The 57263-nt window shown below is 72.0% G+C and carries 44 protein-coding genes; 24 read left to right on the forward strand and 20 right to left on the reverse strand.

Features of this window, described 5'->3' with window-relative positions:
- Window positions 1–421 precede the first annotated feature (421 nt).
- Window positions 422–871, forward strand: coding sequence for a PTS glucose transporter subunit IIA (locus ACFUPX_RS32415; protein WP_383330798.1), 450 nt, complete (start codon window positions 422–424; stop codon window positions 869–871).
- A gap of 77 nt (window positions 872–948) precedes the next feature.
- The gene (ptsP, locus tag ACFUPX_RS32420) at window positions 949–2619 is read left to right on the forward strand and encodes a phosphoenolpyruvate--protein phosphotransferase (protein ID WP_383330801.1); all 1671 of its coding nucleotides are present in this window, start codon (window positions 949–951) and stop codon (window positions 2617–2619) included.
- A gap of 58 nt (window positions 2620–2677) precedes the next feature.
- On the opposite strand, the gene ACFUPX_RS32425 is transcribed toward ptsP, so the two are convergent.
- Entirely contained in the window at window positions 2678–3571 is an 894-nt protein-coding gene (locus tag ACFUPX_RS32425) for a hypothetical protein (protein WP_383330804.1), read from the reverse strand.
- 75 nt (window positions 3572–3646) lie between these two features.
- Window positions 3647–5629, reverse strand: coding sequence for an acetoacetate--CoA ligase (locus ACFUPX_RS32430; RefSeq protein WP_383330807.1), 1983 nt, complete (start codon window positions 5627–5629; stop codon window positions 3647–3649).
- A 215-nt stretch (window positions 5630–5844) separates the two neighbouring features.
- Here ACFUPX_RS32430 and ACFUPX_RS32435 point away from each other — a divergent pair, with 215 nt between their 5' ends.
- Window positions 5845–8250 carry a glycoside hydrolase family 31 protein gene (locus tag ACFUPX_RS32435; protein WP_383330810.1) on the forward strand — a complete coding sequence of 802 codons (2406 nt, stop codon included), beginning with the start codon at window positions 5845–5847 and terminating at the stop codon, window positions 8248–8250.
- Here ACFUPX_RS32435 and ACFUPX_RS32440 read toward each other — a convergent pair.
- On the reverse strand, window positions 8241–8774 hold the full coding sequence (locus tag ACFUPX_RS32440) for an NUDIX domain-containing protein (protein ID WP_383330813.1): 534 nt from the start codon (window positions 8772–8774) through the stop codon (window positions 8241–8243). The two genes, ACFUPX_RS32435 and ACFUPX_RS32440, sit on opposite strands and share 10 nt — an antisense overlap.
- 73 nt (window positions 8775–8847) lie before the next feature.
- Here ACFUPX_RS32440 and ACFUPX_RS32445 point away from each other — a divergent pair, with 73 nt between their 5' ends.
- The 5 genes from ACFUPX_RS32445 to glpK all read left to right on the forward strand — a co-directional run bounded on the left by ACFUPX_RS32445 (window position 8848) and on the right by glpK (window position 14068).
- Entirely contained in the window at window positions 8848–9654 is an 807-nt protein-coding gene (locus ACFUPX_RS32445; RefSeq protein WP_383330816.1) for a M15 family metallopeptidase, read from the forward strand.
- Window positions 9655–9756: 102 nt separating this feature from the next.
- Entirely contained in the window at window positions 9757–10200 is a 444-nt protein-coding gene (locus ACFUPX_RS32450) for a Zn-ribbon domain-containing OB-fold protein (protein ID WP_383330911.1), read from the forward strand.
- Window positions 10197–11387 (forward strand): lipid-transfer protein, encoded by a 1191-nt coding sequence (locus tag ACFUPX_RS32455; RefSeq protein ID WP_383330819.1) that lies wholly within the window; start codon window positions 10197–10199, stop codon window positions 11385–11387. The genes ACFUPX_RS32450 and ACFUPX_RS32455 overlap by 4 nt, the downstream gene beginning before the upstream one ends.
- A 390-nt stretch (window positions 11388–11777) precedes the next feature.
- Window positions 11778–12533 (forward strand): MIP/aquaporin family protein, encoded by a 756-nt coding sequence (locus tag ACFUPX_RS32460; protein WP_383330822.1) that lies wholly within the window; start codon window positions 11778–11780, stop codon window positions 12531–12533.
- Between the two features lie 14 nt (window positions 12534–12547).
- Window positions 12548–14068 carry a glycerol kinase GlpK gene (gene glpK / locus ACFUPX_RS32465; protein ID WP_383330825.1) on the forward strand — a complete coding sequence of 507 codons (1521 nt, stop codon included), beginning with the start codon at window positions 12548–12550 and terminating at the stop codon, window positions 14066–14068.
- 83 nt (window positions 14069–14151) lie between these two features.
- On the opposite strand, the gene ACFUPX_RS32470 is transcribed toward glpK, so the two are convergent.
- The 5 genes from ACFUPX_RS32470 to ACFUPX_RS32490 are packed head-to-tail and all read right to left on the reverse strand — an operon-like array spanning window position 14152 to window position 22298.
- Window positions 14152–14757 carry an ATP/GTP-binding protein gene (locus tag ACFUPX_RS32470; protein ID WP_383330828.1) on the reverse strand — a complete coding sequence of 202 codons (606 nt, stop codon included), beginning with the start codon at window positions 14755–14757 and terminating at the stop codon, window positions 14152–14154.
- Window positions 14738–18457, reverse strand: coding sequence for a hydantoinase B/oxoprolinase family protein (locus tag ACFUPX_RS32475; protein ID WP_383330831.1), 3720 nt, complete (start codon window positions 18455–18457; stop codon window positions 14738–14740). The genes ACFUPX_RS32470 and ACFUPX_RS32475 overlap by 20 nt, the downstream gene beginning before the upstream one ends.
- 23 nt (window positions 18458–18480) lie before the next feature.
- Complete coding sequence (locus tag ACFUPX_RS32480) at window positions 18481–18885, reverse strand: DUF742 domain-containing protein (RefSeq protein WP_361192081.1); 405 nt, start codon at window positions 18883–18885, stop codon at window positions 18481–18483.
- Between the two features lie 9 nt (window positions 18886–18894).
- Complete coding sequence (locus tag ACFUPX_RS32485; RefSeq protein ID WP_383330835.1) at window positions 18895–19335, reverse strand: roadblock/LC7 domain-containing protein; 441 nt, start codon at window positions 19333–19335, stop codon at window positions 18895–18897.
- A complete protein-coding gene (locus ACFUPX_RS32490) occupies window positions 19332–22298 on the reverse strand; it encodes a nitrate- and nitrite sensing domain-containing protein (RefSeq protein WP_383330838.1) in 2967 nt (988 codons plus the stop codon). The genes ACFUPX_RS32485 and ACFUPX_RS32490 overlap by 4 nt, the downstream gene beginning before the upstream one ends.
- A gap of 440 nt (window positions 22299–22738) precedes the next feature.
- Between ACFUPX_RS32490 and ACFUPX_RS32495 the strand changes: the two genes are divergently transcribed.
- The gene (locus ACFUPX_RS32495) at window positions 22739–23200 is read left to right on the forward strand and encodes a hypothetical protein (protein WP_383330841.1); all 462 of its coding nucleotides are present in this window, start codon (window positions 22739–22741) and stop codon (window positions 23198–23200) included.
- Between the two features lie 92 nt (window positions 23201–23292).
- Here ACFUPX_RS32495 and ACFUPX_RS32500 read toward each other — a convergent pair whose 3' ends face one another.
- Both ACFUPX_RS32500 and ACFUPX_RS32505 read right to left on the reverse strand, forming a co-directional pair.
- On the reverse strand, window positions 23293–24453 hold the full coding sequence (locus ACFUPX_RS32500; RefSeq protein WP_383330844.1) for an NAD(P)/FAD-dependent oxidoreductase: 1161 nt from the start codon (window positions 24451–24453) through the stop codon (window positions 23293–23295).
- A complete protein-coding gene (locus ACFUPX_RS32505) occupies window positions 24450–24770 on the reverse strand; it encodes a bifunctional 3-phenylpropionate/cinnamic acid dioxygenase ferredoxin subunit (protein ID WP_383330847.1) in 321 nt (106 codons plus the stop codon). Before ACFUPX_RS32505 ends, ACFUPX_RS32500 begins: the two co-directional genes overlap by 4 nt.
- Before the next feature lie 190 nt (window positions 24771–24960).
- On the opposite strand from ACFUPX_RS32505, the gene ACFUPX_RS32510 reads away from it, so the two are divergent.
- The 5 genes from ACFUPX_RS32510 to ACFUPX_RS32530 all read left to right on the forward strand — a co-directional run bounded on the left by ACFUPX_RS32510 (window position 24961) and on the right by ACFUPX_RS32530 (window position 31967).
- Window positions 24961–25812, forward strand: a complete 852-nt coding sequence (locus tag ACFUPX_RS32510; protein ID WP_383330850.1) for an IclR family transcriptional regulator — start codon at window positions 24961–24963, stop codon at window positions 25810–25812.
- Window positions 25813–26016: 204 nt separating this feature from the next.
- Window positions 26017–27102, forward strand: coding sequence for an S-(hydroxymethyl)mycothiol dehydrogenase (locus tag ACFUPX_RS32515; RefSeq protein ID WP_383330853.1), 1086 nt, complete (start codon window positions 26017–26019; stop codon window positions 27100–27102).
- Window positions 27103–27173: 71 nt separating this feature from the next.
- Window positions 27174–29582 carry an FAD-dependent oxidoreductase gene (locus ACFUPX_RS32520; RefSeq protein ID WP_383330913.1) on the forward strand — a complete coding sequence of 803 codons (2409 nt, stop codon included), beginning with the start codon at window positions 27174–27176 and terminating at the stop codon, window positions 29580–29582.
- A gap of 58 nt (window positions 29583–29640) precedes the next feature.
- The gene (solA, locus tag ACFUPX_RS32525; protein ID WP_383330856.1) at window positions 29641–30795 is read left to right on the forward strand and encodes an N-methyl-L-tryptophan oxidase; all 1155 of its coding nucleotides are present in this window, start codon (window positions 29641–29643) and stop codon (window positions 30793–30795) included.
- A 44-nt stretch (window positions 30796–30839) separates the two neighbouring features.
- Complete coding sequence (locus tag ACFUPX_RS32530; RefSeq protein ID WP_383330859.1) at window positions 30840–31967, forward strand: aromatic ring-hydroxylating dioxygenase subunit alpha; 1128 nt, start codon at window positions 30840–30842, stop codon at window positions 31965–31967.
- Window positions 31968–31983: 16 nt separating this feature from the next.
- Here the strand turns inward: ACFUPX_RS32530 and ACFUPX_RS32535 are convergent, their stop codons facing one another.
- The 4 genes from ACFUPX_RS32535 to ACFUPX_RS32550 form a co-directional block, all read right to left on the reverse strand.
- Window positions 31984–36732, reverse strand: coding sequence for a hypothetical protein (locus ACFUPX_RS32535; RefSeq protein WP_383330862.1), 4749 nt, complete (start codon window positions 36730–36732; stop codon window positions 31984–31986).
- A 93-nt stretch (window positions 36733–36825) separates the two neighbouring features.
- Complete coding sequence (locus tag ACFUPX_RS32540) at window positions 36826–37719, reverse strand: hypothetical protein (protein ID WP_383330865.1); 894 nt, start codon at window positions 37717–37719, stop codon at window positions 36826–36828.
- Between the two features lie 76 nt (window positions 37720–37795).
- On the reverse strand, window positions 37796–39322 hold the full coding sequence (locus ACFUPX_RS32545; protein ID WP_383330867.1) for a hypothetical protein: 1527 nt from the start codon (window positions 39320–39322) through the stop codon (window positions 37796–37798).
- A gap of 80 nt (window positions 39323–39402) precedes the next feature.
- Entirely contained in the window at window positions 39403–40107 is a 705-nt protein-coding gene (locus ACFUPX_RS32550; RefSeq protein ID WP_383330916.1) for a GntR family transcriptional regulator, read from the reverse strand.
- Window positions 40108–40290: 183 nt separating this feature from the next.
- Between ACFUPX_RS32550 and ACFUPX_RS32555 the strand changes: the two genes are divergently transcribed.
- The 5 genes from ACFUPX_RS32555 to ACFUPX_RS32575 are packed head-to-tail and all read left to right on the forward strand — an operon-like array spanning window position 40291 to window position 44712.
- A complete protein-coding gene (locus ACFUPX_RS32555) occupies window positions 40291–41592 on the forward strand; it encodes an MFS transporter (RefSeq protein WP_383330870.1) in 1302 nt (433 codons plus the stop codon).
- Window positions 41589–42380 (forward strand): putative hydro-lyase, encoded by a 792-nt coding sequence (locus ACFUPX_RS32560; protein ID WP_383330873.1) that lies wholly within the window; start codon window positions 41589–41591, stop codon window positions 42378–42380. Before ACFUPX_RS32555 ends, ACFUPX_RS32560 begins: the two co-directional genes overlap by 4 nt.
- A gap of 39 nt (window positions 42381–42419) precedes the next feature.
- Window positions 42420–43220, forward strand: a complete 801-nt coding sequence (locus ACFUPX_RS32565) for a LamB/YcsF family protein (RefSeq protein WP_383330875.1) — start codon at window positions 42420–42422, stop codon at window positions 43218–43220.
- Window positions 43217–43837, forward strand: coding sequence for an allophanate hydrolase subunit 1 (locus ACFUPX_RS32570; protein WP_383330878.1), 621 nt, complete (start codon window positions 43217–43219; stop codon window positions 43835–43837). The genes ACFUPX_RS32565 and ACFUPX_RS32570 overlap by 4 nt, the downstream gene beginning before the upstream one ends.
- The gene (locus ACFUPX_RS32575) at window positions 43834–44712 is read left to right on the forward strand and encodes a biotin-dependent carboxyltransferase family protein (protein ID WP_383330881.1); all 879 of its coding nucleotides are present in this window, start codon (window positions 43834–43836) and stop codon (window positions 44710–44712) included. The genes ACFUPX_RS32570 and ACFUPX_RS32575 overlap by 4 nt, the downstream gene beginning before the upstream one ends.
- A gap of 67 nt (window positions 44713–44779) precedes the next feature.
- On the opposite strand, the gene ACFUPX_RS32580 is transcribed toward ACFUPX_RS32575, so the two are convergent.
- From ACFUPX_RS32580 to ACFUPX_RS32600, 5 genes are all read right to left on the reverse strand, one after another.
- Window positions 44780–45622, reverse strand: coding sequence for an SGNH/GDSL hydrolase family protein (locus ACFUPX_RS32580; RefSeq protein ID WP_383330884.1), 843 nt, complete (start codon window positions 45620–45622; stop codon window positions 44780–44782).
- Entirely contained in the window at window positions 45619–46929 is a 1311-nt protein-coding gene (locus ACFUPX_RS32585) for a glycosyltransferase (RefSeq protein WP_383330887.1), read from the reverse strand. The genes ACFUPX_RS32580 and ACFUPX_RS32585 overlap by 4 nt, the downstream gene beginning before the upstream one ends.
- Entirely contained in the window at window positions 46926–48056 is a 1131-nt protein-coding gene (locus ACFUPX_RS32590) for a glycosyltransferase family 4 protein (RefSeq protein WP_383330890.1), read from the reverse strand. Before ACFUPX_RS32590 ends, ACFUPX_RS32585 begins: the two co-directional genes overlap by 4 nt.
- Before the next feature lie 142 nt (window positions 48057–48198).
- A complete protein-coding gene (locus ACFUPX_RS32595) occupies window positions 48199–49617 on the reverse strand; it encodes a HEAT repeat domain-containing protein (RefSeq protein WP_383330893.1) in 1419 nt (472 codons plus the stop codon).
- Between the two features lie 302 nt (window positions 49618–49919).
- Window positions 49920–50312 (reverse strand): ankyrin repeat domain-containing protein, encoded by a 393-nt coding sequence (locus ACFUPX_RS32600; RefSeq protein WP_383330896.1) that lies wholly within the window; start codon window positions 50310–50312, stop codon window positions 49920–49922.
- Between the two features lie 298 nt (window positions 50313–50610).
- Between ACFUPX_RS32600 and ACFUPX_RS32605 the strand changes: the two genes are divergently transcribed.
- Window positions 50611–50805 (forward strand): hypothetical protein, encoded by a 195-nt coding sequence (locus ACFUPX_RS32605; protein WP_249591193.1) that lies wholly within the window; start codon window positions 50611–50613, stop codon window positions 50803–50805.
- A 56-nt stretch (window positions 50806–50861) separates the two neighbouring features.
- Window positions 50862–52523 carry an ATP-binding protein gene (locus ACFUPX_RS32610; protein WP_383330899.1) on the forward strand — a complete coding sequence of 554 codons (1662 nt, stop codon included), beginning with the start codon at window positions 50862–50864 and terminating at the stop codon, window positions 52521–52523.
- 63 nt (window positions 52524–52586) lie between these two features.
- Here ACFUPX_RS32610 and ACFUPX_RS32615 read toward each other — a convergent pair whose 3' ends face one another.
- Complete coding sequence (locus ACFUPX_RS32615) at window positions 52587–54086, reverse strand: PLP-dependent aminotransferase family protein (protein WP_383330902.1); 1500 nt, start codon at window positions 54084–54086, stop codon at window positions 52587–52589.
- Between the two features lie 137 nt (window positions 54087–54223).
- Between ACFUPX_RS32615 and ACFUPX_RS32620 the strand changes: the two genes are divergently transcribed.
- From ACFUPX_RS32620 to ACFUPX_RS32630, 3 genes are read left to right on the forward strand one after another with little or no spacing between them, the layout of a single operon-like run.
- The gene (locus ACFUPX_RS32620; RefSeq protein WP_383330919.1) at window positions 54224–54895 is read left to right on the forward strand and encodes a YitT family protein; all 672 of its coding nucleotides are present in this window, start codon (window positions 54224–54226) and stop codon (window positions 54893–54895) included.
- Complete coding sequence (locus ACFUPX_RS32625; protein ID WP_383330905.1) at window positions 54892–55659, forward strand: glycerophosphodiester phosphodiesterase; 768 nt, start codon at window positions 54892–54894, stop codon at window positions 55657–55659. Before ACFUPX_RS32620 ends, ACFUPX_RS32625 begins: the two co-directional genes overlap by 4 nt.
- A gap of 48 nt (window positions 55660–55707) precedes the next feature.
- On the forward strand, window positions 55708–57060 hold the full coding sequence (locus ACFUPX_RS32630; RefSeq protein WP_383330908.1) for an MFS transporter: 1353 nt from the start codon (window positions 55708–55710) through the stop codon (window positions 57058–57060).
- Window positions 57061–57263: the final 203 nt, after the last annotated feature.

Here is a 57263-nt window from a genome sequence, read left to right on the forward strand (position 1 = left end):
CATATCTGGCGTTGACTTTTGGCACGCTGTTGAGTTCTCAAGGAACGGACGCTTCCTTTGTACTCACCCTCTCGGGCTTTCCTCCGGGCGCTTCCTTCGTTGTGTTCCAAACTCTATCAGGTCTTTTTCGACTCCCTGACCACTCATCTGCGAGCACGCAGAAGCTGACCCAGGGATTAGGATCTGACTTGATAGATGCCGCCGAGTCCGGACGCTTGACCGCGTCGCTTGCCTCAGGCAGGAGACCGACTGTACATGGGGCGTTGGGCGGGCGCAAATCGTTTGTGCAGTGCCCCTACTCAGTCATCCGGGACCTCTCGCGCGGAACCGGGACTTTTTATGACTTACCCTTCTGAACAGTGCGTCGTCCAGGACAGGTAGTGACGACGGCTACGAATCTCCACCCCCTGGGAGGCTTGCCATGACCAGCGTGACGTCCCCGCTTGCCGGACGCGCCATTGGGCTCTCTGCAGTACCGGATCCCGTCTTCTCCGGCGCGATGGTCGGACCTGGCACCGCCATCGACCCCGTACGCGAGCCCTCCGAGGCTATCGCCCCCGTCGACGGCATCGTCGTCTCGCTCCACCCCCATGCCTTCGTCGTCGTGGACGACGAAGGACACGGTGTACTGACGCACTTGGGCATCGACACCGTCCAGCTCAACGGCGAGGGCTTCGAGCTGCTCGTCAACAAGGGGGACACCGTGCAGCGCGGCCAGTCCATCGTGCGCTGGGACCCGGCGGCCGTCGAGGCGGCCGGCAAGTCTCCGGTCTGCCCGATCGTGGCACTCGAGGCCACTGCCGAGTCCCTCTCCGGCCTCGTGGAGGATGGCGACGTAAAGGCTGGCGACGCTCTCTTCAGCTGGAAGTGACGTCATCGCCGTCCCTGACGGCAGCTAGGACATCCACCGCGGCGGCTGGGCCCGTCGCTCAATCGGAGACGGGTGAAATGGAGACAACGCTGCGAGGCGTCGGCGTGAGCCACGGGGTGGCGATCGGCGAAGTTCGGCACATGGGGACGGCGGTGCTCGAGCCGCCGGCCAAGCAGATTCCCGCGGAGGAAGCAGAGCGCGAACAGGGGCGCGCTCGCCAAGCGGTCGAAGCTGTGGCTGCCGATCTCAATGCGCGCGGCAATCTGGCGGGTGGCGAGGCACAGCACGTGCTCGAGGCGCAGGCCATGATCGCCCAGGACCCCGAGCTCATGGCCGACGTCGATCGACGCGTCACCGTCGGCAGTTCGGCGGAGCGCGCGATCTACGACGCGTTCTCCCACTACCGCGAGCTGCTCGCGGGCGCCGGCAAGTACATGGCCGGTCGCGTCGCCGACCTCGATGACGTGCGGAATCGTATCGTCGCCCGGCTTCTCGGCGTTCCGATGCCCGGTGTCCCGGACAGCGACGAGCCCTACGTCCTGATCGCGCGCGACCTCGCGCCGGCGGACACCGCTCTGCTCGACCCCGCGCTGGTGCTCGGTTTCGTCACCGAGGAGGGTGGGCCGACCAGTCACAGCGCGATCCTCGCGCGGGCGCTGGGTGTGCCCGCCATCGTCGCCCTGCCGGGTGCGGGTGAGCTGGCCGAGGGCACGGTTGTCGCCGTGGACGGCAGCACCGGTGAGATCTTCGTCGAGCCGAGTGCGGAGAAGCGTGCGCAGCTCGAGGCCTCGGCTGCCGCGCGCAAGGCGGCGCTCGCCGCTTCGACCGGTCCCGGTGCCACCTCGGACGGGCACAAGGTTCCGCTGCTCGCCAACGTCGGCGGTCCGGCGGACGTGCCGGCCGCGTTGGAGGCCGGGGCCGAGGGTGTCGGTCTCTTCCGCACCGAGTTCCTCTTCCTTGACGACAGCACCAAGGCGCCGTCGGAGGAGAAGCAGGTCGAGGCGTACCGCAAGGTGCTCGAGGCCTTCCCCGAGGGTCGCGTCGTCGTGCGGGTGCTGGACGCCGGTGCCGACAAGCCGCTCGACTTCCTGACGCCCGCCGACGAGCCGAACCCGGCGCTCGGCGTGCGCGGTCTTCGGTCGCTGCTGGAGCACCCCGATGTGCTGCGTACGCAGCTGACGGCGCTGGCCAAGGCCGTCGAAGGGCTGCCGGTCTACCTCGAGGTCATGGCGCCGATGGTCGCCGACCGCATCGACGCCAAGGCGTTCGCCGACGCGTGCCGCGAGGCGGGGCTGCAGGCCAAGTTCGGTGCCATGGTGGAGATTCCGTCGGCAGCGCTGCGGGCGCGCTCGATCCTCCAGGAGGTCGAGTTCCTCTCGCTGGGCACCAACGACCTCGCGCAGTACGCCTTTGCGGCCGACCGTCAGGTGGGCGCGGTGTCCCGGCTCCAGGACCCGTGGCAGCCCGCGCTGCTCGACCTGGTCGCGCTGTCCGCCGACGCGGCCAGGGCCGAGGGCAAGAGCTGTGGTGTGTGTGGCGAGGCGGCGTCCGACCCGCTGCTCGCGTGTGTGCTGACCGGTCTCGGCGTCACCTCCTTGTCGATGGGTGCGGCGTCCATTCCCTATGTGCGGGCGACGCTGGGCAAGTACACGCTGGCCCAGTGCGAGCGTGCGGCGGCTGCGGCGCGTGCCGCGGACAGCGCCGAGGAAGCCCGGAAGGCCGTGCAGGCGGTTCTGTCCGGCGAGTAGCCGGAACCAGGTGTGTGAGGGGCGCTCCATCCGTAACGGGTGGGGCGCCCCTCGGCGTTCAGTGCCGGTGTCCTCCTGCGGGCCCGTCGTCGCCGATGGCTGGTGCGGCGCAGTAGTCGACGCCGGATTCGGGTGCGACCAGGTCTCCTGACACCGCGTCGGTGCAGTAGGCGTCGAAGACTTCGGCCGCGGTGAGGGGTAGCAGTCGCTCGCCGTGCAGTCGCCAGCCCTGGACGCGGTCGGGCCTGCTGTCCTCGGTGGTGCGCATGACCAGGCCCGCGGCGCTGTGGGTGGCGATCCCGACCGCGAGGACCGTGGTGAACTCCAGGGCTTCGGTCTCGTCGAGTTCCGCGTGGCCTTCGTTGTCCTGTGCAGCGTGCAGTGCCGCGAGGAGTGTCTCGGGGGCGGCGGGCACGCTGCAGACGAGGTGGCGGGTGCCGGGGCCGGAGGTGTCGAGGAGCTGGACGACCAGGTCGGCGGCCCGGCTGAAGGCGGCGCGGCCGATGTCCTCGCCGCAGACCGCGCAGGCGCCGAGGCGGGCCAGGAGCATCGTCGCGTACTCCCAGGTGGCGCGGCGGACCGCTTCGTCGACCAGGTCGGGGAGCAGATCGGAGAGGGGCTGGCCGTCGTACGGCACGGTGGGTCCGGTGGCGGCCAGTTCCGCGGTGAAGCGGGTGCGGCTGGCCGGGGCGTCGGGGTCCAGGCCGGCCTCGGCGCAGTACTCCTCGTACTCCTCGGGGTCGAAGAGCGCGATGGTGGTGTGCCCGCCGTCGGACGCGAGGGACCTGAGGAGGCCTTCGGCCTGGCGGAGGTAGGTCTTGTGGTCGTCGAAGGTGAAGGTGCGGTAGCGGCGCATCGCCGCGAAGTCGTCCTCGTCGGCCAACAGGCCGATGGTTCCGGCGACTTCGCGGCGTAGTGCGCGTCGCATGGTGGTGTGCTGAGTGCGAGCCATGATTCCCCCTGCGGTCCGTCGATCAATGCTCACTCAGAGTAACTGGGGGCACTGACAACGGCGGCCGGGCGGGGATCAGGAGCGCTGGCGGGCCAGGTCCTCGTAGAAGCGGAGCAGGTCGAGGTTGTCCACCGATCCAGGGTTGACCGCCTTGTCCAGCGCGGTGCCTTGGAGCAGTCGCTTGACCGGGACCTCGATGCGCTTGCCGGTGAGGGTGTGCGGGATGGCGGGGACTTCGATGACCTCGTCGGGGACGTGGCGCGGGGACAGCTGGGCCCGGATCGTCTGCTTGATGCGGTCGCGCAGGCCGTCGTCGAGGGTGGCGCCGGGGGCGAGGTGGATGAAGAGGGGCATCCAGTAGCCGCCGTCGGGCTGTTCGACCCCGATGACGAGGGATTCGCGGATCTCGGGGAGCCGTTCGACGGCTTCGTAGATGTCGGCGGAGCCCATGCGTACGCCCTGGCGGTTGAGCGTGGAGTCGGAGCGGCCGTGGATGACGACCGAGCCGTGCGAGGTCACGGTGATCCAGTCGCCGTGGCGCCAGACGCCGGGGTAGGTGTCGAAGTAGCTGTCGTGGTAGCGGCTGCCGTCCGGGTCGTTCCAGAAGTGGATGGGCATGGACGGCATGGGGTTGGTGACCACGAGCTCGCCGACCTCGCCGATGAGGGGCTTGCCCTGGGGGTCCCAGGCTTGCAGGTCCGTGCCCAGTCCGGGGGCCTGGAGCTCGCCGATGTGGACGGGCAGGGTGGGCACGGCTCCGGCGAAGCAGGAGCAGACGTCCGTGCCGCCGCTGACGGAGGCCATCCACAGGCCGCCGGGGGTGTCCTCGAACTCGTCGTGCAGCCAGCGGAATCCGTCGGGCGGCAGCGGTGAGCCGGTGGTGGCGACGCACTTGACGGCCGAGAGGTCGAAGTCGCGGGCCGGGTGCACGTCCGCCTTGCGGCAGGCCATGACGTACGCCGCCGATGTGCCGAAGAGGGTGGCCTTCGTGCGTTCGGCGATGCGCCACTGGGCGCCGGTGTCGGGATAGCCGGGGCTGCCGTCGTAGAGGACGATCGTGGTGCCGGTGAGGAGACCGGAGACGAGGAAGTTCCACATCATCCAGCCGGTGGACGTGTACCAGAAGAAGCGGTCCTCGGGGCCCAGGTCGCAGTGCAGTCCGAGCTGCTTGAGGTGTTCGACCAGGATGCCGCCCTGCGACTGGACGATGGCCTTGGGCAGGCCGGTCGTGCCGGAGGAGTAGAGCACCCACAGGGGGTGGTCGAAGGGGACCGGTTCGAAGACGGGGGCCGTGTCCGCTGCGGTGAGGGCGTCCCATTCCAGGGCGCCCTCGGGGGCTTCGGTGCCGAGGAGCGGGATGTGGACGACGGCGCGCAGGGTGGGCAGTTCGCGGCGCAGTTCGGCGACGGCGTCGCGGCGGTCGTGTTCCTTGCCGCCGTAGCGGTAGCCGTCGACGGTGAAGAGGACGACCGGTTCGACCTGCTGGAAGCGGTCGAGGACGCTGCGGGCGCCGAAGTCGGGGGCGCAGGAGGTCCAGACGGCGCCGACGGCCGCAGTGGCCAGGAGGGCGACTACGGCCTGCGGGATGTTCGGGACGTAGCCGCTGACGCGGTCGCCGGGGCGCACGCCGAGTGTGCGCAGCTCCGCGGCAAGCGAGCCCACTTGGCGGCGCAGTTCGCCCCAGGTCACGGTGGTCGGCTCGTGGGTCTCGTCAACATGGAGGAGTGCCGGGTCGCCCGCGCGCGCGGGGTCCTCCGCGGCGCGCAGTGCGTGCTCGGCGTAGTTGAGCGTAGCTCCGGGGAACCATTCGGCGCCCGGCATCGAGCGGTCGCCCAGTACGCGCGCGTAGGGCGTCGAGAACCGCACGTCGAACCAGTCGGTGACCGATTTCCAGAACGTGTCCAGCTCGTCCACGGACCAGCGGTGCAGTGCCGCGTAGCCGCCGTCGGCGGGTGCTCCGTGGTGCTCTGCGGCCCACGCCTGGAACCGCGTGATCTGCGCGGCGGCGATCCGTTCCTGGTCGGGCTGCCAGAGCGGTGAGGGGTTCGCTGAGGACATGGGGCGGCTCCCGGGCTGTACGCGTCGTATGCGTGTGTGGTGCGCGCGTGCTGGTTTGTGCGCGCGACACGGCTGACAGGGACGATGCCACGTGATCGATTGCGGCACCAGGGTGTGCCTCACACAGTCGGCGTGGCGACTATGTGCCGTCACCCCAGGTGAACGGCAGTTGAACGATCCACACAGGCGGCTTCTTCGGTGGCAGGGTGAGCAGCATGAACGGTCGTGACCTGGTGCGTTCGATGAAGGCGGTCAGCTTGGTCGGTACGGCGCAGGGGTTGCGTGCGGTGCGGTCCTCTTGGCGTAGGCAGCGGGTGGACGCGGTCGGGCTCGCTCCCCGGGGCGTCGAGCGCGCGCGGGTGCCAGGGCCGGTGACGGGGGTGGAGCCGGGGCCGGGGGGCGGGGTGGTGCGGTTCGCCCGTTCCGAGCTGCGGGTGCGGGTCACGACGGGCGGGGCGATCTTCTGGGGCTGGGACGGTGCGGAGCCCGATCCTTCGTACGCGCTCGTCAGCGGGAGCCCCGAGGCGGATCCGCGGGCCGTCCTGGAACCGGACAAGGAGGGCGGCTGGCGTGTGGTGTCGGAGCGGGCGACGGTGGTCGTCTCGCGGCACGGCGCCGTGGAGCTGCGGACGCCCGGCGGTCTGATGCTCCGCCGAGATCTGCCGCCGCGCTGGTGGGAGCCGGTCGGCGGGGGCGCGGGGCACTGGCTGCAGCGCGCGCAAGTGGCGGCGGACGCGCGGTTCTTCGGGCTCGGGGGGCGCGCACGGGGGCCCCGGCTGCGGAACGGGACCTACCGCCTGTGGAACACGGATCCGGGGCGTTCGTTCGGGCCCAATGACGGCCCTTTGTACATCACCATGCCGGTGCAGCTGGTGGTGGCCGATGTCGGCTGTCATCTGGTGTTCCACGACAACACGTGGGACGGCAGCGTGGTGGTGCGCGAGGGCGAGGAGGGTGCGGGGTCCGGGCACGACAGGGCGGGTGCGTGCGAGGTGCGCATGGACGGTGGGCCGCTGCGGTGCTGGGTCATCGTGGGCACCCCCGCGCGCGTGCTGCACACCTGGGCCACGCTCACCGGGCCGCCCGCGCTGCCTCCTTCCTGGGCGCTGGGGCATCATCACGCGCGGTGGGGCTTCGGCGGTGAGCAAGAGGTGCGGCGGATCGTCGCGGGCTACCGGGAGCGGGGGCTGCCGCTGGACGCCGTCCATCTGGACATCGATCACTACGAAGCGCACCAGGTGTTCACCGTCGACAAGGAGACCTATCCTCACTTGCCCCAGCTGGCCGACGAGTTGCTCGGCGACGGCGTGCGGCTGGTGTCGATCGTGGATCCCGCGGTGAAGGCCGAGCCGGGCAACGAGGTCTACGACAGCGGCCGGGCGACGGACGCCTTCGTGCGGGATGCGGCGGGGCGGACGGTGCACGGGGTCGTCTGGCCGGGCGAGGCGGTGTACCCGGATTTCACGGACGCACGGGTGCGGGCGTGGTGGGGCGGCCTCTACAAGGAGCGGCTCGCCCAGGGGTTCGCGGGTTTCTGGCACGACATGAACGAGCCGGTGTCCTTCGCCGCCTTCGGGGAGCCGACGCTGCCCCGTTCCGCCCGGCACGCCCTGGAGGGGCGCGGCGGCGATCACCGTGAGGCGCACAACGTGTACGGCCTCGCCATGGCCCGCGCCGGGTACGAGGGGCTGAGCGAGCTGCATCCCCAGGAGCGGCCGTTCCTCTTCTCGCGCTCCGGGTGGGCGGGAATGCAGCGCTACGGAGGGACGTGGTCCGGGGATGTGGCCACGGGGTGGCCGGGCTTGCGGGCGTCCCTGTCGCTGGTCCTCGGCCTGGGGTTGTGCGGTGTGCCGTACTCGGGTCCTGATGTGGGCGGCTTCGACGGCAGCCCCTCGCCGGAGCTGTATCTGCGGTGGTTCCAGCTCGGGTCGTATCTGCCGCTGTTCCGTACGCACGCGGCGCTGCGGGCCGGGCGCAGGGAGCCCTGGGAGTTCGGTCCCGATGTGCTGGAGCACGCGCGCGTGGCGCTCGTCGAACGCCGGCGGCTGCTGCCGTACTTCGTGACGCTCGCGCATCTGGCGCGGCGTACGGGTACGCCGTATGTGCGGCCCTTGTGGTGGGGCAATCCGGAGGACCGTGCGCTGCGTGACTGCGAGGACGCGTTCCTGCTCGGGGACTGTCTGCTCGTGGCGCCCGTCTTCGAGCCGGGAGCCGTTCGCCGTACGGTGCAGCTGCCGCCGGGCCGTTGGTACGACACGGCGACCGGCAAGGCGTACGAGGGGCCAGCCCGTGTGCTCATCGAGGCGCCGCTGTCCCGGATCCCGGTGCTGGCGCGGGCCGGCGCGGTGTTACCGGTGCGGGGCGCCGACGGCGGGCTCGAGCTGGAGGTGTGGGCGCCTTCTCCGGGGCGCACGGGAGGCGGCCTGGTGGTCAGGGACGCGGGTGACGGGTGGGAGCAGCCGGAGATCGAGCGGTTCACCGCGCGCTGGGCCGGGGGGCGTGTGGTGGTCGAGCGGGACGGCCGGGACACCGAGGACGCCGGGCAGGCCGCGGGTGAGGCCGGGCTGCGGGTGACGGTGCGGGGGCTCGCCCGGCCTCAGATGGAGCGCCCTCAGATGTAGCGCCCTTCGAAGAAGCCGTGCACCGCCAGCGTGTGCAGGGGGAAGGCCAGTTCGGCCGGGCGGTACAGCAGGTGCCAGCCCTCGGTCTCGTCCGTGGCGGCGGGGTCCGGCAGCTCGGCCGCCGGACGGTCGGGGAGCAGACCGAAGAGCAGCAGGTATCCGTCGGGCGCGCTGAGCGCCTCCGCGAGGCGGACGTCGCGGGCGGCCGCGCTGATGCCGGTCTCTTCCTTGAGCTCGCGTACGACGGCGTCCCGCCAGTCCTCCCGGTCGTCGATGAACCCTCCGGGCAGGGCCACTCCCCCGCGCGCGGGGGCGATGGTCCGGGTCACGACGACCAGGGCGGTGCCCTTGGCGTCGTACACGGGCTGCACGGCGACCGCCACGGGCAGCGGATTGCGGTAGGCCACCGTGCCGCAGGCGGCGCAGGTGCGGGGCCAGGCGGAAAGGTGCTCCCCGTAGGGTGCTCCACAGCTCGAACAGTGGGAGCCGGGGGCGGGGTTGGCGTGGTGCTGGGATGCGGACACGCCGCGGACTGTATCCGATCACTCCGGTGACGGTCTTTCCCTCCGGGACCGGATCCTGATAGATGCAGGGGTCATGACAGGACTTGCCCCCGCTCTGCGGAATCTCGCCGTCGCCGCCACCGCTCTCGTGGCCGTGGCCGCCGCACCCGCGCCCGCCCATGCCGAGCCCGAGCCCAAGGCCCCCGAGGAGTTCGTCGCGTTGCGCGACGTCGACCCGACGATCATCCAGGAGATGCGCTACTTCACGCCGCACAACTTCGTGGGTGAGCCCGTCGACGGGTACAAGAAGCCGATGTGCATCCTCACGGAGCCCGCGGCGAAGGCGCTGCACAAGGCCCAGCGCGCCTTGTTGCGCAAGGGCTACTCCCTGAAGGTGTACGACTGTTACCGGCCGCAGCGTGCGGTCGACCAGTTCGTGCGCTGGGCCGAGGATCTCGGCGACGTACGCATGAAGCCGGAGTTCTATCCCCATGTCGACAAGTCGCGGTTGTTCGAGGACGGTTACATCGCGGCGAAGTCCGGGCACAGCCGCGGTTCGACGCTCGATCTGACGGTCGTGAAGCTGCCCGCGCTGCCGACGCGTCCGTACGTCCCCGGCGAGAAGCTCAAGCCCTGCTTCGGGCCCAAGGCCGAGCGGTTCCCGGACAACTCCGTGGACATGGGGACGGGATTCGACTGCTTCGACACCCTCTCCCACACGGACGATCCCCGGATCACCGGGAAGCAGCGCGCCAACCGCGATCTGCTGCGGGGCGCGCTGACCAAGGCCGGTTTCGTCAACCTTCCCGAGGAGTGGTGGCACTTCACGTACAAGCCCGAGCTCTTCCCCGACACCTTCTTCGACTTCCCCGTGTCGCGCCGATCGCTGGGCGGGAAGTAGCCGGTGCCGCGCTACTGACGCGATCCGGTTGCCCGTGGCACACTTCTGACGTTCCGTCAGATCCAGTGTCGTGGAGGAGCCTTGTCGCGTACGCGTACTCCCGTGGTGGCCGGATGGTTCGCCGGGGAGGGAGACAACTTCCGCCTTCTGGGCACGCGCTGCTCTGCCTGCGCCAGTGTCTTCTTCCCCCGCGAGGACGGCTTCTGCCGCAATCCCGGATGCTCGGGCGGTGACCTCGACGAGGTGCCGCTCTCCCCGCGCGGCCGTATCTGGTCGTACACGGACAGCCGCTACCGACCACCCGCGCCCTACGTGTCCGATCCGGAACTTCCCTGGCAGCCCTACGCGTTGATCGCAGTGGAGCTGGAAGCGGAGCGCATGGTGGTGCTCGGCCAGTCGGTTCCGGGGGTCACCACCGCCGACCTGGAGGTCGGCATGGAGGTGGAGGTCGTCCCGGGCGTGCTGGACGAGACCGACGGGAGCGACGGGGATCCGGCGACGACGTGGACGACGTGGCACTGGCGGCCTGTGGGGGTGGGCGCATGAGCAGCGAGGTGGCGGTGCTCGGTGCGGGCATGCACCCGTGGGGCAAGTGGGGCCGGAGCTTCATCGAGTACGGGACAGCGGCGGCCCGCGCGGCGCTCGCCGACGCCGGGGTGGACTGGCGCGACGTGGGCTCGATCGTCGGCGCGGACACGGTGCGCGGCGGGTATCCCGGGTACGTGGCCGGGGCGACCTTCGCCAAGGCGCTTGGCTGGCAGGGCGCGCGGGTCGCGAGCGTGTACGCGGCGTGCGCCTCCGGAGCACAGGCGATCAACACCGCACGTACGCAGATCCTCGCGGGCCTCGCCGACGTCGTCCTGGTGGTCGGGGCAGACGCCGCGCCCAAGGGGTTCTTCCGGCCCGCGGGAGGCGACCGGCACGACGACCCGGACTGGCTGCGCTTCCGCGTCCTGGGCGCCACCAACCCCACGTACTTCGGTCTGTACGCCCGCCGCAGGATGGCCGTGCACGGCGACACCCTGGAGGACTTCGCGCAGGTCAAGGTGAAGAACGCGGCATCGGGAGCGCTCAATCCGAACGCACGCTACCGAAAGCCCGTCACCGCCGACGAAGTGGCCGCGTCGGCCGTCGTCGCCGACCCCTTGCGGCTGCTCGACATCTGCGCGACCTCCGACGGCGCAGCCGCGCTCGTGCTCTGCAGCATGGAGTTCGCGCGGCGCCACGGCGCGACGGAGCCGGTGCGCATCCGCGCCGTGTCCACGGTGACGCCGACGTATCCGACCACCGCCCTCGACCTGCCCGACATCGCGACGGACTCCGCCGCGGCCGTGGCGCCGGCCGACGGGACGTTCCGCGCCTCCATCGCGCGTGCCGCGTACGAAGAGGCAGGCATCGGACCCGAAGAGCTCTCCTTCGCGGAGGTCTACGACCTCTCCACCGCGCTCGAGCTCCAGTGGTACGAGGACCTGGGACTCTGCGGCGAGGGAGAGGGGGCCAAACTGCTGCGGGAGGGGGCGACCTCCCCGGGCGGGCGCATACCGGTCAACCCCAGCGGCGGGCTCGCTTCCTTCGGGGAGGCCGTTCCGGCGCAGGCCATTGCCCAAGTGTGCGAGCTCACCTGGCAGTTGAGGGGTACGGCCGGGGCGCGTCAGGTGGCGGGGGCGCGCGCGGGGATCACCGCGAACCAAGGCCTCTTCGGGCACGGGTCGTCGGTCGTCGCCGTGCGCTGAGCGCCGGCACCAGGCCTCGGAGGCCGGCACGGGTGGCGACCGGGGGTGCGCCGCGGAGGAAGCGCTCACGCCGGTTAACCGTTGCCGTCCGCGACCTTGACGCTCCATCACCACCGGTGAACACTTCCGGTGTCAGTCGGCATCGCCGCACTTCGGCTCCGCGCCATTCAGGGCCCCTGTACGCGCGAAGGGTCTGCACGAAGGGCCTGTTCAGCGGGTCATCCCCCTCTGGGCGATTCGACTGCGACGGCACGCTCGCCATGGAAGCCGGGCGGGGCGCGGGACACCCCTGCCTTCGGCTGAAGTCGGGCGCAGCCAGGCAGTAGTCGTGGAACGCACCCAGCACGGAGTACCGGGGCCACCGCCCCGGGCGAGGCCCTAGGAGCCGCCATGTACTCGAATGGGGACATCTTCGTCGGTGAGATCATCGGCACCGCGATCCTGATTCTCTTCGGCGCCGGCGTATGCGCCGCCGTCACCTTGAACCATTCGAAGGCGAAAGCCTCCGGGTGGGTCGTCATCGCCTTCGGATGGGGCTTCGGTGTGCTCGCGGGCGCGTACACCGCGGGCCCCCTCTCCGGTGGTCACCTCAACCCGGCCGTCACGCTCGGCATCGCGATCGACACCGGCGAGTGGGGCAAGGTCTGGATCTACCTGCTCGGGCAGATGGTCGGCGCGATGCTCGGCGCCGTCCTCGCGTACCTCGTGTACTACGCGCAGTTCAACGCCAACGTCTCCGGGAGCGCCAAGGACAAGCTGACCAGCGCGCACGAGCCGACGCCGACGCTGGGCATCTTCTCGACCATCCCGGAGATCCGTAACCCGGTCGCCAACATCGTTACGGAGGTCATCGCGACCATCGCTCTGGTGCTGCCCATCCTGTCGTTCGGGCTCACCGAGGGACTCGGCGAGTCCGGTACGCAGACACTGATCGTGGCGTTCCTGGTCGTCGGCATCGGCCTCTCGCTCGGCGGGCCCACCGGCTATGCCATCAACCCGGCCCGTGACCTGGGCCCGCGCATCGTGCATACGTTCCTGCCGATCCCGAACAAGGGCACGTCCGACTGGAGTTACGCCTGGATCCCCGTGGCCGGGCCCCTGATCGGCGGAGCGCTCGCAGGCCTCATCTACAACGTAGCCTTCTGACTCAAGGGGTAGCCATGCCGGACAACTCCGAGAAGTTCGTAGCCGCCATAGATCAGGGCACCACCTCAAGCCGCTGCATCATCTTCAACCACGCGGGCGAGATCGTCGCCGTCGACCAGCGCGAGCACCGCCAGATCTTCCCGAAGCCGGGCTGGGTGGAGCACGACGCCACCGAGATCTGGTCCAAGGTGCAGGCCGTCGTCGCGGGAGCCCTCGCCAAGGCCGGTCTGCGTGCCGACCAGCTCAGCGCGCTCGGCATCACCAACCAGCGCGAGACGACGGTCCTGTGGGACCGCGCCACGGGCAAGCCCGTGCACAACGCGATCGTCTGGCAGGACACCCGGACGTCGGCGCTCTGCAACGAACTGGGCGGCGCGGACGGCCAGGACAGGTTCCGGGAGCAGACCGGGCTGCCCCTCGCGAGCTACTTCTCCGGGCCCAAGGCGGCCTGGCTGCTCGACAACGTGCCCGGCCTGCGGGCCCGCGCCGAGCGCGGCGAGATAGCCTTCGGCACGATCGACTCCTGGCTGATCTGGAACCTCACCGGCGGCACGGACGGCGGCGTACACGTCACGGACGTCACCAACGCCGGGCGCACCATGCTGATGAACCTCGCCACCCTCCAATGGGACCGGTCGATCCTGTCCGCGATGAACGTCCCCGAGGCGATCCTGCCGGAGATCAGGTCATCGGCGGAGTGCTACGGAACGGCGGTCGGACAGCTCTCCGGTGTGCCGGTCGCCTCCGCCCTGGGCGACCAGCAGGCGGCCATCTTCGGGCAGGCCTGCTACGAAACGGGGACGGCCAAGAACACGTACGGAACCGGCAGCTTCTTGTTGCTCAACACCGGTAACCGGCCCGTCCCCTCGAAGCACGGGCTGCTCACCACGATGGGCTACAAGATCGGCTCCGATGCGCCGGTCTACTGCCTCGAAGGTGCGATCGCGATCACCGGCGCGCTGGTGCAGTGGTTCCGCGACCAGCTCGGCATCATCCGCAGCGCCGACGAGATCGAGCCCCTGGCCGCGAGCGTGGAGGACAACGGCGGCGCGTACATCGTGCCCGCGTTCTCCGGTCTCTTCGCGCCCTACTGGCGCTCGGACGCGCGCGGCGTCGTCACCGGACTCACCCGGTACGTGACCAAGGCGCACCTGGCACGTGCCGTCCTGGAGGCGACGAGCTGGCAGACCCGCGAGGTCGTCGACGCCATGTACCAGGACTCGGGGGTGCAGCTGCGGACCCTGAAGGTGGACGGCGGCATGACCAAGAACAATCTGCTGATGCAGCATCAGGCGGATGTCCTGGGGGTGCCGGTGATCCGGCCGAAGGTCTCCGAGACGACGTGTCTGGGCGCCGCGTACGCGGCCGGTCTCGCGACCGGCGTGTGGAACGACCTCGACGAGCTGAAGGCGCACTGGCAGCAGGACGTCGAGTGGTCGCCTGCGATGGACGCGGAGGCCCGCGAACGGGAGTACAACAACTGGCACAAGGCGGTGGAGCGGAGCTTCGGCTGGCAGGAGGACGGCGCGGGCTGAGCCGGGTTCCGAGCCGAGGGTGACCGCGGCCCGTACCCCGGTCGGTGGGGGTACGGGCCGCGGCTCTGTCTGTCCTCACCCGCTCACGTGGTGGCGGGCTCCCTGGCCGCGGCGGCGGTCGCCATCGCGTGCTGGACCACTCCGATGAGCACTTCCTTGACGGACTGGCGCTCGCGCGCGTCGCACATCACCACGGGGACGACGGGATCGAGGTCGAGCGCCTGGCGCACGGCGTCGGCGGGGTAACGGGAGGCGCCCTCGAAGCAGTTGACGCCGACGACGAAGGGTATGGAGCGGCGCTCGAAGTAGTCGACGGCCGCGAAGCAGTCCTCCAGGCGGCGGGTGTCGGCGAGGACCACGGCGCCGAGCGCTCCGGTGGCCAGCTCGTCCCAGAGGAACCAGAAGCGGTCCTGGCCCGGGGTGCCGAAGACGTAGAGGACCAGGTCCTCGCGGAGCGTGATACGCCCGAAGTCCATGGCGACGGTGGTGGTGTGCTTGCCCGAGACGCCGCTGGTGTCGTCGACGGGGCGGCCCGCCTCGCTGAGCAGTTCCTCGGTGCGCAGCGGTTTGATCTCGCTGACGGCGCCGACGAGGGTCGTCTTGCCCACGCCGAAGCCGCCCGCCACCAGGATCTTCAGCGTCACCGGCTCCACGGGGGCCTTGCCGCGCTCAGAACGCTTGAAGATCATCGCTCGCTTCTCCTGGATCAGTGGTTTCGCTAGGGCCAGTGGTGTCGCTGGGGCCAGTGGTGTCGTTCGGGGCCGGACCGTATCCGCCGCCGCCCGGGGTTTCGATCACGAGTACGTCGCCGGGGCCCGCGTCCGCGAAGTCGCTGCCGTCCAGCTCCTGGACGCTGCCGTCCGCACGCTCCACGCGGCCTGTGCCGAGCGCTCCGGGGCTGCCGCCCGCCATGCCGTACGGCGCCACTCCGCGGTGCTGCGAGAGCGTGGAGAGCGTCATCGGCTCCCGGAAGCGGATGCGGCGCACGGCCCCGTCACCGCCGCGCCACGTGCCCGCGCCGCCGCTGCCCGCGCGCACCGCGAACTCCTCCAGAAGCACGGGCAGGCGCCACTCGAGGACTTCGGGGTCGGTGAGCCGGGAGTTGGTCATGTGGGTCTGGACCACGGACGCCCCGTCGAAGCCGTCGCCCGCCCCGGATCCCGAGGCCACCGTCTCGTAGTACTGGTGGCGGTCGTTCCCGAAGGTGACGTTGTTCATCGTCCCGGAGCCCTCGGCCTGGACGCCCAGGGCTCCGTAGAGGGCGCCGGTGATCGCCTGTGAGGTCTCGACGTTCCCGGCGACGACGGCCGCCGGTGGCTCGGGTGCGAGCAGGGAGCCCGGCGGCACGATGATGCGCAACGGTCGCAGGCAGCCGTCGTTGAGCGGGATGTCCTCGGCCACCAGGGTGCGGAAGACGTACAGGACCGCTGCGTTGACCACCGCGAAGGGCGCGTTGAAGTTCGTGCCGAGCTGGGGCGACGTACCGGTGAAGTCGATGGTCGCCGAACGGGCTTCGCGGTCCACCGAGACGCGGACCCTGATGACGGCCCCCGAGTCGGTCGGGTAGGCGAACTCGCCCTCTTCGAGGACGTCGATGACACGGCGTACCGCTTCTTCGGCGTTGTCCTGCACGTGCCTCATGTAGGCCTGGACGACGTCGAGCCCGAAGTTCTCGATCATGCGCGCGACTTCGTCGACGCCCTTCTGGTTGGCGGCGATCTGGGCGCGCAGGTCGGCGAGGTTGGTGGCCGGGTTGCGGGAGGGGTACGGGGCGTCGGTGAGCAGGCCCAGGGTCTCGGCCTCGCGGAAGCGGCCGCCCTCCACGAGGAGCCAGTTGTCGAAGAGGATGCCTTCCTCCTCGATGGTGCGGCTGTTCGCCGGCATGGAGCCGGGGGCGATGCCGCCGATCTCGGCGTGGTGCCCGCGCGAGGCCACGTAGAAGAGGATCCGCTCCCCCGGGGTCCTGTGCTCCCCCTCGGTGTCGAACACCGGCGTGATGACGGTGACGTCCGGGAGGTGGGTCCCGCCGTGGTAGGGGTCGTTGACCGCGTAGGTGTCCCCGGGGCGCATGTCGCTGCCGCGACGCTGGATCACCTCTTTCACGCTGGTGCCCATCGAGCCCAGGTGCACGGGGATGTGCGGGGCGTTGGCGACGAGGTGGCCGTCCGGGTCGAAGAGGGCGCAGGAGAAGTCGAGCCGCTCCTTGATGTTGACCGACTGGGCCGTGGACTCCAGGCGGGCGCCCATCTGTTCGGCGATCGACATGAAGAGGTTGTTGAAGACTTCCAGGAGGACGGGGTCGGCCGCGGTGCTCGCGGCGGAACCCTCGGGCACCGCCACACGTTCCATGACCAGGTGTCCCTCGCGTGTCATGGCCGCCTGCCAGCCGTCGTCCACGACCGTCGTGGCGCCGGCCTCGGTGATGATCGCGGGCCCGTCGACGCGCTCGCCGGGCGGCAGTGCCTCGCGGCGGTGCAGCGGCACGTCGCGCCAGGCGCCGCCCGTGTGCAGGCTGACGGTCCGCGGCGCGCCTCGGCGTGCGTCATCGGCGGGCCCGCGGAGGTCGGAGAGGTCGGGCTGCTCGGTCAGGCCGGTGGCCTCCACGGAGAGGGCTTCGACGACGACAGGGCGGTCCAGGGTGAAGGAGTAGGTGGTGCGGTGGCGGTCCTCGAAGACGCGGATCATGCCGTCCGGCTCCGTGAGCTCGACGGTGAGCGTGGTGTCGGTGCCGTCGTAGCGAAGCTGGGCGCGGCGGGTGACGCGGATGCGGTCCTCGGGCACGTCCTCGGCGAGGAGTTCGGCGCGGGCCGCTTCCTCCAGGTCGTCGGCGGTCTTCAGGACGCGGGGCATCGCGGACGGTTCGAGGCGGACCTCCACGGACTGCTCGCGCATCGCGGTGGTGTCGGCGAGGCCGATGCCGAGCGCGGAGAGCACTCCGGCCATGGGCGGTACGAGGACGGTGCGGATGCCCAGCGAGTCGGCGACCATGCAGGCGTGCTGGCCGCCCGCGCCGCCGAACGTCGTGAGCGCGTAGCGGGTGACGTCGTGGCCCTTCTGGACCGAGATGCGCTTGACGGCGGCCGCGATGTTGGCGACGGCGATCCGCAGATAGCCCTCGGCGACCTGTTCCGGAGTGCGGTCGTCGCCGGTCTGCTCCGTGATGTCGCGGGCGAGGTCGGCGAAGCGGTCGCGTACGAGTGTCCCGTCGAGGGGCTGGTCGCCTCCAGGGCCGAACACCCGCGGAAAGTGGGCGGGCTGGATGCGTCCGAGGGCGACGTTGGCGTCGGTGACCGTCAGCGGGCCGCCGCCCCTGTAGCTCGCCGGGCCCGGAGCGGCGCCCGCCGAGTCGGGGCCCACGCGGTAGCGGCTGCCGTCGAAGTGCAGCACGGAGCCGCCGCCCGCCGCGACGGTGTGGATGTCCAGCATCGGCGCGCGCAGCCGTACGCCCGCGAGCTGCGTGGTGAACACCCGCTCGTACTCGCCCGCGTAGTGCGACACGTCCGTGGAGGTGCCGCCCATGTCGAAGCCGATGACACGGTCGAAGCCCGCGCGGTGCGACATCCGGGCCATGCCGACGATGCCGCCCGCGGGCCCGGACAGGATCGCGTCCTTGCCGCGGAACTGGCCCGCTTCGGTGAGACCGCCGTTCGACTGCATGAACATCAGCCGCACGCCGCGGAGCTCCTCGGCGATGTGCTGGACATAGCGGTGCAGGACGGGCGACAGGTAGGCGTCGACCACGGCCGTGTCGCCGCGCGGGACCAGCTTCATCAGCGGGCTGACCTCACTGGAGAGTGAGACCTGCGGGAAGCCGGTGCGAAGGGCCAGTTCGGCGATCGCCCGCTCATGGGCGGGGTACAGATGGCTGTGCATACAGACCACCGCGACGGCCCGGATGCCGTCTTCGTAGGCCTGGCGCAGCGGGCCCGCGAGCTGCTCCAGGTCGGGTGCCCGTAAGACCTCGCCCTCGGCGGTGACCCGCTCGTCCGCCTCGATGACCCGGTCGTACAGGAGCTCCGGCAGGACGATCTCGCGGGCGAAGATGTGCGGGCGGTTCTGGTAGGCGATGCGCAGGGCGTCGCCGAAGCCGCGGGTGATCACCAGGGCGGTGGGCTCGCCCTTGCGCTCCAGGAGGGCGTTGGTGGCGACGGTGGTGCCCATGCGGACGGCGTCGATGGGAGCGTCCGCACCGTCACTGTCCTCGGGGACGCCGGAGCCGCCTGGTGCGGCGGCGCCCAGGAGTTCGCGGATGCCCGCGACGGCCGCGTCGGCGTACCGGGACGGGTTGTCCGACAGGAGCTTGTGCGTGAGCAGGCGCCCGTCGGGACGCCGCGCGACGATGTCCGTGAAGGTGCCGCCCCTGTCGACCCAGAACTGCCAGCCAGTCACGTCTCTCCCCGCTTCCGCGCTGTTCAGAGCGCCCGGAGGCCGTTGATCACGTCGCGCAGAATACTCTCGTCCGGCAGTTCCGCGGGGGGTACGGGACGTGTCACGTGCACCAGTTCGTCGTCGACGAGATCGCCGATGAGTACGCGGATCACGCCGATGGGGAGGTCCAGTTCGGCCGCCAGTTCGGCGACCGACTGGGGGCTGTCACGGCAGAGCCCGACGATGTCCACGTGCTCCGGGGACAGCGTCCGGTCCGCCTCGGGGTCGCCGGCGCGGGCCTCCGCGATGACGACCGCGATCAGATCGAGGCGGTGCTGGGCCGGACTGGTGGTCCGGCCGCGCGTCATGGCGTACGGCCGCACCACGGGCCCGGCGTCGTCGTCGAACCAGCGAGGCGTCCCCTGTGTCCCTTGACCGTCTTCGCTCATACCCTCCCGCTACCCTCCCGTGGGCAGGTCGGTGCGCGGCGCCGTACCCAGATGCACACCCACCCTCTTGACCAGCAGCGTCATTTCGTAGGCGACCAGACCTACGTCGGAGTCCGCGTCCGAGAGGACGGCGAGACAGCTGCCGTCGCCCGCGGCCGTGACGAACAGGAAGGCGTCGTCGAGTTCGACCACGGTCTGACGGACCCTGCCCGCCTCGAAGTGGCGTCCCACGCCCTTGGCGAGGCTGTGGAAGCCCGAGGCGACAGCCGCGAGGTGCTCGCTGTCCTCCCTGGTCAGATCCTGCGATACGCCGGTGGGCAGGCCGTCGCCGGAGAGCACGAGCGCCTTGCGGATGCTGGCGACCCGCTGCACCAGGTCGTCCAGGAGCCAGTTCAGCTCTCCCGTTGACCCGGATGCGGCGGTACGTGCGTCGGCCTTCGGTGCGGTCATCGACCGTCCCCCTCAGATGTCGTTCCTGGTGCTGTGCCGTCCAAGGCGTCTTCGCCCGCGGCGTTCTCTTCACGGCCGCGCCGCCAGCCACGCTGGAGCGAAGCCATCCGGCTGCGTACCTCGTCGGCGTCGCGCTCTTCCGGCCTGGTCGTGGCCGGTGTCGAGTCGCGCTCCGTGCGCTGGTCCGGTCCGTCCTTCAACTGTGGGGCGAGATTGGCCTGGCGGACACGCCGGGGCAGTCCGCCGGGGGCGGTGGTGGGCGCCGGCGCCTGGCCGACGCGGGGCTCGGTCTCCGTACGAGGAGCCTCTGCACGCGGGGACTCCGTACGCCGGCTGCGCCGTGGGAGGTCCGGCGGGGTGTCGGCCGCGGTCACGTCGCGGTGCGGCGGCGAGAGGTCGGGCCAGGCGGACTGGGCCTCGGGGCGGCGCGGCAGGTCGATGGGCTCGGCCGCGGGACGGCTGTTGCCGCGGTCCCGGTCCACGGCGCCGCCCTGGGGGCGGCCCACCGGGGCCTGGGAGCGCTCGGGGCGCTGCGGAGCCGCTTCGTCGTCCTCCGCCGCGCCTCGCGGCCTGTTGTGCGTCACGGGGCGGCCGTGCGAGGAGACCAGCTTCGGGGTGCGGCGGCGGGGCAGGTCCACGGGGTCTCCGGGTGCCGCTTCGCCGGCTGAACCGTCGAAGATCCGTCCGTTGCCACCGCCGTTGCCGCTGGCGCGGGAGGGCAGGTCGCCGGTGCGGGTGGGCTCGCGTTCGCCCGTCTCCCGCTCGTCGCGGGCCTGCTGGTGCTGTTCGTCCCCCTGGAGCCCGGCCGTGCGGCGGCGCGGGCGGAAGAGACCGCCGCGCTCGCTGTCGTCGTCGCCGAGGTCGCCGAGCCCGCCCGGGAAGGGGTCGAGGCCCGCCATGCCGACCGGTGCCTCCAGCTCGACGGGACCGTCGAGGAGGGACGCGGGAAGACCCGGGAGCTGCACCGGCACCTGGCCGAGCGCCGCCTGCTTGTCGCCCGCGGCGTCGCGGCCCAGGGCTTCCTTGGGCTGCGGCCGGTCCAGACGGAACCCGATGCCGTTCGTGTCCGGGACGTCGTCCGTGAGCAGCGTCTCGGGGATGAACACGACGGCGGTGGTCCCGCCGTACGGAGAGGGCTGCAAGGAGACGCGTACGCGCTGGCGCTGGGCGAGACGGCTCACTACGAAGAGGCCCAGGCGGTCGGTGTCGGAGAGTTCGAACTCCGGTGTCTCGGCGAGACGGAGGTTGGCGTCCAGGAGCGCGTCGGCCGCCATGCCTAGGCCCCGGTCGTGGATCTCCAGGGTGAAGCCGTTGGCGACGTGCTCCCCGAGGACCTGCACCGCGGTGTGCGGGGGCGAGAACACCGTGGCGTTCTCCAGGAGTTCGGCCATCAGGTGGGTGAGGTCGGCGACCGCGGGCCCGGTGACGGCGATGCGCGGCAGGCGGCGCACCTCGATGCGTTCGTAGTCCTCGACCTCGGCGACGGCCGCGCGGACGACGTCCATGAGCTGGACGGGCTTGCGCCACTGGCGGGAGGGGGCGGCGCCGGAGAGGATGACGAGACCCTCGGCGTGCCGCCGCATACGGGTGGTGAGGTGGTCCAGGCGGAAGAGGTCGGCGAGTTCGTCGGTGTCCTCGGTCCTGCGCTCCATCGTGTCGAGCAGGGTGAGCTGCTTGTGCAGGAGCACCTGGCTGCGGCGGGCGAGGTTGACGAACACCTCGGAGACGCCGCGGCGCAGGTCGGCCTGTTTGACGGTGGCCTCGACCGCGGCGCGCTGGAGGGTGTTGAGGGCCTGGCCGACCTGCCCGACCTCGTCCTTCTCGTACGTCAGGCGCGGCGCCTCGGTCTCCACGTCGACCTGTTCGCCCGCCGCCAGGCGGCGCAGCACGCCGGGCAGCCGGACACCGGAGGCCTCATGGGCCTCCAGGCGCAGTCGGCGCAGGTCACGGATGAGGCTGCTGCCGATGCGTACGGACATGAAGACCGAGAACAGCAGCGCGAGCAGACCGAACACGCCCGCGACGACGACCCGCACGATCACGCCGACCGCCACCGGCTCGACGCGGTCCTGGTAGCGGTCTCCCGCCGCCTTGTCGCGCTCGGCGAGATCCTTGAGCGCCTTGCCCGAAGCGGCGTCCCAGCGCGCCGACGTGACGGCGCGCGGCGTGCCGGACGAGGATTCGACGACGGCCTTCTCGGCGGCCCTCAGCTCTGTCGTCTCGGCGCCGTTCCAGTACCGCTCGTATCCGGCGCGCTCGTCCTCCGGCAGCTGCGCGAGGTTGACCTCGTACAACAGCGTGCGCTGGGCCCGGAGATCGGAGATCTGCCGGATCTCGGCCTTGGTGACGCGGCGCGCGACCAGTGCGGACCCGAGCAGCGCGTCCTCTCGGGAGAGGAGTTCACGTGCACGACTCACGCCGACGAGTGCCCGGCCCTGCTGGTCCATCGTCACGTCGTCGAGACCGTGGAGGGTCATCAGGAAGCCGTAGCAGGGGTCGATCAGCTTCGTGTACATCTCCAGCGCGCCCGAGCGGCTGATCGTGCCTTCTTCGACCGTGCGGCGCAGCGACTCAAGGCCCTCGAAGGAGTCGAGGAGGGAGGCGAGCCGGTCCGCCGACTGTCCGGTGACCTCGTCCCGCACGTCCGGGTGCGCCGCGTTGTCCACGACCTTGGCGACCATGTCGTCGGTGGCCGTGCGGCTGCGGCGCAGGGCCGCGAGCGCGTCGGAGGCGCGGGGGTCGGCGAGATAGACGAGGGTCTGGCGGCGTTCCTGCTGGACGACTCGGGCGGTGTCCTCGATCGGGTAGCCGATCTTGTCGACGACATTGGAGACGTCGATGAGGTCCTTGGCCGACTGACCGGTGAGATACGTGGCAAAACCCCACATCGCGGTCAGGGAAATGAGCGGCACCAGCAGCAATGCCACGATCTTCCGGCGGATGGACTTCCCGCGAAAGCGCATGGCCTCCCCCAGATCGACCCCCTGCGGCCGCGCTATGGCCAGGGGCACACATGTACGTCAACAAACGGCGTGAGCCTACTACTGACCCAGGAGCAACTCGAAGGCACGTCCGGATGGATTTCAGCCGTGACCGGAAAGGGGCGTCCCCAGTTGTCCCTCCAATTCGGGAGATTGCATCCCGCGTGTGGCACATGCCACTCGGCACAGTCCCCCTTGCACATCCATCCAGTTGGCCGGATCTCTTCGCTTCTTGGAACCTCGCGGGAATCTTCCGGACCTCTCATTCGTCTTTCAGTACGGGAGTTGGGGACAGCGGGCACCAGAGGCCCGCATGCCGCCACCAGGTGGCGTAAAGCTGCGTATTCCGGGCAGCCAGTGGAGAGTCGGGTCCGCCGACGTCTCAGCGAACGGCCCGAGGGCACCGGGGGAGTGACGAGTTGATGGGCACGGCAGAGCGCCGGAGGACGACCGGGGATGAGCACGAGGCATCCGGGCGTCGGTCCGGTGAGGAGCGCAGGGAGTTGTGGATCGAGGAGCCGGCGCGCAGACGCCGCCTGCCCGATCCGGTGCGTACGGCCGCGGTGCGAGCCGTGATCATCGTGGCGCTGACGCTGATACAGGCGATGACGGCGTTCCTGTGCGCCCTGGCCGGATCCTGGCTGTCCTTCCCGATGGTGCTCAGCAGCGTGGCCAGCACCGTGGTCGCCACGTGGGGGGTCCTGGACGTATGGGTGACGCGCCAGGTGTGGAATCAGCGGCACGGCGTGGTGTCGGTGCCGAGCAGCACGGCACGGCAGTTGCGGCGCGAGCGGCGCCGGGCCCGTCGGCAGGCACGCACGGAGGCGCGGAGCGAGGAACGCATACGGCGACGTGGCGGTGCGGGTCAGTTGTCGCACCCCTAGGAGCACTCACGCGAGCACGGCCAGGAACAGCACTGCCAGGAGCAGCGCCGCCAGGAGTAGCGCCGCCACGGGTGGGGTGCACTGCCGGGGAGTCAGGCCGCGACGGGCGCCTCCGCCGCCAGCAGACCGCGTCGCAGCCGCGTGAACGGGCGTGGCCGGTCCATCGCGAGGACCGCCGTGGTGTGCCCCTCCCGTTCGTAGGCGGCGAGGAAACTGCCTTCCTCCGGTGAGCCTTCGAGCAGGCGCACGGTGTCGTCGGGGCGCCGTCGCCCGGCGAACTGGATGCGGGAGCCGTACTGGTCGGACCAGAAGTACGGCAGCGGGCGCACGCTCTCCACGGTGTGGCCGGCCAGCAAGTTGCGTACGGCGACGCGGGGTTGCTCCGTGGCGCTCGTCCAGTGCTCGGCCCGCGTAGCGCCCACGCGGGCGACATCGCCCACGGCGACCACGTGCGCGAGGCCGGTGACGCAGCCGTCGTCGCAGAGCACTCCGTCGTCCAGGGCGAGGGTGGAGCCCGCGAGCCAGGCAGTGTTGGGGGTGGCGCCGATCCCGACGACGACCACATCGGCGGGGAGCATGCGGCCGTCGGCCAGCTCCACCGCGCGCACGGCCGTGTCGCCGTGCAGCGCGGCGACACCGGTGCCCGTCACGAGCTCCGCTCCCCCGCGCGCGTGCAGCCCCGCGCACACCGCCGCCATGTCCGCGCCCAGTTGCGGGAGCAGCGGCAGCGCGGCGGCCTCGACGACCGTCACGTCGTGCCCGAGGGCCACGCACGAGGACGCGGTCTCGGCGCCGATGAAGCCGCCGCCGATCACGACGACCTGCTGCGGCCAGGCGGTCAGTTCCGCGCGCAGGGCGCGAGCGTCGTCCAGGGTGCGCAGGCTGTGCACCCCGGCGAGGGACGGCCCCGGCAGGCGCCTGGCGGACGCGCCGGTCGCGATGACGACGCCGTCGCTCGCGACCGTCCTGCCGTCGTCGAGGAGCACGGTGCGGCCCCGCGGGTCCAGGGCGCGGGCGCGCACCCCGAGCAGCCATTCGGCGTCGAGCTCGTCGCTCTCCTCGTCGTCGGACAGGGCGAGTTGGTCCTCGTCGGCCTTTCCGGTGAGGAAGTCCTTGGACAGCGGCGGCCTGTCGTACGGTGAGTGCGGCTCGTCGCCGATGATCACGAGCCGCCCGTCGTATCCCTGGGCGCGCAGCTCGCGCGCCGCGTAGAGCCCGGCGAGCGAGGCGCCCACCACGGTGATGGTCCTCATGCGGCGGAACCCTCCTCGGCCACGAGGTGGACGTGGATCGTGCCGTCGTCGACGCTCACCCGGTGGGTGCGCACGGCGCGGCGGGCGGGCAGACAGGTCGGCCGGCCGGTGCGGAGATCGAATGAGGCGGCGTGCAAAGGGCATTCGACCAGGCAGCCCTCCAGCCACCCCTCGGAGAGAGAGGCGTCCTGGTGACTGCAGGTGTCGTCGATGGCGTAGAGCTCGCCGTCGGCGTTGAACACCGCGATCGGAGGTGTGGTGTCGACACGGACGGATTCGCCCGTGGGGAGGTCTTCAAGGCGGCAGACGGGAATCATGGGCCCCCCTCTTGATGTCTCTCGGCCCGGTCCTGACACCTTCTCGGCCCAGGACCCTTCGGTAACATGATGTTTCGCATGGCGCACGAGGGAGCGCTATGCGCAACAGAATCCGGTCGGGAAGCCCGCCGCGTCAAGGGCTTCCCGAAGATGCGGCTTCAACAGGCCGCGAGGTGGTGAGAGTTGAGATATGACCGGCACGCGGAAACAGCCTGATCAGAACGAGGATCCTCGCGAGAACCGGCCCGAGGACCAGCCCGAGCCGCGCGAGAAGCAGCCGAAAGCGGCCCCGGGATCTGTCCAGTCCGTGGACCGCGCGGTCAGCGTCCTGGAGATACTCGCCCGGCTCGGCGAGGCCGGGGTCACCGAGATCGCCGACGAGTTGGGGGTGCACAAGTCGACGGCCTTCCGGCTGCTCGGCGTCCTGGAGAACCGGGGCCTGGTGGGCCAGGCCAAGGACCGCGGGAAGTACTTCCTGGGGGCCGGCGTACTGCGCCTCGCGGGGGCGGCGGCCGTGCGTCTGGACATCTCCCAGGAGGGCGGCCCCGTCTGCCGCGACCTCGCCGACGAGCTGGGCGAGACGGTCAACATCGCGATCCTGGACGACGACGCCGCGGTCAACATCATGCAGGCCCGCGGCCCCGCGTCCGTGACCGCGCAGAACTGGCTGGGCAGGCGCACCCCGCTGCACGCCACCTCCAGCGGCAAGATCCTCCTCGCCCATCTGCCGACGACGCTGCGCGAGGGCCTGGTCGCGCGGACGCTGCCGCGCCTGACCGAGCACACGGTGACGGGGACGGTGGCGCTGCGCGGCGAGCTGGAGGCCGTCGTCGAGCAGGGGTACGCCATCGCCGTGGAGGAGCTCGAGGTGGGCCTGGCCGCCGTCGCCGCACCGGTGCGCGCGCACGACGGCAAGGTGATCGGGGCGCTCAGCGCTTCGGGGCCCGTGTACCGCCTGACCGAGGACCGCCTCACCGAGCTCGCCAAGCGGACGGTCGTCGCCGCCGTCGAGCTGTCGCGGCGGATGGGTTACGGCTTCTGACGGGCCGCCGCAGGACGTCGGACACGAGGGCGGAGCCAGGGATTCCTGGCTCCGCCCTCGCCGTGTGTGCCGACCCGAATCGCTGTGCGCTGCTGATTCGCCAAGGGTTAACTCCCACCCCTTGACGGCCTCTTGATGTCGTTCCCACTATGTCTCTCATAGCGCAACCCGTCGTGCAGTGCGCAACAGCAGAGGAGTCTGGCCGTGCCACACGAGGTCCGTGCCGTCGTCGCCGTGAAAAAGGGCGCACCCGTCGAGGTGCAGACGATCGTCGTGCCAGATCCCGGACCGGGAGAGGTACTTGTCTCCGTGCAGGCCTGCGGGGTCTGCCACACGGATCTGCACTACCGGGAAGGCGCGATCAACGACGACTTCCCGTTCCTGCTCGGACACGAGGCCGCCGGCACCATCGAGGCGGTGGGCGCCGACGTCGCCGATCTCGCCCCCGGCGACTACGTGGTGCTGGCCTGGCGCGCCCCCTGCGGAGCCTGCCGCTCCTGCCTGCGTGGCCGCCCCTGGTACTGCTTCGACTCGCGCAACGCCGCCCAGCCGATGACCCTCCTGGACGGCACCCCGCTGAGCCCCGCCCTCGGCATCGGCGCCTTCGCCGAGAAGACCCTGGTCGCCGCCGGTCAGGCGGTGAAGGTCGACCCGGCGGCCCGGCCCGAGGCCGCCGGGCTCATCGGCTGCGGGGTGATGGCCGGTTACGGGGCCGCCGTGAACACCGGCCAGGTGGGCCGCGGCGACACCGTGGCCGTCATCGGCTGCGGCGGCGTCGGCAACGCCGCGATCGCCGGGGCCTCGCTCGCGGGCGCGCGCCGCGTCATCGCCGTCGACCTCGACGAGGCCAAGCTCGACGGGGCGACCCGGTTCGGCGCCACGCACACCGTCAACTCCCGGCGCACGGACCCGGTCGAGGCGGTCCGCGAGCTCACCGGCGGGTTCGGGGTGGACGTCGCGATCGACGCGGTCGGCACCCCGTCGACGTACAAACAGGCCTTCTACATGCGCGATCACGCGGGTGTGCTCGTCCAGGTCGGTGTGCCCGACCCGGAGATGAGGATCGACCTGCCCCTGATCGATCTGTTCTCGCGCGGCGGCGCCCTCAAGTCCTCCTGGTACGGCGACTGCCTGCCGACCAGGGACTTCCCGATCCTCGTCGACCAGTACCTCACCCGCAGGCTCGACCTCGGCGGATTCGTCTCCGAGACCATCGGGCTCGACCAGGTCGAGGAAGCGTTCGCCAGGATGCACCGCGGTGAGGTCCTGCGATCGGTGGTGGTCCTGTGAGCGACCGTGCCGCGGCCCCCGAGGCAGACCCTCCGCCGCCCCGCCCCGGCTCTCCCGCACCGCGCGTCGTCGTGATCGGCGCGGGGATCGTCGGCTGCTCCCTCGCCGACGAGCTGACCGCCCGCGGCTGGACCGACGTCACCGTCCTCGAACAGGGGCCGCTCCCCGCCCCCGGCGGCTCCACGTCGCACGCCCCCGGCCTGGTCTTCCAGACCGGCCCGTCCAAGGCCTTGACCGCCTTCGCGACGTACACGGTCGAGAAGTTCGGGGCCCTGGAAGTGGACGGCCTGTCCTGCTTCAACCCGGTCGGCGGCCTCGAACTCGCCACCACGCCCGAGCGCTGGGCCGACCTGCACCGCAAGGCCGGATACGCCGCCTCCTGGGGCGTCCGCGCGGAGCTGGTCGGCCCCGCCCGGTGCAAGGAGATGTGGCCGCTCATCGACGAGAGCAAGGTCATCGGCGGCCTGCACACCCCCGACGACGGTCTCGCCCGCGCCGTGCTCGCCTGCCGCGCGCAGATCGAGCGGGCACGCGCGCGTGGCGCACGATTCCTCGACCGGCACACCGTGACCGGCGTGGAGCAGGAGGACGGCCGCGTCACCGCCGTCGTCACCGACCGGGGCACGTTCCCCGCCGACCACATCGTGTCGGCGGCGGGCTTCTGGGGTCCGGTGATCGGGCGCATGGCCGGTGTCGACATACCCCTGCTGCCGCTCGCCCATCAGTACGCGAAGACCGGGCCGCTCCCCGAGCTCGCGGGCGTCAACGACCCGCGTACGGAGGCCTCGAAGCCGATCCTCCGCTTCCAGGACCGTGATCTGTACTTCCGTGAGCACACCGACCGCATCGGCATCGGTTCGTACGCCCATCGTCCGCTGCCCGTGGACGCGTTCACGGTGCCCGCGTACGACGACGCGACGGAGATGCCGTCCTCGTACCCCTTCACCGAGGAGGATTTCGCGCCGAGTTGGGAGGACTGCGGCTGGCTGCTGCCCTCGCTGCGGGGCACCGAGGTCGCGGAGGGCTTCAACGGTGTCTTCTCCTTCACCCCGGACGGGATGCCGGTCCTCGGCGAATCCCGTGCGCTGCGCGGCTTCTGGCTGGCCGAGGCGGTGTGGGTGACGCACTCCGCGGGTGTGGCCAAGGCGGTCGCCGAGTGGATGGTCGACGGCCGGCCCTCCGTCGACGTGCACGACTGCGACCTCACCCGCTTCGAGGACGCCCAGCGCTCCCCCGCCTACGTCGCCGAGCGGGGCGCCCAGCAGTTCGTGGAGGTCTACGACGTCCTGCATCCGCTCCAGCCCATGGAGCAGCCTCGCCCGCTGCGGGTCAGCCCTTTCTACGCCCGGCAGCAGGAGTTGGGCGCGGTCTTCCTTGAGGGCGGCGGCTGGGAGCGTCCGCACTGGTACGAGGCGAACGCCCCGCTCCTCGCGGACATCGAGGTCCCCGAACGCGACGCCTGGTCGGCCCGCCACTGGTCGCCGATCGCGGCGGCGGAGGCTCGGGGCACCCGCGAGAAGGTCGCCCTCTACGACATGACTCCCCTGCGCCGCCTGGAGGTGTCGGGGCCCGGGTCGCTCGCCTTCCTCCAGCGCATGACCTCCAACAACCTGGCCAAGAAGCCCGGCGCGGTGACGTACACCCTCCTCCTGGACGAGGCGGGCGGCATCCGCTCCGACCTCACGGTGGCCCGGCTCGCCCCGGACCGCTTCCAGGTCGGCGCCAACAGCCCGGCCGACCTGGACTGGCTCCTTCGCCACGCCCCCGACGGCGTGCACCTGCGGGACATCACCTCGGGGACCTGCTGCATCGGCGTCTGGGGCCCGCTCGCCCGCGCGCTCGTGCAGCCGCTCACCAGCGACGACTTCTCACACGAGGCGTTCGGCTTCTTCAGGGCCAAGGAGACCTACATCGGCCAGGTCCCCGTGACGGCGATGCGCCTGTCGTACGTCGGTGAGCTCGGCTGGGAGCTCTACACGAGCGCCGACACCGGTCTGCGGCTCTGGGACACGCTCTGGGAGGCGGGGCAGCGGCACGGCGTGATCGCGGCCGGGCGTTCGGCGTTCAACAGCCTGCGTCTGGAGAAGGGTTATCGCGCCTGGGGCCACGACATGACCGCCGAGCACGATCCCTACGAGGCGGGTGTCGGCTTCGCGGTCCGCATGGACCGGGGCGACTTCGTGGGACGTGCCGCGCTCGAACGGCTCGGCTCCCCCGCACGCAGGCTCACCGCGCTGCTGCTCGACGACCCGGCCGCCGTGGTCCTCGGCAAGGAGCCCGTCCATGTCGACGGCGTCCCCGCCGGGTACGTCACCAGCGCCTCGTACGGCTACACGCTGGGCCGTTGCGTCGCCTACGCGTGGCTGCCGCCCCTGGAGACGGGGGCGGGTGTGCACATCGAGTACTTCGGCGAGAAGGTGCCCGCGACGGTCGCCGAAGAGCCGCTGTTCGACCCGAAGATGACCCGCATCCGCCGCTAGCGGCCCGTCGGCAGCAGCTAGGCCAGAGCCCATCGGCAGCAGTTAGGGAGGAAGCTCCGTGTCCCCCACCTATGACGTGATCGTGATCGGCCTCGGCGGCATGGGAAGCGCCGCCGCCCACCACCTGTCCGCGCGCGGCGCCCGCGTCCTTGGCCTGGAGAAGTTCGGGCCCGTCCACAACCGCGGCTCGAGCCATGGCGGTTCGCGCATCACCCGGCAGTCCTACTTCGAGGACCCGGCGTACGTCCCGCTCCTCCTGCGCTCGTACGAGCTGTACGCACGCCTGGAGCGCGACACCGGCCGCGAGATCGCCACTCTGTGCGGGGGCGTCATGGTCGGCCGCCCCGACAGCCGCACCGTCTCCGGTTCGCTGCTCTCCGCACAGCAGTGGGACCTGCCCCACGAGATGCTCGACGCCCCCGAGATACGCCGCCGCTTCCCGACGCTCAGCCCACGTGACGACGAGGTCGCGCTGTACGAGGCGCGGGCCGGGCTCGTCCGTCCCGAGAACACCGTCGCCGCGCATCTCCAGCTCGCCACCCGGCAGGGCGCCGACCTGCACTTCGAGGAACCGATGACGCGCTGGGAGCCGTATCGGGACGGCGTGCGCGTCCACACCCCCGAAGACACCTACACCGCCGGGCAGTTGGTGATCTGCCCGGGGGCCTGGGCGCCGCAGCTGCTCACCGACATCGGGGTGCCGTTCACCATCGAGCGGCAGGTCATGTACTGGTTCCAGCCGACCGGCGGCGTGCGGCCCTTCCTGCCGCAGCACCACCCGATCTACATCTGGGAGGACGCGGACGACGTGCAGGTCTACGGCTTCCCGGCCATCGACGGCCCCGAACTCGGCGCGAAGGTCGCCTTCTTCCGCAAGGGCACGCCCTGCACGCCCGAGAACATCGAGCGCACGGTCCACGCGGACGAGGTCGCGGCGATGGCGGAGCACATGGCGCGCCATGTGCCCTCCCTGCCGGGGACGTTCGTCAAGGCCGCGACCTGCATGTACTCCAACACGCCCGACGAGCACTTTGTCATCACCCGTCACCCGGCCCACCCCGAGTCGGTCACCGTCGCGGCCGGTTTCTCCGGGCACGGCTTCAAGTTCGTGCCGGTCGTCGGCGAGATCGTCGCCGATCTGGCGCTGCGGGGCGCCACCGAGCACCCCATCGAGCTCTTCGACCCCAGCCGCCTTGCCGCCGCGCCCGCTTGAGGAGCACGCGCGCCCGCTTGAGGAGTACGGAGGAGTACGCCACCGTGACGACGACCCCCGAGGCCCCGTCCACCGCCAGCCTGAAGACCACGCTGCCGGGCCACTTCTACACCGACCCGGAGATCTTCCGGCAGGAACAGGAGCGCGTCTTCGAATCGCTCTGGTTCTGCGCGGTGCGCGCCGCCGACCTCGACAAACCCGGCGCCTTCCGCACCGTCCAGGTCGGCCGCGAGAGCGTACTGGTCACCCGCTCGCGCTCCGGGCAGCTGCGCGCGTTCCTCAACATCTGCCGGCACCGCGGCGCGCGGCTGTGCACCCAGGAGTCGGGCGAGGTGCGCCGCGCACTCCAATGCCCGTACCACGCATGGACGTACGACCTGGACGGCAAACTGATCGCCGCGCCGAACCTGGTGAAGATGCCCGACGTCGACCGCACCGCGTACGGCCTGGTCGGCGTCGCGCTGCGGGAGTGGCTCGGCTACGCCTGGGTGTGCCTGGCCGACGAACCGCCCTCCTTCGAGGAGAGCGTCATCGGCGCGGCCGTGGAGCGCCTGGGCGACTCGGCGTCCATCGAGCGCTACGGAACCGAAGGGCTCGCGCTCGGCAAGCGCGTCACCTACGACGTGCGCGCCAACTGGAAGCTGATCGTCGAGAACTTCATGGAGTGCTACCACTGCGCGACCATCCACCCCGAACTGACCGATGTGCTGCCGGAGTTCGCCGACGGGTTCGCCGCCCAGTACTACGTGGGGCACGGCGCCTCGTTCGGTGAGGAGGTCAGCGGCTTCACCGTCGACGGCAGCGCGGGCTTCGAGCGCCTGCCCTCGGTCGCCGACGACCAGGACCGCCGCTACTACGCGATCACGATCAAGCCGACCGTCTTCATCAACCTCGTCCCCGACCACGTGATCCTGCACCGGATGTTCCCGCTCGCCGAGGACCGCACGGTCGTCGAGTGCGACTGGCTGTACGCACCCGAGGTCGTCGCGTCCGGCGTCGACCTCGCCAAGTCGGTGGAGCTCTTCCACCGGGTCAACGAGCAGGACTTCGAGGCCTGCGAGCGCACCCAGCCCGCGATGGCGTCACGCGCCTACCGCGCGGGCGGGGTGCTGGTGCCGACCGAGCACCACATCGGGCTGTTCCACGAGTGGCTGACCGGCCGGTTGGGCTAGGGCCTGCGGCCGGGGCCTAGGAGGTGGACGCGGCGGGGCGCTTGTACATGCGCGTCGCGGTGATCTCCCCGTGCACCGTCTCCTCGGCCGGGTCCTGGTGCGGCAGGCCCGGCCGCAGGTGCTCCTCGACGCTGATGTACTTCAGCCCCGCACGCAGGTCCGCGTCATTGCGCAGGCGGATGACCAGCGGGAACTCCGCGAGCGCGGTCGTGTCGAACAGGCCGGTGGTGTAGAGCAGCTGCACGCCGAGGGCGTCCGAAACGGCGCGCTGGAGCTCCAGGAGATACGTGGCGTTGGCGCGGCCGATGGGGTTGTCCAGGAAGAGCGTGCCGGCGTGCCGGTGCTTGTCGCGGCCCCGGTCGTTGCTGCGAAGGGCGGCCATCGTGCAGTAGAGGGCGATGGCCGCGGTGAGCAGCTGGCCTCCGGAGAAGACGTCTCCCATCTGGCCGACCGGCACCCGCTCGGCGCGCAGCACGGCGTCCGGCTTGAGGATCTCGACGGCGATGCCGCGCGGCTCCAGGGCGGCCTGGACTCCGCGCAGCAGCAGGGTCATTCCGTCCCGCCGCATGTCGGAGTTCTTCTTGACGGCGGCCCGCGTGGCCTCGTCGATGACCTCGCCGAGGCGCTCGGTGAGCGTCGCCTGGTCCGGCTCGTCGAAGCGGACGCGCAGGAACTCCTGGCCCGACCACTCCCCCAGCCCCTCGGGCAGCTGCGACAGGCGCTGGGCCGACCGGAGCGTGGCGAGCGAGGACTCCACGAGCCCGCGCAGGCGGTCCACGATGCTGTCGCGGTTGCGCTCCAGCTGCTCCAGCTCGTCGGTGAGCACGCGCAGGCGGGGCGCGAAGGCGTCGGCCCACTTCTTGGCGTGCTCCGGAAGGGCGGACGCGGGCAGTTCGCGGATCTGCTGGCGGGCGGGGGTGCGTACCTGCTCGTAGCGGGTGGAGTTCGCGTGGCGTACGAGGATGTCGCTGGCCTCGCGGACGGCGGCCTCGGCGGCGGAGAGGTCGGCGGCGCAGCCGCGCAGGGAGCGCCGGGCCTCGGATGCCGACTGGCGGGCCTCTTCGAGGGTGCCGGGGTAGGGCTCGGGCTCTTCGGTGCCTTCCTCCTCGTGGTGCTGCTCACGCAGGAGGTCCCGCAGGAGGGCCGCCGTCTCGTCGAAGCCGCCCGTGGCGTCCTCGGCGGCGCGGTGGGCGTGCAGGAGGGTGGCGTGCGCGTCCTTGGCCTGGCTCAAGGCGTCCGTGTGGGTGGCCAGTTCGGTGGTCGCGGTGCGCAGCAGGGTCTGTGCCTGCTCGGCGTCGGCGGGGACGAGGTCTTCGGGGAGCTCGGTGTGCGCGTCGCCGTCCTGCGGGGCGAGCCGCTCGGCCTCGCCCCGGAGCCGACCCAGCTGCTCGCTGGCAGTGGAGGCGCGGGTCTCGATGAGCTGGACCTGGGCCTCCGCGCGGGCGGACGCGGCCTGGCGGGAGGGGCCGTCGGAGCCGTCCGTGCCCTCCAGGAGCAGCGCGGCGCGGGTGCGGACCTTGTTGCTGAGCCGGTCGAGATCGGCGAGGGCGGCGCTCTCGTCGCTCTCGGCGCGGGCCTGTTCGGCGCGCAGGTCGGCGCCGACGCCGACCTTCTCGTAGAGCTGGGACGCGGCGCGGTAGGCCTCGCGGAGGGCGGGCAGCGAGGTCTTGGGGGCGCCGGCCTCTTCGGGCAGGTCCTCGGGGGCTCCGGCGATCTCGGCGCGCTCGGCGCGCAGGGCGCGGGCGGTGCGGCGGGCGTCGTCGGCGGCCCGCTGGGCGGCGCGGCGGTCCTCGTCGGCGGCGCGGGCGCGGTCCAGGCAGGTCTGGGCGCGGGCTTCGGACTCGACGGCGTCGTCGGCGAGTTCGCGCAGCTTGGTCTGCCAGCCCGCGCGCTCGCGCAGGCGGAAGGCGAGTCCCGCGAGGGCGTCGGCGACGCGCCGCGCGCGCTGGGCGGCTTCCTGCCGCTCGTCACGCGCGCGTGCCGTTTCGGCCGCGGCCTCGTCGGCCTCGGCACGGACGGTGCGGGCCTCGGCGAGCTCGGCCTCGGCTTCTTCGGCGAAGGCGCGCGCGGTGCGTGCGGCGACGGCGAGCTCGTCGATGCGCCCGGCCGGGCAGCCGCCGCGCCAGGAGGCGAGCCGCGCGGCGAGTTCGCGGTCCTTGGTGAGGCGGACGGCGAGCGCCCGGATCTCCTCGTCACGGCCCGCCGCCCGCGCGCGCAGCGCCGTGCGCTCCTCGTCGGCTGCGTGCTCGTCGTGCATGGCGGGGTTCGGCGGTACGAGGAAGACGTCCTCGCCTTGTGCCTCTTCGGCGGGGGTCGGCGCGAGGAGGGCGGCCGCGGTGCCGACGGCGACCGCCGAGCGGGGCAGCAGGGCGGCGCCTGCGAGCGCTTCGCGGGCCCGTGCGTGGGTGGCGGGGTCGGTGATGACGACGCCGTCGACCAGCTCGGGCCGGGCGGCGAGCACGCGCGCGTGGTCGGTGGGGTCGACGGCCTGTGCGAGGTAGCGCCAGCCGGGCAGGGCGGGGATGCCGTGCTCGCCGAGGAACTCGACGGTGGCCAGGACGTCGGGTCCCGGCGGGAGAAGCCCGCCGTCGCCCAGGGCGCCCAGGATCCGGGAGTCGTCGGCGGCGGCGGTGCGCAGTTCGAAGAGTTGCCGCTCTGCGGAGGCGACCCCGTCTTCGAGGAGCGTGCGGAGGTCGTCGGCGCTGCGGTCCAACTCCGTGAGGGAGAGGGGGCCTTCGGTCAGGGAGCGGGGGGCGGTGGATGCTGCTGTGGATGTTGCTGTGGCTGTTGCCGTGGCCGTGGTGACACGGGCGAGGGCGGTCGTGGCGGTGCCGTCGGTGGCGGCCGCGTCCTCCCGGTCGCCGCTCTCGCCCGTCCCCGTCACCCCCTGGCGGGGCTGCGGCACGCCCAGGGAGCTCGCCCCCGGGAGGCCGAGCAGCTCGGCGAGGCGCTCGTCTCCGGCGATCGACTCCGCGGCACGGCGCTCCGCGTCGTACGCGTGCTCGGCGGCTTCCGCCGCGTCCGACGCGCGGGCCGCGGTGAGTTCGGCGCGGGCCTCGGAGGCGGCCGCCTCCTTGGCGTGCTCGGCGGCGCGCAGGGAGGTCTCACGGGCGGTGTCCCAGGCGGTCACCGTGCTCTTCTCGGCATCGCTCGCGGCCAGCGCCGCGCGCGCGGGGTCGGCGTCCGGCGCCGTGTCGTCCAGCCAGCCCGCACGGACCGCCTCCGCGGTCTCCTGCTCGACCTCGGCGAGGCGCTGGCGCAGGTGCCCGGCCTCGCTGCGGGCGCGCTGCGCCTCGGTCGCCGCGACGGTCGCGTCGCGGTGGGCGGCCTCGCCGGTCTCCTGGAGCGCGGCCGAGCGCTCCTCCTCCTCGTTCGCGAGCGACTCCGCGCCTTCGGCCGCCGTGTGCAGGACGCGGACGAGATCGCCCGCCGCCTTGGAGCGTGCGGCGAGCGCGGGCGCCGCGTCCCGCTCGGCCTCCAGGATCGCGGAGGCCACCCGCGCGGAGCGGTCGGCGGCGGCGCGATGGCGCAGGACGGCTTCGGCCGCCTGCCAGGACGAGTGCAGCTGGCGTGCGTCGGCGAGCTCGCGGCGCTGCGCGGCGGCGGCCTTCTCGGCGACGGTGAGCGCCAGGGAGGCGTGCCGGAAGGCGAGTTCCGCGGAGATCAACGCGGACCTGCCGCGTGCCTCCTCCGCCGTGGTGACGGTGTGCGCGGCGGCGGTGACACGCTCGGCGAGCTCGCCCGCGCGGCCCCGCTCGGTGACGCCCCGGGCGGAGAGACGGCGGGCCAGCGTCCGGGTGCGCCGCTCGGCGCCCGCGTGCACGTCACGCGCGCGTGAACGGGTGCCGGCGGCGTCCACGATGCGGCCGAGCAGGTCGACGGAGCCCGCGGTGAACTCCCGCTCGGCGATGAGCTCGGAGCGGCGGCCGAGCTTGTTGCCGAAGCCGTGCACGAGGTCGGCGAGGCCGTCCGTGTCCCGCGTGTCCGTGACGGCGCGCAGCAGCAGATCGGTGAAGTCGGAGTCCTTCTTGACCGCGAAGAGGCCCGCGGCCTCGCCCTCGTCGGCGTTCATCTCCCGCTGGTAGCGGAAGAGCTCCGGGTCGAGGCCGAGGTCGCCGAGGTGCTCGATCCAGCGGTCGTGGATCTCCTCCCAGTGCACTTCGAGGTGGGGGTACGCCTTGCCCGCCTCGGTCAGCGCGTCCCGGAACCCCTTCATGGTGCGCCGACGTCCCTGCGCGCCCGACACGCCCTCGACGGACGGCCGTACGGCGGTGGACTCGGCCACCGGCAGCGAGTCCAGGCTCATCCCCGGTCCCGGCCGGAAGGAGTACCAGGCCTCGGCGAACTTCCGCGGGTCGTTGGAGACCTGCCGCCCGCGCCATTCGCTGACCTTGCCGACGACGACGCACTCGCCGGTCAGGGTGTGCTGCCACTCCAGGGCGACGTGCCCGCAGTCGTCGGCGAGCAGGAACTTGCGCAGGACTCCGGAGCTCGCGCCGCCCAGCGTGTTCCGGTGGCCCGGCAGCATCACCGAGAAGATCAGCTTGAGCAGGACGGACTTGCCGCCGCCGTTCTCCAGGAAGAGCACGCCGGCGGGCGCCGGGCGGCGCGGCGGCCCTGACGGCTCCTCCGCGAAGAACTCCGCCTGGGCGGGCGCGGGGTCGGGCACCTCCGCGCCGACGCCACGCAGGTCAAGCACGGTGTCGGCGTAGCGCGCACCGGCAGGGCCGATGGAGTAGAGGCGGACCCGGGACAGCTCGTACATGGCGGCGGACTCTCGTCGTAAGTCGTGCGGAACAGCAGGATTTTTGGGACTGCGGGGTGGGGCGAGACGTGAACGCGGGGTGGGCGGGTGCCCTCAGGAGTGGAAAGGCAGGCCCGCGTCGGCTGCCAGCTCCAGATCGTCGGTCTCGTCGGGGGGCAACAGGGTCGCGGACCCGTCCGTGACGGGCACGATGCCGAGCTCGATGAGCTCGGCCATGGCGGCGCCGCCCGCCATGTCGCGTACTTGCAGTTGGTAGCGGGCCGTGGTGCGGTACGTGCCCCCGGAGTCGTCGCCCGTGCGCTGCAGGAACCCGGAGTCGGTGAGGAACGCGACGGCCTTGCCGATGATCCCGGTGGTCGACCCGGCGAGGCGGCGGGCGTCCTTGGTGGCGCCCGTCGAGCTGCGCCGTGCCCAGATCCGCCAGGCGGCCTCGAGGCCGGGGGTGTCGGTCTGCGGGTCGGTGTTCTCGCCCTGCTCCTCGGCGCGCTCCTCCAGGCGGTGGCAGGCCTGGCGCACGAACGCGTCCACTCCGTTGACCGTGACCCGTCCGATGTATCCGTCGTCGGCGAGGTCCTCGGGGCGCGGGAACGCCAGGGCGGCGACGGCGAGATGGGCGAGGCCGTGCAGGAAGCGGTCGGTGGAGTCGGCTGCGGTCCTGCGCGCGTAGTCGCCCATGCGGACGGCGAACACCGAGTCCTCGGCGGCCGTCACGGCCATCCCCGCGCGGGGGGACACCTCCAGGACGACGAGCCCGAGTCCGGCGGCGACGGCGTCGGCGAGCCGCGCGAACGGCGGGTCCTCGCGGTACCGGCGCAGCAGCTCCGCGTACTCCTGGTCGCGGGCGGGCTGGAGCTTGGGCTGGAGCCCGAAGGCGACCAGGCGCGCGGCGTCGGCGGCGTCGGCCGGGGTGATGGCGGCGGTCGCGGCGGGCGCCGCCGGTGTCTCCGGCTCGCCCCACGCGGTGTGCTCTGCGGGGTGCTCGGTCACGGCTTGTGCTCCTTGCGGCGGTCGTGCTGAAGAGTCCTGGGACGGTCCGGGGTGCTCACGAGCGTGTCAGGAGTGCTCACGCGGCCTCCGTCCGGCCGGCCGCCATGCCCGCGGCGTCGAGCAGCGCCGTGCCCACGATGAGGTCGGCGCCGCCGAACTCCGGGTCGTCGAGTTCGGTTCCGTCGTCCACGGCGAACAGGAGCTTCTCCTCGCCCTGGCGGTAGGCGGTGCCGACCGGCGGGCTCGCCGCGTGGACGGCGAGCAGGGCGACCAGATACGGCAGTTCGGTGTCGCGGGCGCGGGCGTCGGCGAGCAGCCCGGAGAGGCGCCGGGGCGCGTCGTGCGGCAGGTCGAGCAGCTCCATGGCGCCGGCGAGCTGCGCCTCGCTGAAGCGGCTGTCGTCGGGCGTGGCGATGAGGTCGGGCTCGGGCATCTCCACGCCGAGGTGCTCCCGCTCCTGGGGCGGCGTGAGCAGTATGTCGACGAGGTCACCGACGCGCACGGAGACGGGTGTGCGCAGTCCCGTGCCGCGTGCGAAGAACGCGTTCGTCACGCGGCTCGCCTGCTCGACCGGGAGCGGCAGGAGCGGCGCGACGAGCTGGCCGTACAGATCGAGCCCGGTCTGTGAGGTGGGCGCGGCGAAGGCCTGGCGGTCCTGCTCGGCGCGGAACAGCGGCCCCGCGTCGAGCAGCCGGGACTGGAGCTGGGTGTGGCGGCGGATGCAGTCCTTGACGATGTCGACGAGCTCGGCGGCGCGGCGCTTCTGCTCGGGGTCCTCGGATTCGTCGCGTGCCTTGCGGATGTTCGTCAGGATCGCGTTCTCGTGGCGGTAGCGGTCGGCCACGTGGTCGAGGGCCTCCGCGATCATGTCGGGGACGGCCTGGAGCCAGTCCACCGCGCGTACGTTGCGCCGGGTGGCGTCCAGGGCTCTGCGGAGTGTTTCGGAGTACTGCACCGTCCGATACCGCGCCTGCTCGGCGGCGAGCTGGGCGTCGGCGAGACGGCCGCGGCTGATGAGCACCTCCAGCTTGACCTCGGCGGCGATCTGGGCGCTGGTGACGTCGGTGTCGAGGGCGCCCACGAGGACGTTGACCGCCTCGTCCGTCGTACGGAGATAGACGCTCCCGCCGTACCCGGGGACCTCTTCGATCAGCTTGAAGTCGTAGTCCCTGCGCACATAGGTGCCGTCGGGCGCGAAGGTGCCGTACACGGCGCGGAAACCGCGGTCGACGCTGCCGACGTTGATCAGGTTCTCCAGGACCCAGCGGGCGACGCGTTCGTGCTCGGCCACGGGGCGCCTGGGCGCCTGGGCTCCGACGCGCGGGAGCAGCCTGGCCACTATCTGCTCATGGTCCGCGCCGGTGTCGAAGTCCATGTTCAGGGTGACGAGGTCGATAGCGGAGAGGGCCACTTCCGCCATCGCGTACACCGAGTACTCGCCCGCGAGGTTGGCCTTGCGCACGTCCAGGTCGTGCAGCGGCGCCGTGCAGGCGAGCGCGCGGAGCCGCCGCGCCAGGCCCTCGTCGGCGGCCGGGCCCAGAGCGGGCCTCGGCCCCGCGCTGAGCTGGGGCGGAGCGGTGTCCGAAACGGCAGGCGAAGTCACGGTGCACAGACTAGATCCTCGGTCTGACAACGGTCGAAACGGCGCAGATCTGACAGCGCCGGCCGAGGCCCGTCCGGGGCTCAGGAGCCCGCCCGCTCGCCCTCCGCCACGCGCTGGCCGTAGGCCTCGACGAGGCCGCGCCGCGAGTCGTCCAGGTAGACCGCGAGCAGCTGTTCGGCTTCCGCGGCGTCACCCTCCTGGAGGGTCTGCAGGATCTGCCGGTTGCGTACGAGGTACGGCTCGTGCAGCCGGCGCGGGTCGTCCACCACGTGGAAGGCCAGGCGCAGTTCGGCGAAGACGCTGCGCATCACCTCGTCGGTGCGGGCGCTTCCGGCGAGGGCGACCAGCTCCCGGTGGAAGTGGATGTTGGCCGTGGAGACGCCCTTCCACTTCCGCTCGCGCGCGGCCTTCGTGCCCTCCGCGACGGCGCTCGCGAGTCCGTCGAGCGCGAAGGGCGGATCGCCGAGTCCGCGGACGACCGCACATTCGACGAGCCGCCGCGTGCGGTAAATGTCTTCCACGTCCTCAATCGTGAGAACTCGGACAAATACCCCACGGTTGAGCTGGTGGACCAGCAGCCGTTCGTGCGTGAGGAGGCGGAAGGCCTCGCGCAGCGTGTTGCGCGAGACGCCGAGTGCGCCCCCGATGCTGTCTTCGGACAGCCGGGCACCCGGCGGGAAGAAACCCTCCGCGATGCGGCTCCGGAGGATGTCCGACACCCGCTCGGCGGTGCTGGTGCGCCCCAGGAGCGCACGGTCGTCGGCCAGTCCGCGCGCGTCAGCCATTCCCTCAGCCATGCCCGGATTCAATCGCAGATGCAAGAACGAGACAACATGGGTATTGAGGGATCGTTCAACGATCCTCTACCTTGTCGGGCACGGCACAGTCCCCGCCCGTGCCGCACGCCCTGCCCGCTCCGTACGCCCTGCCCGCTCCGCACCCTCCGTCCCCCCTCTTGCGAGGTGCCCATGAGCACACCCCCTCCGCCCCAGACCCTTTCGACCGACACGCCTCCCGTGAACGGCGAAACCCCCGACGACAACGGCGCGTTGGGCTGGCTGCGCGCCCTGGGCCCGCGAGGCCGCCGCGCCTTCGCCGGCGCTTTCGGCGGCTACGCCCTCGACTCCTACGACTACTTCACGCTGCCGCTGAGCATGGTCGCGATCGCCGCGTACTACGGCCTGGACAGCGGCCAGACCGGCCTGCTCACCACGGTCACGCTGGTCGTCTCCGCCATCGGCGGCGCGATCGCGGGGGTGGTCGCGGACCGGATCGGCCGGGTCAAGGCACTGATGATCACGGTCGTCACGTACGCCGTCTTCACCGTCGCCTGCGGCTTCGCGCCCAACTACGAGACGCTGCTGGTCTTCCGCGCCCTCCAGGGACTCGGCTTCGGCGGCGAGTGGGCGGTCGGCGCGATCCTGGTCGCCGAGTACGCCACCGCCAAGAACCGCGGCCGCACGCTCGGCGCGATCCAGAGCGCCTGGGCGGCCGGCTGGGCACTCGCGGTGATCGTCTACACCCTGGTGTTCCAGTTCCTCGACGAGGACATCGCCTGGCGCGTGATGTTCTGGACCGGCGCACTGCCCGCCCTGCTCGTCGTCTACGTACGACGCAACGTGCACGACGCCCCTGAGGCGGCCGAGGAGCGCAAGAAGAGCGCGAACAAGGGATCGTTCACCGCGATCTTCAAGCCCGGACTCCTGCGCGTCACGCTCTTCGCGGTCCTGCTGTCCACCGGCGTACAGGGCGGCTACTACACGCTCGCCACCTGGGTGCCCACCTATCTCAAGACCGAACGCGGGCTCACGGTGGTCGGCACCGGCGGGTACCTCACGTTCCTGATCTCCGGGGCCTTCATCGGCTATCTGGCGGGCGGCTATCTCACCGACATCCTCGGCCGCAAACGGAACATCGCGCTCTTCGCGTTCCTCTCCGCGGCCAGCATCCTGGCGTACACGAACATCCCGGACGGGGCCAACGGCCTTCTCCTTGTGCTCGGTTTCCCGCTCGGCTTCTGTATGTCGGCCATTTTCAGCGGCTTCGGGTCGTTCCTCAGCGAGCTCTATCCGGCGGCCGTGCGCGGCACCGGCCAGGGCTTCACGTACAACACCGGTCGCGCGGTGGGCGCCGTCTTCCCCACGATGGTCGGCTTCCTCGCCGACAGCTGGGGCGTGGGCGGTGCGCTGATCTTCGGCGCGATCGGCTACGCGCTCGCCGTACTCGCCCTCTTCGGACTGCCCGAGACGCGCGGCAAGGAGCTGGTGTGAGCCCCGCGGCCACGGCGTCGCGCAGCCCCGAGGAGGCCCGCGCGCTCTTCCGTTCGGGCATGAGCGGGCCGACAGCGGGCTGGGCCGCAGGCCACACCCAGGCCAATCTGATCGCCGTGCCCGCCGACTGGGCGTACGACATGCTCCTGTTCTGTCAGCGCAACCCGAAGCCCTGCCCGGTGCTCGACGTCACGGACGCGGGCTCCTGGACCACGCCCCTGGCGCCCGGCGCCGATCTGCGGACGGACCTGCCGCGCTACCGGGTCTGGGAGGACGGCGAGTTGACCGACGAGCCCACGGATGTGGTCGACCGGTGGCGGGACGACCTGGTGTCCTTCCTCATCGGCTGCAGCTTCACCTTCGAGTGGGCGCTGACGGAGTCCGGCGTTCCGATGCGCCACGTCGAGCAGGGACGCAACGTCTCCATGTACGTGACCGCGCGCCCCTGCCGTCCGGCGGGACGGCTGCACGGCCCCATGGTGGTGTCGATGCGCCACGTGCCGCCCGAGCACCTCTCCACGGCGCTCAGGGAGACCTCCCTGATGCCCGCGGTGCACGGCGGTCCGGTGCACTGCGGCGACCCGGCGGGGCTCGGCATCGACGATCTGACCCGGCCCGACTTCGGTGACGCGGTGGCCGCCGAGCCCGGTGACATCCCCGTGTTCTGGGCGTGCGGCGTGACGCCGCAGGCCGCGGTGATGGCCTCGCGGCCGCCGTTCGCGATCACGCACGCGCCGGGCCAGATGTTCCTCACCGATGCCCGTGACGAGCAGTACCGGGTGGCCTGAGCAGGCCCCCGGACGGACGGAAACAGGAGAACCACCCGCATGACCGATGCCGAGATGGATGCCGTGACCGACGCCGTGACCGATGCGGTGATCGATCTCAACGCCGACCTCGGTGAGGGCTTCGGCCGCTGGCGCCTGACCGAGGACGAGGAGCTGCTCTCCGTCGTGACCAGCGCCAATGTGGCCTGCGGCTTCCACGCGGGCGACGCGGCCACCATGCGCCGCGTGTGCGAGCAGGCCGCCGCGCGCGGCGTGCGGATCGGCGCCCAGGTCTCCTACCGCGATCTGGCGGGCTTCGGGCGCCGCTCCATGGACGTGCCCGCCGACGAGCTGGCGGCCGAAGTGGCGTACCAGATAGGCGCCCTGGAGGTCTTCGCGCGGGCGGCCGGCTCTCGCGTGTCGTACGTGAAGCCGCACGGCGCGCTCTACAACCGCGTCGTCCACGACGAGGACCAAGCGCGCGCGGTCGTCGAAGGGGTCCTCCTCGCGGATGACACGCTGCCCGTCCTCGGGCTGCCCGGATCGCGCTTCCTGGAGGTGGCCGGGAAGGCCGGACTTCCCGTCGTCACCGAGGCGTTCGCGGACCGTGCGTACACCCCGGAGGGGACGCTCGTGCCGCGCGGCAGGGACGGAGCCGTCATCACGGACGCCGACGCCGTCGTCGAACGCTCCGTGGGCATGGCCCGCTCCGGGACCGTCACCGCCCAGGACGGCCGGCGGATCGACGTCCGCGCGCGCTCGCTGTGCCTGCACGGCGACACCCCGGGAGCGGTGGCCCTCGCCCGGCAGGTCAGGGCACGCCTCGCGGCTTCGGGCGTCCGGGTGGAGGCCTTCGCGTGAGGGTGCTCCCGGTCGGCGACCTGGCGCTGCTGGTCGAACTCGCCGACGGCGACGAGGCGCAGGCCCTCCACGCCGAGCTGCTGCGCCGCAGGGCCGCGGGCCTGCTCCACGTACGGGAGATCGTGCCCGCGGCCCGCACGGTGCTCCTGGACGGCCTTGACGACCCGGGCCGTGTCGGCGCCGAGCTCGCCGCCCTGGAGATCCCGCCGCTGTCGGCGCGTGCGCAGGACATACGAGAGATCCCCGTCCGCTACGACGGGCCCGACCTGGCGGATGTGGCGGCGCACTGGGGTGTGCCGGTGACGGAGGTGGCGCGGATCCACTCGGCGGCCGAGTTCCGGGTCGCCTTCTGCGGGTTCGCGCCCGGCTTCGGCTATCTCACCGGGCTGCCGCAGCGCTACGAAGTGCCCCGCCGGGCCACCCCCCGCACGAGCGTCCCGCCCGGCAGCGTCGCCCTCGCGGGGCCGTACACGGGGATGTATCCGCGCTCCTCGCCCGGCGGCTGGCAGCTGATCGGCACGACGGACGCCGTTCTGTGGGACCATGCGCGCGTGCCCGCCGCGCTGCTCACTCCCGGCGTGCGGGTGCGCTTCGTCCCCGTCTCGGAGGAACGATGACCGACCGGGCCTTCGCCGTCGTCCGGGCCGGGGCGCTGACCACCGTGCAGGACCAGGGCCGCCCCGGGCACGCCCACCTCGGGGTGCCGCGCTCCGGAGCCCTCGATCCGGCCGCGGCGGGCCTCGCCAACCGCCTCGTCGGCAACCCGCCCGAGGCCGCCGTCCTGGAGACCACCCTCAACGGCTGCTCCGTGCGCCCCCGTTGCGCGGTGACGGTGGCCGTCGTGGGTGCGCCCTGCCCGGTGACGGTCGACGGCCGCCCGGCGGCATGGGGCGCACCCGTGCGGGTACCGGCCGGTGCGCTGCTCGACGTAGGAACGGCCGTCTCCGGAGTACGTTGCTACGTCGCGTTCGGCGGTGGAGTGGCCGTCGACCCGGTGCTCGCGAGCCGCTCCACCGATCTGCTCTCGGGGCTCGGCCCCCCGCCCCTCGCGGACGGAACCGTGATCCCTCTGGGCACCACGGGAAACGCCTCCGCGCTCCACGCGCGCGTGGACGCCGTCCCGCACGCGGCGCCACCGCACGAACTGGTCCTGAGGGTGACACCAGGACCCCGCGCCGACTGGTTCACCGCATCGGCCCTGCGCACGTTCACCACGCGCGCGTACCGGGTGTCTTCGGCGAGCAACCGCATCGGGCTGCGCACCGAAGGGCCCTCCCTGGAGCGGTCGTTCACCGGTGAGCTCCCCAGCGAGGGCATGGTCCTGGGCGCCGTCCAGGTGCCGCCGGACGGCCGGCCCGTGGTCTTCCTCGCCGACCACCCGACGACCGGGGGCTATCCGGTGATCGCGGTGGTCAGGGAGGCGGATCTGGCCGGGGCGGCGCAGGCTGTGCCGGGCACGCCGGTCCGATTCGTCCCGGCGGGACGGCGCTGAGGCCTCCTGGGGCCCGCAGGGGCTTTCCTGAGCGTTCCGAGGCTCCTACGGGCTCGCCGCCCTCCCTCTACGCCGCGTCCGGCTGCTCGGCCGCGGTGAGCGCGGCGAGGGCCGCCGTCACCGCGTGGGTGGCGCTCAGGTCGAGCCGGGCGCTGCTGCCCCGCACCTGATGACGTACCTCGTCGGCGGCGAGGGTGAGCAGCTGGGGCAGCAGATCGGTGCACCGGCGCGCCACCCAGCCGGTCCCCGCGGTGGCCAGCCACAGCAGGCTCGCCGACCGGGTGGGCGAGGGCAGTTGGGGCTCGCAGGAGGGAGCATCGCCCGCCGCGAAGCCCCGCGCCGCGAGCAGCGCGTGAAATCGGGCGGCGACGAGTCGGTGGCCCCGCTCGCCCGGATGCAGCCGGTCCGCGCTCCACAGGGTGCGGTCGGCGATCCACTCGTCCTCCGCGAGGTGCAGGTGGACGGCTCCGTAGCGCTCGGACAGCGCGTGTACGACCGCGTTGACCGCCCGTTGGCGCCGGGCCAGGGGGTGGGCCAGCACGCCCGGGAGGCCGAGCATGGCCCCCGGGTCGGGGAGGCAGGCGGTGACGAGCTGGGCGCCTTGCCTCGCGCAGGCGCCGTAGGTCTCGTCCAGTCGCGTGGCCACGGCGCCGATGTCGAACGTGCAGCGCAGGGTGTCGTTGACGCCGACGATCACGGAGACCAGGTCGGGCCGCAGCTCCAGCGCCTCGGGCAGTTGCCGGTTCAGCACGTCATCGGTCTGGGCCCCGCTGACGGCGAGGTTGCGGAACGCGACGTCCCCGCAGGACGGGGCGAGCAGCGCGGCCCAGCCTCGCCAGCCCTCCTCCACCGGATCCCCTATGCCCTCGGTGAGGGAGTCGCCCATGGCCACGAAACGCAGCGGCCTCATGAAGCGCGCCCCGTGCCGTGCGCCTCGTCAGATACCCCTCCGCCTGGCGCATCGGTACCCCGCGCCAGGGTGGTGCCCATCGGTCCCGCCCCGTGGAACGCCTGCCCACAACCACCGGGCCCGGAAGCATCATGCGCCCCCAAGAAGGCCGTGACCGCCGCTCCCCACCCAAAGCACTCCGCACGCGCGCGTGCCGCCTCCCTGCGGATCCGCTCGGGTCGGGTGAGGAGGGTCTGGACGGCGGTCGCGAACGCGTCGCCGCTGCCCGTCGCCGCCGCTCCCGCCCCGCCCACGATCTCCGGCAGCGCCGACGACGCGCTGGCCACCACCGGTGTTCCGCACGCCAGCGCCTCCAGGGCCGCGAGCCCGAACGTCTCGCAGGGCCCCGGCGCCAGGCAGACGTCGGCCGTGGCCTGCAGCGCCCCCAGGGCCGTGCGGTCCGCCACGTGTCCCAGGAACGTCACCGGCAACCGCCGCTCGCGTGCCCGTAGTTCGAGGCGGGCACGCAGCGGCCCGTCCCCCGCCACCACGAGCACCGCAGGCACGCCCCGGCCTCGGAGTGCTTCCAGGGCGTCCAGCGCCATGCCCGGCCGCTTCTCCACCGACAGCCGGGAGCAGAGCAACAGGAGCACCTCGCCTACGCGCGCGTGGCGCTCGCGCACGCGTGGGTCACGCAGCTCCGGCCGGCAGCCCACGAGGTCGACGCCCAGTGGCGCACGGACGACATTGCGCGCCCCGATGCGGACGAACTCCCGCTCGGCCCACTCCGTGGTGCACACCACCCGCGCGTACGCGTGCGCCGTCCGGGAGTTGAGAGCGTCGGCCGCACGCTGGGCGGCCTCCTGGGGCAGGCCCCAGGACCTCAGGACGCCGTCCGCCGTCTCGTGGGAGACCATCACGGCAGGGATCCTGCGGTGCCGGGCCCACGCTCCGGTCCAGCGCAGCGTCGTGCGGTCGGAGACCTCGATGCGGTCGGGGGCGAGGCGTTCGAGGAGCCGGGCCACCCTGCGGCGATCCGCGAGGACGCGATAGCCGCCGGTACCGGGCAGCAGTGTGCCCGGCAGTGTCATGACGCGCCCCTGGCCGGTGTCGAGGACCCCCGCCCGCTCTCCCGGCACGATCAGCACGGGCTCGTGCCCGGCCGCGCGGTAGCCGCGCCCCAACTCCCGCAGCGCGGTGCGCAGTCCGCCCGAGGTGGGGGCCACGAAGTTGGCGAGCCGCACGATCCGCAGGGACTCGGGGGGCCGCTCTACGGAGCGTGCCGCCGCCGCGCGGTAGGCCGCTTCCCTGTACAGGGCCGCCCTCATGCCGCCACCGCCGTCCGCGCGGCGAGCACCTGGGCGTAGTGGCCGACGAGTTGCTCGCCCACCGCCTCCCAGGTCCGCCCCTCGACGGCCGCGCGCCCGGCCGCCCCGTAGGCCCTGCGAAGCCCCGGATCGGCGGCGAGCGCCCAGACCGCGTCACGCACCGCGAGGGCGTCCTGCGGGGGCACCAGGGCCCCTGTGCGGCCCGGCACGACGAGGTCGAGGGGGCCGCCCGCCGCCGGCGCCACCACGGGCACACCGCTGGCCATGGCCTCCTGCACGGTCTGGCAGAACGTCTCGTAGGGCCCGGTGTGCACGAAGAGGTCCAACGAGGCGAAGATCCGGGCGAGTTCGCCCCCGGTCCTGCGGCCCAGCATGACCGCGCCGGGCAGCGCCGCCCGCACGGCAGCCTCGCTGGGCCCGTCGCCGACGACGACCAGGCGTACGCCTTCCAGGGAGCACACCCCGGCAAGGAGCTCGACCTGCTTCTCGGGGGCAAGGCGCCCCACGTAGCCGACGATCAGCTCACCGTCGGGAGCGAGTTCACGGCGCACGTCGGCGTCCCGAAGGCCGGGCCCGAACCGTGCCGTGTCCACGCCCCGCGGCCACAGCCGTACGCGCGGCACCCCGTGCGTCACGAGGTCGCGCAGGGCGGCCGACGAGGGGGCGAGGGTGAGGTCGGCCGCGGCGTGGACGGCACGGATGCGCCGCCAGGCGGTGGACTCCCCCATCCCCATGTACGTACGGGCGTATCCGCCCAGATCCGTCTGGTAGACGGCGACGGCGGGAATGCCCAGGCGCGCGGCGGCCGCCATGCCGCGCGCGCCGAGGACGAAGGGGCTGGCCAGGTGGACGAGGTCGGCCCGGTGCGCGCTCAGCGCCGCCGACAGGCGCCGACTGGGCAGCGCCACCCTGACCTGCGGATATCCGGGCAGCGGCAGGGAGGGGACGCGGATGACGGGGCAGGGCGCACCGGCGTCGGCTGCGGCGTCCGCCCCGGCCGCGGGTGCCGGGGCGATGACCAGGGGGTCGTGACCGCGTGCGGCGAGCTGCCGGGCGGTCTGCAGGGCGCAGTGCGCCACGCCGTTGACGTCGGGAGGGAAGGATTCGGTGACGATGACGACACGCATACCCGTGTTGTCGTCGCGCGGGGCGTGGTCACGTCAACGTGGATCTTTCCTGCCGAGGAACGTCCCGTGAGCGTTCCGCTCCGGCACGGTCCGCACGCGCCCCGCCCCGGGGCGCGCCCGTCCAGGACATCGGCTGCCCCGTCTACACCTCGGCCGCGTCGGGGCCGATCCTGCTCCGTACCGCGGTCTGTACCTCGTCCTCCTCGGCGGGGTCCGCGGCGAGCCTTCTGAGCTGGGTGACCACGCGGGCGTCACCCGTCTCGGCGTGCCGTGCGGCGACCTCGCGGGTGGACTCCTCGCAGTCCCACAGGCATTCGACGGCGAATCCGGCGGCGAAGGAGGGATCGGTGGCGGCGAGGGCGCGGGCGGCGCGGCCTCGCAGATGGGAGGAGGCGGTCTCGCGGTAGACGTGGCGAAGGACGGGGGCCGCGCAGGCGATGCCGAGCCGTCCGGCGCCGTCGACGAGTGTCCAGAGGGTCGGCGCGTCCGGGCCTTCGCCCCTGACCGCTTCCCGGAGGGCGGCGAGGACCAGCTTGCTGTCCTGGGCGCCTCCCCTGCAGGCCAGCACCCGTCCGGCGGCGGCGCCGAGCTCGTCGGGCCGCAGGGCCCAGCGGCGGGCCCGCTGCACGGCGGCGACGCTGCGCATCCGTTCGAAGGACTCGGCCGCGGCGTCCACGACGGCCCGTGACGGGCTCTGGACCGCGTACTCGATCAGGTCGAACACATCGGGATCATGGGCGTCCGCCAGGTAGCGCAGGGCCGTGCCGCGCGCCCCGTCCGAGCCGGTGCGGGCGGCTTCGAGGATCTCGGCGCGGTCCTCGGGGCCCGCGACGGCGCTCAGGCAGCGGGCGGCGGGCACATGCAGGACGGCGCCGCGTTCGAGCCCTTCCTGCGCCCAGTCGAAGACGGCCTGGACGCTCCAGCCGGGGCGTGGCCCCGAGGGTCGCATCTGGCGCTGCCAGCGGTCGAAGGAGCCCTGCTCACGGGCGGCGCGCACGCGGGCGCCGACGCCCTGCCTCGGGTCCTCCTCCCACAGCCGCCAGGGCCGGGGTTCGTAGGCGTCGCGGACGACGGCGGCCAGCTCGGCCTCACCCTCCGCGTCCGAGGGGAATCTGGCGAGCACGGGCACGGCAAGGGCGCGCAGGCCCGCGTCGTCGTCCCGCAGCGCCAGTTCGTCCAGGGCCCAGGCCCAGTTGGCGCCGAACGCCGCGTACCTTCGCAGCAGTTCGAGGGCGTCGTGCCTGCCGTACGAGGCGAGGTGCCCCAGGACCGCGAGCGCGAGGCCGGTGCGTGACTCGTCCGCGTTCAGGACGTCCTCGGAGTCGAAGAGGTGCCGCTCGATCTCCTCGATCCCGCCGCGGAGATCGAGGTAGAGCCGGGCGTAGTAGAGGGAGCGGTTCTCCACCTGCCAGTCGTGGCGTGGGTCGTGGAGCACGCAGGTCTCGAGGGCGGCGAGCGCCTCGGAGCGGGGTGCGGTGAGTGCGTGCAGGGTGCCGTCACCGCGGCCCCGCTGCAGCAGGCCGAGCAGCGTACCGCTGGGCGCTATGACCGGATCGAACATGGGAAACAGCCTCACATCAAGCGTCGACGCAACCGGGAATCGTGCATTACCTGGCCGTGCGCCAACACGTCGGGCCGCCCGCCGTCTCTTGCTTGCTGTAGACCATGTTCCTCTGCCTCTCGTCGGTGGCCCGTAGGGATCCCGGACGGGAGGTCCGGGGGCGGGCCGCTCACGGTCCGCGCGGTGCGGCAACTCCTGCCCCGCCGTCGCGTCCGTGAATCACGTCGTCATGATGGCCCAGCGGTTCAACCCGCCGCGACCACATTTCCAGCGCCCCCGTTGTTGCTGGTCAGCTACCCCGCTCAGGCCGCCCCGAACAGCTCCAGGAGCTCCGTCTTGGCGAACATCCGGGCGGTGTCCACCGCCGACGGCGTGCCCGCGGCCGGATCCGCGCCTCCGTCGAGCAGCGCCCGGATCACCGCGGCCTCGCCCTTGAAGACGGCGCCGGCGAGCGGAGTCTGCCCCCGGTCGTTGGCACGGTTGGCGTCCGCGCCCCGCTCCAGGAGGGCCCCGACCGCGTCCGCGTGCCCGTGGTAGGCGGCGAGCATCACCAGGGAATCGCCGCTGTCGTTCGTGAGGTTGGCCGGAACGCCTGCGTCCACGTACGCGACGAGGGCCGCGGTGCCGCCCTGGCGCGCCAGATCGAAGATCTTGGTCGCCAGCTCCACGACTTCCGGGTCGGGGGCTTCGCTCATGGACCGGACCGCCTTTCGACTGCGGGGTGACTCAGAGGGGGCGTACGGCGCCGAGTGCGGCCGTACGAGTGAATCGACAGGGTACTGCCCGTCCGGGTACATGACGGAGCGCGCCCGCGGCAAAGATCACCAAGCATCCCGGACGCCGTCCGGAGCCGCGCCCGGGCAGCGCGTCACCCCTCCGCCATTCGAGGGAAATTCGCGAGAATTCCCCCATTTGCACCTTTTATCGTATGGATACATGCTGTGAACCTGGAACAACTCATGGTGACTGTCCCCACCAACCAGGAGAACCCTCATGATCCTGTCCATCTCCGGCGTCGTGCTGCTCGGCATCATCGTCTTCCTGTTCTTCCGCAAGGACGGCCTCAAGGCGTCCCACGCGCTGGTCTGCGCGCTCTTCGGCTTCTTCATGGCGGGCACCGCCATCGCCCCGAGCATCAAGGCCGGCAGCGCGAGCCTGGCGAGCCTCCTCGGCGGGATCAAGTTCTGACGTCCCCTGCTCCCCGCCCCCTGTAGCGACCTCGTTCGCACCATCTGGAGACTGACGTGGCCCGGCGCCCCCTCCCCCGCATCCTGAGCAACGGCACCGCCTCGATCGCCCGGAGCCGGGAGTTCGCACGGTCGGCCGCCGACAACGCCACCGACGTCCTTCACCCGCTGATCACGATCTCTCGTGGACTGCGCCGGCTGGCAGCGGCCGGGCGGCGCAAGTGGGCCGACACCCCCAAGGACCGGCGCGGACCGCTCCTGTTCCTGGTGGCATCCGTCGTCCTGGTCGTGGCCCTCATTCCGTACGGTCCGCTGCTCGCCGCCATCTGCCTGATGGCGGCCGCCGCGTGGACCGGCAGGGAACGCACGGCTCCGGCGCCCACCGGACCCGACGACGCACAGACCCAGCGGCTGCAGTCCCTCTACGAAGCGCTCGTGCCGTACTTCTCCGTCCCGGAGGACCCGGCGCCGCTCTTCGCGCACGGCGGCGAGTGGGACAAGGCACTCACGTCGTACGAGTTCGACGACAACGGCCGCGTCTCCCACCTGGTGGTGCGCTACCCCGCGTACTTCACCGACGGCGAGCCCGACGCGCGCGCACGGATCGAGCAGCTCCTGCACGCGAAGTCGGGCCGCGGCCGGGAGTACCACTTCGAGTGGGACGAGGAGGGCAACCAGCTCACGGTGAACGTGCTGCCCCCACTGCCCACCGACATCGCCGCCCAGCGGTTCGTCACGTCCCCCGGCGAGACCGTCCTCGGCTTCACCGACCCCACCGGTGTCCAGCGCACCCTGCCCGTGACCGACGGCGACGAGCAGCGCGACGTTCCCCCCGTCGTCTGGCGCACCGGCCCCCGCTCCACCGAGCCGCACCTCCTGGTGGTCGGCGAGCCCGGCAGCGGCACCACGACCCTGCTGCGCTCCATCGCCCTGCAGGCCCTGCTGCACGGCGACGTCCTGATCGTCGAGGGCAGCGGCATCGGCGACTACGCCTGCCTGACCGGGCGGGAAGGCGTCCTGGCCATCGAGTGCGGGCTGGCCGGAGCCCTGGCGAGCCTGGAGTGGGCCGCGCACGAGACGGAGCGGCGCCTGATCTCCGCCAACCGCGCCCGGCAGGCGGGCCACCCCGCCCCCGACGACACCAAGCGCCCCCTGTGGATCCTCCTGGACCGCCCCAGCGTGCTCGGCCACCTGGCGGCCGCCGACGGACGCAAGGACCCGCAGTCGCTGCTCCAGGTGCCGCTGCGGCACGGCAGGGCGGCCAACGTCACGGTCGTCGTGGCCGATCAGTTCGACAGCCTGGACGCGCTGAGTGATCCGGTGCGCCAGCACACACGCGCGCGCGTGGTGCTCGGCCCCACGACGTTCGACCAGGTCGAGGACATCCTGGGAGTGCCGCCGCACACGACGCCGACGTCCGACGTCCCGCCCGGCCGCGGCTACGCCAGGCTCGGCACGGGTCAGGTGCACCGGCTCCAGGTGCCCGCGACACCCGATCCGTACGACGACGCGACGAGCGAGGCGCACCGGCACGCGGTGACGGAGCTGCTGCCCGCACGAAGCGCTCCGGCGGACGCGGACACCAGCACGGGTACCGGTGCCGGTACCGGTACGGAAAACAGCACCGGAACCGACGCCGAGGCCGACACCGAGGCGACGGAACCCGTAGCGGCCCCACGCCCCGAAGCCACACCGGAGCCCGTGCCCGCCGAGAGCTGACACCTCCGGAGCCGACGTCCCAAGAGCTGACGCTTCGAGGACCGCCGCTCCGAGCGCCGACGCTCAGGCCACGAACGCCCGCGGCGCCTCCACGCCCCCGCCCGCCCCCCTCTGCACCAGGCGCGCGGCCGCCGCGAGGCGCACCGCCGCCTCGTCCGCCACCGCGCCCGACACGGTGAACGGCAGCCGCACATACCCCTCGAAGGCTCCGTCCACCCCGAAGCGCGGCCCTGACGGGACCCTGACCCCCACCCGCTCGCCCACCTCGGCGAGGCGGGAGCCGGAGAGGCCTCCGGCGCGTGCCCACAGGGTGAGGCCGCCCTTCGGCACCGCGAACTCCCAGTCGGGCAGCTCGCGGCGGACGGCGGCGACCAGGGCGTCGCGGTTCTCGCGGGCCTGGGCCCTGCGCACCTGCACGGCCGACTCCCAGCCGCCGGTGCTCAGGAGCCAGTTCACGGCCAGCTGTTCGAGGACGGGGGTGCCCATGTCGGCGTACGCACGTGCCGAGACCAGGCTCCGGATGACGTCGGGAGCGGCCCGCACCCAGCCGATGCGCATGCCCGCCCAGAAGGCCTTGCTCGCCGAGCCGACGGTGATGACGGTCGAGCCCGCCGGGTCGAAGCCGCAGACGGGACGCGGCATCGTCACGTCGTCGTCGAGCTGAAGTTCGATCATGGTCTCGTCGACGACGAGGACCGTTCCCGCGGAGCGCGCGGCGTCGACCAGCTTGCGCCGCTGGTCCTCGTCGGCGAGCGCTCCCGTGGGGTTGTGGAAGTCCGCGACCACATAGGCGAGGCGGGGCGCCGCGTCGCGCAGGACCGGGCGCCAGCGGTCCATGTCCCACCCTTCGAGCCCCTCGGACATGGCGACGGGGACCAGGCGGGCGCCCGTCTCGCGCATGAGCTGGAGGATGTTGGCGTACGACGGGGACTCGACGGCGATGCGTTCACCGCGCGGCGCGAACAGATGACAGATCGCGTCGATGGCGCCCATCGCCCCGGTCGTGACCATGATCTGCTCGGGCATCGTCGGGATGCCGCGCGCGGTGTAGCGCTCGGCGAGCATCTGGCGCAGCGCGGGCAGACCGGCCGGGAAGTCGCCGTGCGTGTGCGCGTACGGAGGGAGTTCCTCCAGGGCGCCCTGGACGGCGCGGGTGAGCCAGGGCTCGGGCGCGGGCAGTGCCGCGCAGCCCAGGTCGATCATGGAGCCGAGCGCCTCGGGCGGAAGGGGTTCGAGGCCGCGCGCGGGCAGCGGGTTGCCCGCCGGGACGGCGGTCCAGCTGCCGGCTCCCCTGCGGGACTCCAGGAAGCCCTCGGTACGCAGCGCTTCGTACGCGGCGGCCACCGTGGTGCGGCTGACCGCGAGGGAGAGGGCCAGCTCACGCTCGGCGGGCAGGCGCGCGGCGACCGGGACACGGCCTTCGAGGACGAGCATGCGGATGCCGTCGGCGAGGGCCCGGTAGGCGGGCGGGCGGCGTGTGCCGGGGCCGGCGGGGCGCGTCTGCTGGGAGGTGAGCAGCCGGCCAAGCTGCGTGGCGCCCACCGCTGAAGTCCACTGAGCCATGATTCCCAGTCCACCTTCCTGGAATTGGCCATGGTTGGCATCCTGATACGAGCCACAGAGTGTCATGTGTCAGGCCACTACCACCAGCAGGGGGGCATCTCTTGTCCACGACGAAGCCACCGAAGCCGCCGAAGCCACTGCCGACCGGCCGGCCACGACCGGTGAAGTCGCACCTCGCGCGTCGACTCGTCCAGCTGTACGTGGGGCTGGCGCTGTACGGCGCGAGCTCCGGGCTCCTGGTGGTGTCCGGTCTCGGCCTCGAACCGTGGAACGTGCTGCACCAGGGCCTGGCCGAGCTGACGGGGCTGTCCATCGGCGTCGTCTCGATCTTCATCGGCGCGGCGGTGCTCCTCCTGTGGATCCCGCTGCGGCAGCGCCCCGGCCTGGGCACGGTGTCGAACGTCTTCGTCGTCGGCCTCGCGATGGACGCCACCCTCGCTCTGATGCCGGACGCGCACGGGCTCGGCGCCCGCATCCCGCTCCTCGTGGCGGGGATCGTCCTGAACGGCGCGGCGACCGGGCTCTACATCGCGGCGAAGTTCGGTCCCGGCCCCCGGGACGGCCTGATGACGGGCCTGCACCAGCGCACAGGGCGTTCGATCCGGCTGATGCGGACGCTGGTCGAGGTGGCGGTGGTCGCCACCGGTTTCGCCTTCGGCGGCACGGTCGGCGTCGGAACGGTCCTGTACGCACTGGCGATCGGCCCGCTGGCCCAGTTCTTCCTGCGCCGCTTCGCCGCCCCCGCTCCATCCGGGGGAGGCGTCGTGGCTGCCGGCGGTCAATCGGAGCAGGCGATACTTCAGCGGTGACCACGCGCGTACGCCACCCCTATCTCGACCATCCCGGCCCGCTGGCCTTCGCCCACCGCGGCGGGGCGGCGGACGGCCTGGAGAACACCGCCGCCGCTTTCCGGCGCGCGGTGGACCTGGGGTACCACTACATCGAGACGGACGTGCACGCCACGTCGGACGGCCGCCTCGTGGCCTTCCACGACGCGACGCTCGACCGGGTGACGGATACGGCAGGGCAGATCGCCGATCTGCCCTGGAGCGCGGTGCGCCACGCGCGCGTGGCGGGCAGTGAGCCGGTGCCCCTCTTCGAAGAGCTCCTGGAGACCTTCCCGAACGTCCGCTGGAACGTGGACGTCAAGGCCGAGCCCGCCCTGCTCCCCCTTCTCGACCTGCTGCGCCGCACCGACGCCTGGGACCGCGTGTGCGTCGGCTCGTTCTCCGAGTCCCGCGTGGACCGGGCCCAGCGTCTGGCGGGCCCGCGCCTTGCCACCTCGTACGGCACGCGGGGTGTGGCGGCCCTGCGGCTGAAGTCGTTCGGCGTCCCGGCCGCCGTGCGCCGCTCCGCGGTGTGCGCACAGGTGCCCGAGACGCACGCGGGGATCCGTGTGGTGGACCGCCGCTTCGTACGCGCGGCCCACGCGCGCGGGCTCCAGGTGCACGTCTGGACGGTCAATGAGGCGGAACGCATGGCCGCGCTCCTCGACCTCGGTGTAGATGGCATCATCTCTGATCACATCGAGACGCTGCGCGAAGTGCTGAAGGACCGGGGAACCTGGGCCTGACCGCCTCCAGGGCGGCAGCGGACCACGGGGACCAGCGAGGGGGCACGGGTGGGCACCGACACCGTGCGGACGGCACCACCGGCCGACGAGAGCGCTTCACGACGGCGGCGCGAGCAGCACGGCTGGTATGTCTACGACTGGGCGTGCTCGGTCTACTCGACGAGCGTCCTGACCGTGTTCCTCGGCCCCTACCTGACGGAGATCGCCAAGTCGGCCGCGGACGGCGACGGATACGTCCACCCGCTGGGCATCCCGATCAGCGCCGGGTCCTTCTTCGCCTACGCGGTGTCGGCTTCGGTGATCGTCTCGGTCCTCGTCATGCCCCTCGCGGGCGCCGCCGCCGACCGCACGGGCCGCAAGAAGCCGCTGCTCGCGGTGGCCGCCTACGTAGGGGCCGCGTCGACGGCCGGCATGTTCTTCCTGGACGGCGACCGCTATCTCCTGGGCGGCCTCCTGCTGATCGTCTCCAACGCCTCGCTCGCCGTCTCGATGGTGGTCTACAACTCCTACCTGCCGCAGATCGCGCCTCCCCAGGAACGCGACGCGGTCTCCTCGCGCGGCTGGGCGTTCGGCTACGCGGCGGGCGCGCTCGTCCTGGTGGCGAATCTGGTCCTGTTCCTGGCCCATGACACCTTCGGCGTCTCGGAGTCGACGGCCGTGCGCATCTGCCTGGCGTCGGCGGGCGTGTGGTGGGGCGCCTTCACGCTCGTACCGCTGCGGCGGCTCCGCGACCGCAAGGTGCCGCCCTCCCGGGCGTCGGCGCGCGGCTGGCGGCAGCTGGCGTCGACCGTGCGCGACATGCGCCGCCATCCGCACACCCTGTCCTTCCTGCTCGCCTATCTGGTCTACAACGACGGCGTGCAGACGGTGATCTCCCAGGCGTCCGTCTACGGCTCCGAAGAGCTCGGCCTCGGCCAGTCCACGCTGATCGTGGCGGTCCTGCTCGTGCAGGTGCTCGCGGTGGCGGGTGCGCTCGCCATGGGGCGCCTCGCACGGACGTACGGCGCCAAGCGCACCATCCTCGGCTCGCTGGTCGCGTGGACGGTGACGATCGGGGCCGGGTTCTTCCTGCCCGCGGGCGCGCCGGTGTGGTTCTTCGTGCTCGCGGCGGGGATCGGTCTGGTGCTCGGGGGTTCGCAGGCGCTCTCGCGGTCCCTGTTCTCGCACCTGGTACCGGCGGGCAAGGAGGCCGAGTACTTCTCCGCGTACGAGATCAGCGACCGCGGCATGGCCTGGCTCGGACCGCTGATCTTCGGCCTGACGTACCAGCTCACGGGAAGCTACCGGGACGCGATCGTCTCGCTGGTGGCCTTCTTCGTGATCGGTTTCGTCCTGCTCGCGCGGGTACCCGTACGGCAAGCGATCCACGACGCGGGAAATCCCGTACCCGACAGGATTTAGCAACTGAAGCCAAAGGGCGGTAGTGTACGCGTTTGGCTTACCAGGCGGACCGTTACTGCGAGCTCAAGACTGAGAAACGCAGGGTGACATCCTCTGTCAGATGTGACATACCGGGCGCTGGTGGGTACAACAAGGGGCGGCATACGACGGCGACGCATGACCCTTAACGGGAATCTTTACCGCCGACCGGACGTTGACCGGAT

This window comes from Streptomyces sp. NPDC057302 (genome assembly GCF_042667685.1).
Classification (GTDB): domain Bacteria; phylum Actinomycetota; class Actinomycetes; order Streptomycetales; family Streptomycetaceae; genus Streptomyces.

What these genes read in the sequence shown, in the direction of transcription:
- ACFUPX_RS32505 (WP_383330847.1), bottom strand. Translation starts at nt 24,770, where the DNA reads ATGATTCCCGTCTGCCGCCTTGAAGACCTCCCCACGGGCGAATCCGTC.
- glpK (WP_383330825.1), top strand. Translation starts at nt 12,548, where the DNA reads ATGCCGGACAACTCCGAGAAGTTCGTAGCCGCCATAGATCAGGGCACC.
- ACFUPX_RS32415 (WP_383330798.1), top strand. Translation starts at nt 422, where the DNA reads ATGACCAGCGTGACGTCCCCGCTTGCCGGACGCGCCATTGGGCTCTCT.
- ACFUPX_RS32535 (WP_383330862.1), bottom strand. Translation starts at nt 36,732, where the DNA reads ATGTACGAGCTGTCCCGGGTCCGCCTCTACTCCATCGGCCCTGCCGGT.
- ACFUPX_RS32500 (WP_383330844.1), bottom strand. Translation starts at nt 24,453, where the DNA reads ATGAGGACCATCACCGTGGTGGGCGCCTCGCTCGCCGGGCTCTACGCG.
- ptsP (WP_383330801.1), top strand. Translation starts at nt 949, where the DNA reads ATGGAGACAACGCTGCGAGGCGTCGGCGTGAGCCACGGGGTGGCGATC.
- ACFUPX_RS32445 (WP_383330816.1), top strand. Translation starts at nt 8,848, where the DNA reads ATGACAGGACTTGCCCCCGCTCTGCGGAATCTCGCCGTCGCCGCCACC.
- ACFUPX_RS32605 (WP_249591193.1), top strand. Translation starts at nt 50,611, where the DNA reads ATGATCCTGTCCATCTCCGGCGTCGTGCTGCTCGGCATCATCGTCTTC.
- ACFUPX_RS32590 (WP_383330890.1), bottom strand. Translation starts at nt 48,056, where the DNA reads ATGCGTGTCGTCATCGTCACCGAATCCTTCCCTCCCGACGTCAACGGC.
- ACFUPX_RS32595 (WP_383330893.1), bottom strand. Translation starts at nt 49,617, where the DNA reads ATGTTCGATCCGGTCATAGCGCCCAGCGGTACGCTGCTCGGCCTGCTG.
- ACFUPX_RS32490 (WP_383330838.1), bottom strand. Translation starts at nt 22,298, where the DNA reads ATGCGCTTTCGCGGGAAGTCCATCCGCCGGAAGATCGTGGCATTGCTG.
- ACFUPX_RS32600 (WP_383330896.1), bottom strand. Translation starts at nt 50,312, where the DNA reads ATGAGCGAAGCCCCCGACCCGGAAGTCGTGGAGCTGGCGACCAAGATC.
- ACFUPX_RS32550 (WP_383330916.1), bottom strand. Translation starts at nt 40,107, where the DNA reads ATGGCTGACGCGCGCGGACTGGCCGACGACCGTGCGCTCCTGGGGCGC.
- ACFUPX_RS32430 (WP_383330807.1), bottom strand. Translation starts at nt 5,629, where the DNA reads ATGTCCTCAGCGAACCCCTCACCGCTCTGGCAGCCCGACCAGGAACGG.
- ACFUPX_RS32565 (WP_383330875.1), top strand. Translation starts at nt 42,420, where the DNA reads ATGACCGATGCCGAGATGGATGCCGTGACCGACGCCGTGACCGATGCG.
- ACFUPX_RS32575 (WP_383330881.1), top strand. Translation starts at nt 43,834, where the DNA reads ATGACCGACCGGGCCTTCGCCGTCGTCCGGGCCGGGGCGCTGACCACC.
- ACFUPX_RS32615 (WP_383330902.1), bottom strand. Translation starts at nt 54,086, where the DNA reads ATGGCTCAGTGGACTTCAGCGGTGGGCGCCACGCAGCTTGGCCGGCTG.
- ACFUPX_RS32460 (WP_383330822.1), top strand. Translation starts at nt 11,778, where the DNA reads ATGTACTCGAATGGGGACATCTTCGTCGGTGAGATCATCGGCACCGCG.
- ACFUPX_RS32585 (WP_383330887.1), bottom strand. Translation starts at nt 46,929, where the DNA reads ATGAGGGCGGCCCTGTACAGGGAAGCGGCCTACCGCGCGGCGGCGGCA.
- ACFUPX_RS32470 (WP_383330828.1), bottom strand. Translation starts at nt 14,757, where the DNA reads ATGATCTTCAAGCGTTCTGAGCGCGGCAAGGCCCCCGTGGAGCCGGTG.
- ACFUPX_RS32510 (WP_383330850.1), top strand. Translation starts at nt 24,961, where the DNA reads ATGACCGGCACGCGGAAACAGCCTGATCAGAACGAGGATCCTCGCGAG.
- ACFUPX_RS32480 (WP_361192081.1), bottom strand. Translation starts at nt 18,885, where the DNA reads ATGAGCGAAGACGGTCAAGGGACACAGGGGACGCCTCGCTGGTTCGAC.
- ACFUPX_RS32555 (WP_383330870.1), top strand. Translation starts at nt 40,291, where the DNA reads ATGAGCACACCCCCTCCGCCCCAGACCCTTTCGACCGACACGCCTCCC.
- ACFUPX_RS32435 (WP_383330810.1), top strand. Translation starts at nt 5,845, where the DNA reads ATGAACGGTCGTGACCTGGTGCGTTCGATGAAGGCGGTCAGCTTGGTC.
- ACFUPX_RS32425 (WP_383330804.1), bottom strand. Translation starts at nt 3,571, where the DNA reads ATGGCTCGCACTCAGCACACCACCATGCGACGCGCACTACGCCGCGAA.
- ACFUPX_RS32485 (WP_383330835.1), bottom strand. Translation starts at nt 19,335, where the DNA reads ATGACCGCACCGAAGGCCGACGCACGTACCGCCGCATCCGGGTCAACG.
- ACFUPX_RS32580 (WP_383330884.1), bottom strand. Translation starts at nt 45,622, where the DNA reads ATGAGGCCGCTGCGTTTCGTGGCCATGGGCGACTCCCTCACCGAGGGC.
- ACFUPX_RS32455 (WP_383330819.1), top strand. Translation starts at nt 10,197, where the DNA reads ATGAGCAGCGAGGTGGCGGTGCTCGGTGCGGGCATGCACCCGTGGGGC.
- ACFUPX_RS32495 (WP_383330841.1), top strand. Translation starts at nt 22,739, where the DNA reads ATGGGCACGGCAGAGCGCCGGAGGACGACCGGGGATGAGCACGAGGCA.